The 57149-nt window shown below is 45.6% G+C and carries 55 protein-coding genes, 1 tRNA gene and 1 riboswitch (1 of these 57 running past the window's edge); of the genes, 30 read left to right on the top strand and 26 right to left on the bottom strand.

All coding sequences use genetic code 11. From position 1 onward, the window contains the following. The 4 genes from WH95_RS04365 to WH95_RS04350 all read right to left on the bottom strand — a co-directional run. Nucleotides 1–59, bottom strand: the 5' end (the start) of a protein-coding gene (locus tag WH95_RS04365; RefSeq protein ID WP_046503543.1) for a calcium/sodium antiporter. 913 nt of this gene lie to the left of the window's left edge; the window shows 59 of its 972 coding nt (coding positions 1–59); it begins with the start codon at nt 57–59; its stop codon lies beyond the left edge, outside the window. 430 nt (nt 60–489) lie between these two features. Further along, complete coding sequence (locus WH95_RS20430) at nt 490–2022, bottom strand: PAS domain-containing sensor histidine kinase (protein ID WP_052741798.1); 1533 nt, start codon at nt 2020–2022, stop codon at nt 490–492. 100 nt (nt 2023–2122) lie between these two features. Further along, nucleotides 2123–4252, bottom strand: coding sequence for an excinuclease ABC subunit UvrB (gene uvrB / locus WH95_RS04355; protein WP_046503540.1), 2130 nt, complete (start codon nt 4250–4252; stop codon nt 2123–2125). 48 nt (nt 4253–4300) lie between these two features. Beyond that, nucleotides 4301–5554, bottom strand: a complete 1254-nt coding sequence (locus WH95_RS04350) for a diaminopropionate ammonia-lyase (RefSeq protein ID WP_046503537.1) — start codon at nt 5552–5554, stop codon at nt 4301–4303. A 248-nt stretch (nt 5555–5802) separates the two neighbouring features. On the opposite strand from WH95_RS04350, the gene WH95_RS04345 reads away from it, so the two are divergent. The 4 genes from WH95_RS04345 (at nt 5803) to msrP (ending at nt 10083) form a co-directional block, all read left to right on the top strand. Then, entirely contained in the window at nt 5803–6342 is a 540-nt protein-coding gene (locus WH95_RS04345) for a peroxiredoxin (protein ID WP_046503535.1), read from the top strand. Nucleotides 6343–6468: 126 nt separating this feature from the next. Continuing rightward, nucleotides 6469–7002 carry a carboxymuconolactone decarboxylase family protein gene (locus tag WH95_RS04340; RefSeq protein WP_046503532.1) on the top strand — a complete coding sequence of 178 codons (534 nt, stop codon included), beginning with the start codon at nt 6469–6471 and terminating at the stop codon, nt 7000–7002. A 624-nt stretch (nt 7003–7626) separates the two neighbouring features. Further along, the gene (locus WH95_RS04330; RefSeq protein ID WP_046503527.1) at nt 7627–8829 is read left to right on the top strand and encodes a pyridoxal phosphate-dependent aminotransferase; all 1203 of its coding nucleotides are present in this window, start codon (nt 7627–7629) and stop codon (nt 8827–8829) included. 246 nt (nt 8830–9075) lie between these two features. Further along, a complete protein-coding gene (gene msrP / locus WH95_RS04325; protein ID WP_046503523.1) occupies nt 9076–10083 on the top strand; it encodes a protein-methionine-sulfoxide reductase catalytic subunit MsrP in 1008 nt (335 codons plus the stop codon). A gap of 86 nt (nt 10084–10169) precedes the next feature. Here the strand turns inward: msrP and WH95_RS04320 are convergent, their stop codons facing one another. Beyond that, nucleotides 10170–10970, bottom strand: coding sequence for an AraC family transcriptional regulator (locus tag WH95_RS04320; protein WP_204247713.1), 801 nt, complete (start codon nt 10968–10970; stop codon nt 10170–10172). Between the two features lie 121 nt (nt 10971–11091). Between WH95_RS04320 and WH95_RS04315 the strand changes: the two genes are divergently transcribed. Continuing rightward, nucleotides 11092–12312: an MFS transporter gene (locus WH95_RS04315; RefSeq protein ID WP_046503521.1), complete on the top strand. Its 1221-nt coding sequence runs from the start codon at nt 11092–11094 to the stop codon at nt 12310–12312. Nucleotides 12313–12419: 107 nt separating this feature from the next. Here WH95_RS04315 and WH95_RS04310 read toward each other — a convergent pair whose 3' ends face one another. Further along, entirely contained in the window at nt 12420–13085 is a 666-nt protein-coding gene (locus tag WH95_RS04310; RefSeq protein WP_052741797.1) for a tetratricopeptide repeat protein, read from the bottom strand. Nucleotides 13086–13229: 144 nt separating this feature from the next. Between WH95_RS04310 and WH95_RS21850 the strand changes: the two genes are divergently transcribed. Continuing rightward, nucleotides 13230–13379: a DUF4113 domain-containing protein gene (locus WH95_RS21850; RefSeq protein WP_407060146.1), complete on the top strand. Its 150-nt coding sequence runs from the start codon at nt 13230–13232 to the stop codon at nt 13377–13379. Between the two features lie 344 nt (nt 13380–13723). Here the strand turns inward: WH95_RS21850 and WH95_RS04300 are convergent, their stop codons facing one another. The 3 genes from WH95_RS04300 to WH95_RS04290 form a co-directional block, all read right to left on the bottom strand. Further along, nucleotides 13724–14614 (bottom strand): LysR family transcriptional regulator, encoded by an 891-nt coding sequence (locus WH95_RS04300; protein ID WP_046504493.1) that lies wholly within the window; start codon nt 14612–14614, stop codon nt 13724–13726. Between the two features lie 273 nt (nt 14615–14887). Then, nucleotides 14888–15832: a thioredoxin-disulfide reductase gene (trxB, locus tag WH95_RS04295; RefSeq protein ID WP_052741796.1), complete on the bottom strand. Its 945-nt coding sequence runs from the start codon at nt 15830–15832 to the stop codon at nt 14888–14890. A 239-nt stretch (nt 15833–16071) separates the two neighbouring features. Next, the gene (locus tag WH95_RS04290) at nt 16072–17097 is read right to left on the bottom strand and encodes a mitochondrial fission ELM1 family protein (protein ID WP_046503513.1); all 1026 of its coding nucleotides are present in this window, start codon (nt 17095–17097) and stop codon (nt 16072–16074) included. Between the two features lie 211 nt (nt 17098–17308). Here WH95_RS04290 and WH95_RS04285 point away from each other — a divergent pair, with 211 nt between their 5' ends. Further along, entirely contained in the window at nt 17309–17809 is a 501-nt protein-coding gene (locus WH95_RS04285; RefSeq protein ID WP_046503510.1) for an Lrp/AsnC family transcriptional regulator, read from the top strand. Nucleotides 17810–17953: 144 nt separating this feature from the next. On the opposite strand, the gene WH95_RS04280 is transcribed toward WH95_RS04285, so the two are convergent. After that, a complete protein-coding gene (locus WH95_RS04280) occupies nt 17954–19174 on the bottom strand; it encodes a GGDEF domain-containing protein (protein ID WP_046503508.1) in 1221 nt (406 codons plus the stop codon). 101 nt (nt 19175–19275) lie between these two features. Beyond that, a complete protein-coding gene (locus WH95_RS04275; protein ID WP_046503506.1) occupies nt 19276–20448 on the bottom strand; it encodes a midas domain-containing protein in 1173 nt (390 codons plus the stop codon). A gap of 120 nt (nt 20449–20568) precedes the next feature. Between WH95_RS04275 and WH95_RS04270 the strand changes: the two genes are divergently transcribed. Both WH95_RS04270 and metZ read left to right on the top strand, forming a co-directional pair. Beyond that, complete coding sequence (locus tag WH95_RS04270; RefSeq protein ID WP_046503503.1) at nt 20569–20991, top strand: rhodanese-like domain-containing protein; 423 nt, start codon at nt 20569–20571, stop codon at nt 20989–20991. A gap of 70 nt (nt 20992–21061) precedes the next feature. After that, on the top strand, nt 21062–22264 hold the full coding sequence (gene metZ / locus WH95_RS04265) for an O-succinylhomoserine sulfhydrylase (protein ID WP_046503500.1): 1203 nt from the start codon (nt 21062–21064) through the stop codon (nt 22262–22264). A gap of 79 nt (nt 22265–22343) precedes the next feature. On the opposite strand, the gene WH95_RS04260 is transcribed toward metZ, so the two are convergent. Next, nucleotides 22344–22763 (bottom strand): Lrp/AsnC family transcriptional regulator, encoded by a 420-nt coding sequence (locus tag WH95_RS04260; RefSeq protein ID WP_162199377.1) that lies wholly within the window; start codon nt 22761–22763, stop codon nt 22344–22346. Nucleotides 22764–22901: 138 nt separating this feature from the next. Here WH95_RS04260 and WH95_RS04255 point away from each other — a divergent pair, with 138 nt between their 5' ends. The 3 genes from WH95_RS04255 to WH95_RS20425 all read left to right on the top strand — a co-directional run bounded on the left by WH95_RS04255 (nt 22902) and on the right by WH95_RS20425 (nt 26628). Beyond that, on the top strand, nt 22902–23213 hold the full coding sequence (locus WH95_RS04255) for a cupin (RefSeq protein ID WP_046503494.1): 312 nt from the start codon (nt 22902–22904) through the stop codon (nt 23211–23213). Between the two features lie 225 nt (nt 23214–23438). Next, nucleotides 23439–24452, top strand: a complete 1014-nt coding sequence (locus WH95_RS04250) for a substrate-binding domain-containing protein (protein WP_157845889.1) — start codon at nt 23439–23441, stop codon at nt 24450–24452. Next, nucleotides 24430–26628, top strand: a complete 2199-nt coding sequence (locus tag WH95_RS20425) for an ATP-binding protein (RefSeq protein WP_052741794.1) — start codon at nt 24430–24432, stop codon at nt 26626–26628. The genes WH95_RS04250 and WH95_RS20425 overlap by 23 nt, the downstream gene beginning before the upstream one ends. A 13-nt stretch (nt 26629–26641) precedes the next feature. Here WH95_RS20425 and WH95_RS04240 read toward each other — a convergent pair whose 3' ends face one another. Then, nucleotides 26642–27100 (bottom strand): GNAT family N-acetyltransferase, encoded by a 459-nt coding sequence (locus WH95_RS04240; protein WP_046503491.1) that lies wholly within the window; start codon nt 27098–27100, stop codon nt 26642–26644. Between the two features lie 262 nt (nt 27101–27362). On the opposite strand from WH95_RS04240, the gene WH95_RS04235 reads away from it, so the two are divergent. After that, a complete protein-coding gene (locus WH95_RS04235) occupies nt 27363–27758 on the top strand; it encodes a hypothetical protein (RefSeq protein WP_157845887.1) in 396 nt (131 codons plus the stop codon). A gap of 23 nt (nt 27759–27781) precedes the next feature. Here the strand turns inward: WH95_RS04235 and pbfA are convergent, their stop codons facing one another. Then, entirely contained in the window at nt 27782–29170 is a 1389-nt protein-coding gene (gene pbfA / locus WH95_RS04230; protein WP_046503485.1) for a (R)-1-hydroxy-2-aminoethylphosphonate ammonia-lyase, read from the bottom strand. Nucleotides 29171–29284: 114 nt separating this feature from the next. Between pbfA and WH95_RS04225 the strand changes: the two genes are divergently transcribed. Continuing rightward, entirely contained in the window at nt 29285–30157 is an 873-nt protein-coding gene (locus WH95_RS04225; protein ID WP_046503483.1) for a LysR substrate-binding domain-containing protein, read from the top strand. Between the two features lie 11 nt (nt 30158–30168). Here the strand turns inward: WH95_RS04225 and WH95_RS04220 are convergent, their stop codons facing one another. The 3 genes from WH95_RS04220 to WH95_RS20420 are packed head-to-tail and all read right to left on the bottom strand — an operon-like array spanning nt 30169 to nt 32499. Then, a complete protein-coding gene (locus WH95_RS04220; protein ID WP_046503480.1) occupies nt 30169–30771 on the bottom strand; it encodes a YfbR-like 5'-deoxynucleotidase in 603 nt (200 codons plus the stop codon). A gap of 60 nt (nt 30772–30831) precedes the next feature. After that, entirely contained in the window at nt 30832–31695 is an 864-nt protein-coding gene (locus tag WH95_RS04215) for a type 1 glutamine amidotransferase (protein ID WP_046503478.1), read from the bottom strand. A 45-nt stretch (nt 31696–31740) separates the two neighbouring features. Next, nucleotides 31741–32499 carry an HAD family hydrolase gene (locus WH95_RS20420; protein ID WP_052741793.1) on the bottom strand — a complete coding sequence of 253 codons (759 nt, stop codon included), beginning with the start codon at nt 32497–32499 and terminating at the stop codon, nt 31741–31743. Nucleotides 32500–32922: 423 nt separating this feature from the next. On the opposite strand from WH95_RS20420, the gene dusA reads away from it, so the two are divergent. From dusA to WH95_RS04195, 3 genes are all read left to right on the top strand, one after another. Further along, nucleotides 32923–33921: a tRNA dihydrouridine(20/20a) synthase DusA gene (gene dusA / locus WH95_RS04205; protein ID WP_046504485.1), complete on the top strand. Its 999-nt coding sequence runs from the start codon at nt 32923–32925 to the stop codon at nt 33919–33921. 63 nt (nt 33922–33984) lie between these two features. Then, nucleotides 33985–34437 (top strand): OmpA family protein, encoded by a 453-nt coding sequence (locus tag WH95_RS04200; protein ID WP_046503475.1) that lies wholly within the window; start codon nt 33985–33987, stop codon nt 34435–34437. A gap of 66 nt (nt 34438–34503) precedes the next feature. Next, nucleotides 34504–35415 (top strand): polysaccharide deacetylase family protein, encoded by a 912-nt coding sequence (locus WH95_RS04195; RefSeq protein ID WP_046503474.1) that lies wholly within the window; start codon nt 34504–34506, stop codon nt 35413–35415. Nucleotides 35416–35417: 2 nt separating this feature from the next. On the opposite strand, the gene WH95_RS04190 is transcribed toward WH95_RS04195, so the two are convergent. Next, a complete protein-coding gene (locus tag WH95_RS04190) occupies nt 35418–36710 on the bottom strand; it encodes a 3-deoxy-D-manno-octulosonic acid transferase (RefSeq protein ID WP_046503471.1) in 1293 nt (430 codons plus the stop codon). Nucleotides 36711–36720: 10 nt separating this feature from the next. Next, complete coding sequence (locus WH95_RS04185; protein ID WP_046503468.1) at nt 36721–37848, bottom strand: glycosyltransferase family 4 protein; 1128 nt, start codon at nt 37846–37848, stop codon at nt 36721–36723. 564 nt (nt 37849–38412) lie between these two features. On the opposite strand from WH95_RS04185, the gene WH95_RS04175 reads away from it, so the two are divergent. The 3 genes from WH95_RS04175 (at nt 38413) to WH95_RS04165 (ending at nt 41602) form a co-directional block, all read left to right on the top strand. Further along, entirely contained in the window at nt 38413–39129 is a 717-nt protein-coding gene (locus WH95_RS04175; RefSeq protein ID WP_046503463.1) for a hypothetical protein, read from the top strand. 93 nt (nt 39130–39222) lie between these two features. Continuing rightward, nucleotides 39223–40005 (top strand): response regulator transcription factor, encoded by a 783-nt coding sequence (locus WH95_RS04170; RefSeq protein ID WP_245622936.1) that lies wholly within the window; start codon nt 39223–39225, stop codon nt 40003–40005. 19 nt (nt 40006–40024) lie between these two features. Further along, entirely contained in the window at nt 40025–41602 is a 1578-nt protein-coding gene (locus tag WH95_RS04165) for a sensor histidine kinase (RefSeq protein WP_157845886.1), read from the top strand. Between the two features lie 118 nt (nt 41603–41720). Here WH95_RS04165 and WH95_RS04160 read toward each other — a convergent pair whose 3' ends face one another. The 5 genes from WH95_RS04160 to WH95_RS04145 form a co-directional block, all read right to left on the bottom strand. Then, nucleotides 41721–43043 carry an MATE family efflux transporter gene (locus WH95_RS04160; protein ID WP_218044439.1) on the bottom strand — a complete coding sequence of 441 codons (1323 nt, stop codon included), beginning with the start codon at nt 43041–43043 and terminating at the stop codon, nt 41721–41723. 182 nt (nt 43044–43225) lie between these two features. Next, complete coding sequence (locus tag WH95_RS04155) at nt 43226–43570, bottom strand: hypothetical protein (RefSeq protein WP_046503458.1); 345 nt, start codon at nt 43568–43570, stop codon at nt 43226–43228. A gap of 34 nt (nt 43571–43604) precedes the next feature. After that, nucleotides 43605–43821, bottom strand: a riboswitch (cobalamin riboswitch). Nucleotides 43822–43895: 74 nt separating this feature from the next. After that, nucleotides 43896–44852, bottom strand: a complete 957-nt coding sequence (locus tag WH95_RS20415; RefSeq protein WP_052741792.1) for a transglycosylase SLT domain-containing protein — start codon at nt 44850–44852, stop codon at nt 43896–43898. A gap of 80 nt (nt 44853–44932) precedes the next feature. Next, complete coding sequence (locus WH95_RS21245) at nt 44933–45106, bottom strand: hypothetical protein (RefSeq protein ID WP_157845885.1); 174 nt, start codon at nt 45104–45106, stop codon at nt 44933–44935. A 387-nt stretch (nt 45107–45493) separates the two neighbouring features. Next, nucleotides 45494–46441 carry an N-formylglutamate amidohydrolase gene (locus WH95_RS04145; protein WP_052741791.1) on the bottom strand — a complete coding sequence of 316 codons (948 nt, stop codon included), beginning with the start codon at nt 46439–46441 and terminating at the stop codon, nt 45494–45496. A 186-nt stretch (nt 46442–46627) separates the two neighbouring features. Here WH95_RS04145 and WH95_RS04140 point away from each other — a divergent pair, with 186 nt between their 5' ends. Together WH95_RS04140 and WH95_RS04135 are read left to right on the top strand one after the other, a co-directional pair. Beyond that, a complete protein-coding gene (locus tag WH95_RS04140) occupies nt 46628–46984 on the top strand; it encodes a response regulator (protein WP_046504472.1) in 357 nt (118 codons plus the stop codon). 98 nt (nt 46985–47082) lie between these two features. Then, a tRNA-Val gene (locus tag WH95_RS04135) sits at nt 47083–47157 on the top strand. A 54-nt stretch (nt 47158–47211) separates the two neighbouring features. On the opposite strand, the gene WH95_RS04130 is transcribed toward WH95_RS04135, so the two are convergent. Continuing rightward, the gene (locus WH95_RS04130; protein ID WP_046503455.1) at nt 47212–47925 is read right to left on the bottom strand and encodes a sulfite exporter TauE/SafE family protein; all 714 of its coding nucleotides are present in this window, start codon (nt 47923–47925) and stop codon (nt 47212–47214) included. A gap of 371 nt (nt 47926–48296) precedes the next feature. On the opposite strand from WH95_RS04130, the gene WH95_RS04125 reads away from it, so the two are divergent. From WH95_RS04125 to glcF, 8 genes are all read left to right on the top strand, one after another. After that, nucleotides 48297–49679: a pilus assembly protein TadG-related protein gene (locus WH95_RS04125; RefSeq protein WP_046503452.1), complete on the top strand. Its 1383-nt coding sequence runs from the start codon at nt 48297–48299 to the stop codon at nt 49677–49679. Next, the gene (locus tag WH95_RS04120) at nt 49676–50281 is read left to right on the top strand and encodes a TadE/TadG family type IV pilus assembly protein (RefSeq protein WP_046503449.1); all 606 of its coding nucleotides are present in this window, start codon (nt 49676–49678) and stop codon (nt 50279–50281) included. The genes WH95_RS04125 and WH95_RS04120 overlap by 4 nt, the downstream gene beginning before the upstream one ends. After that, on the top strand, nt 50281–50892 hold the full coding sequence (locus tag WH95_RS04115) for a TadE/TadG family type IV pilus assembly protein (protein ID WP_046503447.1): 612 nt from the start codon (nt 50281–50283) through the stop codon (nt 50890–50892). The genes WH95_RS04120 and WH95_RS04115 overlap by 1 nt, the downstream gene beginning before the upstream one ends. A gap of 208 nt (nt 50893–51100) precedes the next feature. Then, a complete protein-coding gene (locus WH95_RS04110; RefSeq protein WP_052741790.1) occupies nt 51101–52039 on the top strand; it encodes a class I SAM-dependent methyltransferase in 939 nt (312 codons plus the stop codon). A gap of 173 nt (nt 52040–52212) precedes the next feature. Next, on the top strand, nt 52213–52338 hold the full coding sequence (gene ykgO, locus WH95_RS04105) for a type B 50S ribosomal protein L36 (protein WP_046503444.1): 126 nt from the start codon (nt 52213–52215) through the stop codon (nt 52336–52338). A 210-nt stretch (nt 52339–52548) separates the two neighbouring features. Then, entirely contained in the window at nt 52549–54036 is a 1488-nt protein-coding gene (locus WH95_RS04100; RefSeq protein ID WP_046503441.1) for an FAD-linked oxidase C-terminal domain-containing protein, read from the top strand. 68 nt (nt 54037–54104) lie between these two features. Continuing rightward, nucleotides 54105–55310, top strand: a complete 1206-nt coding sequence (gene glcE, locus WH95_RS04095) for a glycolate oxidase subunit GlcE (protein WP_046503438.1) — start codon at nt 54105–54107, stop codon at nt 55308–55310. Nucleotides 55311–55319: 9 nt separating this feature from the next. Next, nucleotides 55320–56624, top strand: a complete 1305-nt coding sequence (gene glcF, locus WH95_RS04090) for a glycolate oxidase subunit GlcF (protein WP_046503436.1) — start codon at nt 55320–55322, stop codon at nt 56622–56624. A gap of 22 nt (nt 56625–56646) precedes the next feature. Here glcF and WH95_RS04085 read toward each other — a convergent pair whose 3' ends face one another. Then, nucleotides 56647–57105 (bottom strand): helix-turn-helix transcriptional regulator, encoded by a 459-nt coding sequence (locus WH95_RS04085; RefSeq protein ID WP_082113975.1) that lies wholly within the window; start codon nt 57103–57105, stop codon nt 56647–56649. Nucleotides 57106–57149: the final 44 nt, after the last annotated feature.

The following is a 57149-nucleotide window of genomic DNA, read 5'->3' as shown; positions in this document are numbered from 1 at the left end:
CCGCCCACTGCTAATAGGACGAGGCCCCCGCCTGCTGCAAGAAATGCTGTTGCTGTCATATGTATTTCACTCTTTATAATGTTCTCGCCGGATCTCTCACGACCTTTGTTGCGAGAGAATACAGGCCATTAAATGCCCCTCATCGGGGTGTATTTCAATAGCCTATCTGAAGGTTTGTCAAATTTTGGCCTTATTTTGGGGTTTTTGACGCGTAATAAGCTTTTAAGGTGTTGAAATGATAATGTCCCTCTGGGATATGATTACGTATTTCTAGTTTGTGGCTTTTCGTTTGCATTTTATGAAACCTGATTTATTTCCAGGAAAATTGTTTCATCTGGTGCGGATAGTGGTCCGCATCAGACCTTAACAATCACATCCATTTTTTGTATGTGAGGGTTAACGCAGGAAAATCAATTGTTTTCTTGTTGAATGCAAACCAACCTTGCTAGGCCTCACTCAAAAATCAGAGAATCTTGAACTAAACTGCCGCTATGCTTTTTTTATACGGTTATTTGGAATAAGGACTTTAACGTTTGTTCCCTGATTTATTTCGCTTTCGATTGTGAGGGTTCCGCCGTGGGCGTCTATCAATCTTGATGCTATATACAAACCAAGTCCAACTCCTTTTCCAGCAGCCCAGGACGAAGACGCAGCCTGAGTAAATGCTTTGCAGATATCAGGGATACGTGTTTTTTCTATTCCAATGCCTGTGTCTTGGATTTGGAAAAGCAGATTGTTGTCGGTGTCATAATCAATGTTTAGAGATACAGTCCCGCCGTCTGGCGTATATTTAAAGGCATTTCCAAGCAGGTTGATCAGTATCTGCCTAAAACGTCGGGAATCACCTTTGATCAGAATACCTTTCACCTTATTCTCTACAATAAGGGTCTGATCCTTTTTCATGGCCTCTAGTTCGAACGTGGCGTGACAATAATCAACAATATCGTCATGTTGGAAAAAATCTTCGAACAACTTCAATTCGCCACTATCGATGGTAGATGCATCAAGTAACTCGTTTATCAACTCTAAAAGGTGCTGTGCACTAGAGTGTATATCTTTAATGGCGGCTGTTTGTTTTGCGTTTATAGAGCCATAAATCTGGTGCCCCAACAAATCAGAAAAGCCAATAATGGCATTTAAGGGGGTGCGAAGTTCATGGCTCATAGTCGCCAGAAAATTACCCTTGGATTTATTCGCGTTTTCAGCTTCTTGTCGGGCAATGGTCAGTTTTTGTGTTCGTTCCGCGACACGGTGTTCCAAATCAAGATTAAGGCGTCTCAGTTCTTCCTGGGCTTTAACGCGTTCCGTTATGTTCTCTTCTGTTGTGACAATCACCTGTCGACCGGAAACCGGGTCTAATCCTATTTCGGCTGTTAATGTGTGCCAGCGTTCTCCAAAGGCTGTGTATACCTTTATGTCTCTTGTAAAGCGTTTAGGGGTGTCGTGCCGATCGAGAATACGTTTCCTAATCTCGGGATCATTGTAACGATCTTCTATCGTTGTTGTTTTTTCTTGGATGTTATAGGCATTCGCTGCTGCCGGATTTTGTGCAAGTAAGCTTCCGTCACCATCAAATGTTGTAATCATTAGGGGGGTGTGTCTAATTGCTTCTAAAATGCGCTTGGTTCTATGATCCAGTTCGTCCTTTGCTTGTGGTGTAGCTTCTATGAGGAGCGCTTTTTTTCTGTCCTCAATCAAAATTGGTGTGAAGGTAAGAGCAGCCATTTGCGGACGGCCATTGGGATAGAGTGTCCAGTTTTCTTCTAGTCGATCACCTTTGGCAGATGTTTCGAACATTTCACCAAGGCGTCTTCGTACAGAACTTGAATCCGTCGAGAAATCTCTTTTTACAAGATCATCAAGAGTATCGGCGTTCCAGAATTTGAGCGCCGATTCATTTCCCCACCAGATCTTATGATCATCTATATTAAAGACCCATATGGCTGTACTTAACCTGTTAAAGGCTGATAGATCCTGCCAAAACTGGAACTCTGGCAAGTTTACAGTCAAAGACGAAGTCATATATTCTACCCAGAAGTTAGACACACGATATCATTGTGTGATGATGTTTGGAAGATTAACTGGTAAATCACACAATGTTTCATTTTTTATTGTCTTAGCTTCAATTTTTCTTCCCCTTGCGATATTTTTTGCTTTTGGACTTTGCATCAGCCATCGCCATTCGATCGGATAGATTGTTATCTGATGCGTTTGAAAGCCCAAGCTCGTCATCCTGTAGTTTTTTTATCTCGTCTCTGATCCTGGCGGCTTCTTCAAATTCCAGATCGGCGGCAGCTTCGTGCATACGCTTTGTCAGATCATCTATATAAGATTTCAGGTTATGTCCGACACGATGGCTATCACTTGTGCCGTCTAGATCAACAGTAACGTGATCGCTTTCGTATACTGATCCAAGTATATCACCAATTTGTTTCCGAACAGATTCAGGGGTGATCCCGTGCTCTTCGTTATAGGCCTGTTGTTTTTCCCGACGGCGGTTGGTTTCATCAAGAGCCTTGGTCAGCGAAGGAGTCATCTTGTCTGCATATAGAATGACCTTTCCGTCAACGTTACGCGCAGCACGACCAATGGTTTGTACCAAAGCCGTCGTCGAACGTAAGAAACCTTCCTTATCCGCATCAAGAATACAGACCAGTCCGCATTCGGGAATATCAAGTCCTTCACGTAACAGGTTAATGCCAACAAGAACATCGAACACGCCTTTACGCAGATCGCGGATAATTTCCATTCTTTCCAACGTATCGATATCGGAATGGATGTAGCGGACCTTCAAGTGGGCTTCGTGCAGGTATTCTGTCAGATCCTCTGCCATGCGTTTTGTCAGCGTGGTGACAAGAACACGCATGTTGCGACTGACCACATCCTTACATTCTTTGATCAGATCATCGACTTGGGTTTCTGTTGGTCTGATTTCACACACAGGATCAAGCAAGCCAGTCGGGCGAATAACCTGTTCGGCAAAAACACCACCCGTTTCATTTAGTTCCCAGGGGCCTGGCGTTGCCGACACAAAAATACTTTGCGGGCGCATCGCTTCCCATTCTTGAAATTTGAGCGGACGGTTATCTATGCAAGAAGGAAGGCGGAAACCATATTCTGCCAAGTTTGATTTACGGGCAAAGTCACCATTGTACATGCCGTTAAGTTGCCCGATCGTGACATGGCTTTCATCGACGAAGAGCAGCGCGTTATCCGGCAGGTATTCAAAAAGCGTGGGTGGTGGCTCACCCGGAGCACGCCCCGTCAGATATCTGGAATAGTTTTCAATACCTGCGCAAGCGCCTGTTGCCTCGATCATCTCCAGGTCGAAAATCGTCCGCTGTTCAAGGCGTTGTGCTTCAAGAAGTTTGTTTTCCTGATTAAATTTTTCCAGTTGAACCTTCAGGTCCGCTTTGATGCCTTTTGCTGCCTGTAATAATGTGGGGCGAGGCGTTACATAGTGACTGTTGGCGTATACTCGAACACCCTCTAGATCGGCGGTTTTCTCGCCAGTTAGGGGGTCGAACTCCTGAACTGTTTCGATTTCGTCACCAAAAAAAGATATCCGCCAGGCGCGATCTTCGTAGTGTGCGGGGAAAATCTCTAATGTATCACCCCGTACTCTGAAGGTGCCACGGCCAAAAGCGATGTCATTACGGGTATATTGAAGCTCGACCAAAGATTTCAGAATGTCGCGCATATCGACTTCTTGCTCGACCTTGAGGCTCAGGGTCATTTGCGCATAGGTTTCCGGTGAGCCAATACCGTAGATACATGAAACAGAAGCAACAATGATAACATCATCTCGCTCAAAAAGCGCACGGGTGGCTGCATGGCGCATGCGATCAATCTGTTCATTGATCGAGCTGTCTTTTTCTATGTAAGTGTCTGTCCGGGCGACATAGGCTTCTGGCTGATAGTAGTCATAATAAGAGACAAAGTATTCGACTGCGTTGTCGGGAAAAAAACCTTTCATCTCGGTATAGAGCTGGGCGGCGAGGGTTTTATTATGGGCAAGAACGAGGGCTGGTCGCTGCAGCCGTTGAATGGTTTGAGCCATGGTAAAGGTTTTACCTGACCCGGTTACGCCCAGTAAAACCTGACTGCGCTCGCCCTGATTTAAGCCATCGCAAAGTTCTTGAATTGCCTGGGGTTGGTCCCCGGATGGCGTGAATTCTGAATCAAGGCGAAAAGGTTTTGAATCGTCTTTGAAAAAACTGTCAGAAGCGCGTTCAATCAATGGAGAAGTCATACGTGTTTATTGCCTTGAAAGGTTGAGTGAAACCAAAATTATATAGGATCAGTTCGTCTCGTTTTCCATAACCATTTTTTGGAACAAAGACTGATCCATGATGCCTTCGCTATTAATTAGAAGAATACGTGAATCCGGCGATAAGCCAAGAATTTCACGTGTGTCTTCGTGTGTTGCTGTCATTATCAAGGCTGCAAGCCCGGCGACACTGGATTCACCCGCCTCCAAGACCGGGTCGTTAAAGGGGGAGGCAGCAATTAATTTCATTGTTGGACCTGTTATGGCATCAGGTATTGTCATGAAAAAGTCAGCACTACGGGATAGAATTTGCCAAGCAATAGGGGATGTTTCCCCGCAATCAAGCCCGGCCATAATGGTGTGAACATTACCTGTTTCTTTATCGCCCCTTGCTTTGGTGAGTGTTCCTTCTGCAGCAGTGGCGTACAAGCAGGCTGCATTTTCGGGTTCGACAATAACAATTTTGGGACGTCGTTCCCCAAGATGGGCCCAGAAATATCCAGCTATCGCGGCAGCTAATCCACCAACGCCAGCTTGGATAAATATGTGGGATGGGGGAATTGCCTGACGAAAAGGGCGTGTAAAGTATTCCTTTAGGGCTTCTTCAGCAATAATGCTATAGCCTTGCATTATCTGTGCAGGTACTTCGTGATAATCTTCCCATGATGTATCTGATATAATTTGATAATGGTTTTTTTCTGCCTCTTTTACGCAATGTCGGACGGTTTCATCATAATCCAGAGACGTCTGGATAACCTTTGCGCCATGTTCTTTGATGGCTTCTATTCGAGATGGACTGCAACTGGCCGGGACATAGATAGTAGCCTTACACCCAAAGATCTGGGCGCCCCAAGCTACGGAACGTCCGTGATTTCCGTCCGTCGCGGTGGTGACGGTTAATGTTGATGTAATGTTCTTGTATAAACCTTTGCGTAAATCATCTGTATCAACTGTTATGTCGTCTTTTTGTTCTATGAAGGTTTTCAGGAATTTTAAAACGGCATAGGCACCGCCTAGGGCTTTGAATGAACCAAGATTAAATCTTTTACTTTCGTCCTTGAAACTGACGTCAACGAGATTAAGTTGTTTGGCAAGGCCGGGGAGTGAGGTCAGTGGGCTGACCTTATATTCTGGCCAACTTGTTATTTCATTAAGTGCTTTTTGACAGCTTTCTTTGGAAAGAATGTAATCAAGGTTCTCTCCATAGGCCAAAGATCTGGACGCATCAGGGTTGGGGAGAAGGCTGAATTGAGATCTTTTCCAAGTTGAGAGATAACGGACCATTTGGCTTAATCTAAAGTGTTTTAAGGTATTGGGTTGTGCCTAGTTAAGCTTTTTTCCAAAGAGAGGGAAAGAGCGTAAAGACAGAAAGCTAGTTGTTAATTAGAATTATTCTAAAAAAATCTTGACTTCGTGAATTTCTACAGATTAAGTATGCCATGAAAATACCCTCTGCGCAGGGCTTTGCGCAATCAGATTTTGCATTAATACCGGCGCTCACAAAGTGGGCATAATTATGAGGACGTGTAAGCATGCTTACGATTGGTGATAAGTTTCCAGAATACGCTTTGACTGCTGTTGTTTCCAATAACCCGACTGATGGTTTTGTTGAAATCACTGACAAAAGCTACGAAGGAAAATGGAAAGTAGTTTTCTTCTGGCCAAAAGATTTCACATTCATCTGCCCAACCGAGATTGCTGCTTTTGGCGCAATGAATGAAGAGTTCGAAGACCGCGACGCCCAGATTCTTGGTGTTTCTACCGATAGTGATTTTGTTCACATGGCATGGCGTAAAGACCATGAAGACCTGAACGATCTTCCTTTCCCAATGGTTTCTGACATCAAACGCGAGCTTTGTGAAGGTCTTGGAATTCTGGATGCCGAAGCAGGTGTTGCGCTTCGTGCAACATTCATTGTCGATCCAGACGGAATTATCCAGCATGTTGGTGTAAATGGTTTGAACGTTGGTCGTAACCCACAGGAAACGCTTCGTATCCTTGATGCGTTACAGACTGACGAGCTGTGCCCATGTAACTGGAACAAAGGCGACGACGTTCTTAAAGTTGCTTAAGAACCAGAAGCTTTGATAAAGGGCGGGTCCGGGTAACCGAGCCCGCCTTTTTTATTCATCTTTTAAATATCCAGGTTATTTAAATATCAAGGTTATTACGTCACGCGATAAAGGGAGATATAGATCGTGTCTATTAGTGATTTGAAGTCGGCTGTTCCTGAGTATGCCAAGGATCTTAAACTGAACATTACCAATGTTTTGACATCGACATCTCTGAATGATCAACAGATCTGGGGAACTGCACTTGCATCAGCCCTTTCAAGCCGCAATGCCTTTGTTATCAAGGCAATTAATGCAGAGGCAAAAGAAAAGTTATCTGCTGAGGCCTATTCTGCGGCAAAATCGGCGGCGTCTATTATGGGGATGAACAATATCTATTACCGTTTTACACATCTAAGCGGGAATGAAGACTATTTGAAGCTCCCGGCCAGATTGCGCATGAATATCATTGGCCGCCCTGGCGTTGATAAAGTGGATTTCGAGCTTTGGTCTTTGGCTGTTTCGGCCATAAACGGTTGTGGTATGTGTATTGAATCACATGAAAAGCAAGTTGCTGCTGGTGGCATTTCCAAAGAGGGTATTCAGGACGCTATTCGTATCGCGTCTGTCATGCATGCCCTTGCTGCGACATTTGATGGTGAAGCTGCTTTGGTGGAATAGATAAATTATTTTATCACCATTGGTTTCGGCGTTTAAGGAAGAGGCTTTCGAGCCTCTTTTTCTATGTCTTTTTTCTTTTGTTCAGTCATCCGTTCAGCCAGAAAGGTTTCGGGCGATAAGATAGCAGCAAGTGAGACAGAAACTGTGGACAGCGAGATTAACAAGGCCAATAGAGCGGTTAAACTTACAAGACCTTTTTTTGTTGAGTATTGTTTATGTGAATTGCGGACATATCCTGTGCGATGCATCCCGCATACTCCTCGTGCTTGATTGGCGCGACCTACCTAGTCAAGAACTTATGTTTTTGGGTTGGTTGCCTGTTTACTAAAACTCTGCTGGTTATCTTTTCTAAAGATCAAGTGTGACAGCTATTTAGAGGAAATGAGGCAATTTGGTGTTTTTGTGTTTGGGTGGGTAAGGTTTTAACATCGATATCTGCACGCCTCTTTTCGCCGATCTCATTGATTCGTTGATCGTATAAAATGGCTTTATTCTCAGATTCACTGTTGCGGTGTCTGTGTCGGTTATATTACGGTGCCGCTGTGCAACACCCCGTCTTGAAACTCGTAAGCCCGATCTGACCAATCTTGTCTTGATCCGGCGAAACAACAGGAGCATAAGGTCATGCCGCAACTCGCGGATCGCCTCTCGCGAATCAAACCCTCTCCAACTATTGCTGTAACTACGAAAGCCCGTGAGCTGAAAGCTGCTGGGCGTGACGTCATTGGCCTTGGCGCTGGTGAACCGGATTTCGATACGCCGGATAACATCAAAGCTGCCGCTATTACCGCCATTAATGGTGGGGACACACGCTATACCGCTGTTGACGGGACGCCGGAACTCAAAGCGGCAATCTGTGAGAAGTTCAAACGGGACAATGGTCTCGACTATAAGCCAGAGCAGATTACAGTAGGTACTGGTGGTAAGCAGATTCTTTACAATGCCTTTATGGCGACGCTGAACCCCGGCGATGAAGTCATTATTCCGGCACCTTTCTGGGTGTCCTATCCCGATATGGTTCTTTTGGCTGATGGCGAACCAGTTGCCGTGCCTTGCATGCAAAGCAATGGCTTTAAGTTACAGGCCGAAGATCTGGAAGAAGCCATTACGGATAAAACCAAATGGGTATTGTTGAACAGTCCTTCAAACCCAACGGGTGCGGCCTATTCCTATGACGAGATGAAGGCACTGACCGACGTGCTTAAGCGTCATGAACATGTGATGATCCTGACGGATGATATGTACGAAAAGCTTGTTTACGATGATTTTGAGTTCGTAACGCCTGCACAGGTTGAGCCATCCTTGTATGATCGTACCTTGACCATGAACGGCGTTTCCAAAGCCTATTGTATGACAGGCTGGCGTATCGGTTTTGCCGGTGGTCCAACCGCCCTAATCAAAGCGATGGCCAAAATTCAGTCTCAGAGCACGTCGAACCCATGTTCTGTCAGTCAGGCCGCAGCTGTTGAAGCTTTGCGCGGGGATCAGAGTTTTATTCCAAAGCACAACGAAGTCTTTAAAGCGCGTCGCGACATGGTTGTTGATTTGCTTAACGATTGTCCGGGCATTAACTGTTCCAAGCCTGAAGGTGCTTTTTATGTCTATCCGTCTTGTGAAGGTACAATTGGCAAGACAACACCGGATGGAAAGCAGATCTCATCTGACGGTGATTTTGTGACTTACCTTCTCGAAGGTTTTGATGTTGCAGCTGTACAGGGTGAGGCTTTTGGGTTGTCACCTTATTTCCGTATTTCCTATGCGACATCTACGGAAGCATTGAAAGAAGCTTGTGAGCGTATTAAGCGTGCTTGTGAAGCACTAAGCTAACAAAGAGCTTAATACCAGATCATTTCCCACAACGTCGTTGGGCGAAAGGATCTGGTTCAAAACACGAAGGGGTGCATCATTTGATGTACCCTTTTTTATTTGCTTTTCTCGTCCTGAAATAAGTTTGCGGATTAGAGGTTTATGAAGTTTTTGGTATCTTTTACACAGCTTGTTAACGCAGCAGTGATTTGTTTGTGAGAAAAACAAAGCGTATCTCTGTAAGTGGAACAAGACAGAGGATTTATAATGTTATTGAAATTTCGCAAACCCTGGGAGCTGAAAGAAAGTCAGTTGACCGAGGAAAGTGTGTATTTGAATCGGCGTAATTTTATGAAACAGGCTGCTTTAGGATCAGCCGTTTTATCCACAGGTCTTGTGACAGGATGTGATGAACCCTCGGCAGAAGTAACAGCACCAGCCAAAAAGGCAGCGACTGAAACCAATATTGATCCAAGTGCCAAATATTATCCAGCCAAGCGAAACGATACCTACAAGCTGGATCGGGATCTGAGTTTTGAGGAGCTTGCGACGACCTATAACAATTTTTATGAATTTGGTTCTTCGAAAAACATTCATGAAAAAGCCCAGGCTTTACCCTTGCGCCCCTGGTCGGTTGCCATTGATGGGATGGTCGAGAAAGAGATGCAACTGGATATCGATGATCTTTTCGCAAAGATTGAGTTTGAAGAACGTCTCTATCGACATCGCTGTGTTGAAGCCTGGTCTATGGCTGTTCCCTGGACAGGGTTTCCACTAAAAAAACTAGTTGAACTGGCGCGCCCGTTATCCAGCGCGAAATATATTCGCATGGAAACCTTCAATTTACCCGACATAGCCAGTGGGCAAAAAGCGCATTGGTATCCATGGCCTTATATTGAGGGCCTGACGATTGAAGAGGCGTCTCATGATCTTGCCTTCATTGCCACAGGTATTTATGGTAAGCCGATGCCGAAACAGAACGGCGCGCCGCTGCGGTTGGTGACACCGTGGAAATATGGCTTCAAATCTACGAAATCAATTGTGAAATTTACCTTCACAGATAAAAGGCCTGTTTCCTTCTGGGAAGAAATTCAGGGATCTGAATATGGCTTCTGGGCCAATGTGAACCCGGATGTGCCCCATGCACGTTGGAGCCAGGCCACTGAACAGCCACTTGGCAAGAGTGAGCGTGTGCCAACGTTATTGTTTAATGGCTATGCCGAGGAAGTTGCTGATCTTTATAAAGATATTAAGGATGAACGTCTTTACACCTAAGAGATGAAGTCTCTTTGTGAAACTGCGTCATCCTAAATTTGTTGACGATTTATGCCATGGCCAGCTGCGTTTTGTAGCTGGCTTTTCTATTGCGTCGCAAAATAGGCGGCAGGCGGTTTTCCCAGGGTGCGTTTGAACATGGCGATAAAGGCGCTGGGGCTGTCATATCCCAGGTCAATTGCGACAGATGTCACTGCTTCGCCAAGGGCCAGACGTTCCATGGATGCCATCAGGCGGCATTGACTACGCCATTGGCGAAAGGTCATGCCCAGCTCTTTGGAAAATAGTCTTGCAAGTGTACGGCTGCTGGCGCCTGCATCATTGGCGAGGTCTTCCAGTCCGCGAGGGTCAGAGGGGGTGTGAATCAATAGCTCTGTAACGCGTCGTAATCTGGCATCCTGAGGAAGAGGGAGGTGAAGGGGAACGGTTCTGGCGGCACGGATTTGATCCATCAGAACCTGCATTAACCGCCCATCCGCGCCCTGTTCATCATATTCAACGGGCAGCGTGGCAGCGTGGATCAGCATTTCCCGCAACAGCTTTGAGACCGAAATCACGCAACAGCTGTCAGGCATCCCCTGAGAGAACTCTCTGTCCAGATGCAAAGCTCGCCATTTGGAGCCATGGGGAGAATAGACCTCGTGCTCGGTTTCATGGGGTATCCACACGGCCCGCTGTGGCGGCACGACCCAGCTGCCCTGATCTGTGTAGATGGCAAGAACGCCTTCAGAGGCATAGGCCAGTTGGCACCACTCATGGCTGTGGGGCAAAACACGCCTGCCGGGTCGCATGTTGGCAGCACGCACCATGACCGGCCGCACCAGTTCTTCAGGAACGTCATTTGGTTTCGATACCAAGGGCTGGTCAAGAGGCGGTTCAATTCTCATACAATATTAAAATTCTGTCCGTTTGGCGATATCATATGTCATGATAACGCAAGACAGCCTTGCTCGCCATCTCTATTGTATTGAGAACTATTAATCATAAAGTCTTTATGGAAAATAACATATGAAACCGCTCGGTCATTATTTGAAACCGGAAGTCTGGCGCACGCCCGAAGGTTGTCTGATCATTCTTTCAGCGGCCATGCCTTTGGCCTTTGCAACCTGGATGAGCCTGCTGAATAACTTTGTTGTGGAAAAGGCTGACTTTGGTCTTGCTGAAATCGGCATCTTACAGTCTGTGCGTGAAATTCCCGGCCTCTTGGTGGTGAGTGCTCTTTTGTTCCTTCTTTTTATCAAGGAACGCACTTTTGGCCTGATGGCCTTAATTCTGTTGGGCGTGGGCGTTGCGGTTACGGGCTTTTATCCCAGTGCCTTTGGCCTCTATGTGACCACCGTCATCATGTCTGTCGGCTTTCACTATTACGAAACCGTCCAGATGTCACTAACCCTGCAGTGGGTTGATAAAGAACGCGCGCCCTTGTCTCTGGGGCGACAGCTTTCTGCCCGTTCCATTGCATCAATCATTGCCTACGGCATGATCTGGGTGATCTTCACCTTCTTTGGCCTTGATTATAAATGGGTTTATCTGGCGGGTGGTACCATGACCATCTTGCTCGTCCTGTTTGTTGTATTGGCTTTTCCGTCCTATCAGCCAAAGGAAGTGCAGCACAAGAAGATGATCTTGCGCAAACGCTATTGGCTCTTTTACGCGCTGACCTTTATGGGCGGAGCGCGTCGTCAGATCTTTGTTGCTTTTGCCAGCTTTATGATGGTCGTGAAGTTCGATTTTTCTGTGGCCGAAATCACCATGCTCTATTTGGTGAATCAGGCCATTAATTTCTGGCTTGCGCCTAAAATCGGTAAATTTATCTCGCGCTGGGGCGAACGCCGAGCACTGATCTTTGAATACATCGGGCTTATTCTGGTATTTTCTGGCTATGCCCTGGTTGCAGAAGCCTGGATCGGTGCTGTCCTCTATATACTGGATCACCTGTTCTTTTCCTTTGCCATCGCACAGAAAAGCTATCTGCAGAAAATTGCTGATCCCAAAGACATTGCCTCTACCTCTGGCGTCAGCTTTTCCATCAACCATATCCCGGCTGTCTTTATTCCGGTCCTCTTCGGCCATGCCTTCCCTGACGAAGCCATGTGGATGGTCTTCGCCGCTGGTGCCGGCATGGCAGTGATCTCTCTGATCCTTGCCTTTAACGTCCCGAGGGACCCAAGACCTGGGAATGAGGTTGTCTTCGGCGGGAGCAAGCCTTTGCCGCAGGCTGCTGAGTAGAGGTTGAATCTATCATGAGGGTGCTAGAAAATACCCCGGTTTCTAGAGTGGTGAGCTTAAGAGAACCGGGGTGTTTTCATATGTAGGAGTTGAAGATTTTAGTAATACTATTTGAGTGAATTACAAGCAGAGGTTTCCCCTAATCCGCAAGCTTTTAGCATATATGTTACAGCTTTTGTGCGATTTTTTTCTACGCCAATACCTTCATTGTATAACGTAGCAGTGTTTATACACCCTGTTGGCTCGCCACCATCACAAGCTTGCTCGAATAGAGTAACAGCTTTTCTAAAGTCCCGATCCACGCCTTTACCTTCTAAATACATCCCTGCGAGATTATTACACTCTGTCGCGTCTCCTTCATCACACAACGCCTTCGATGTCGAAATCACTTTTGTATGATTCGGATCTACTTCTCCTGATAATAAATAGTAGTTACTACATTCTGAAGCATCCCCAAGCTCGCAAGCCTTTTTTACTAGAGCAATACCCTTTTCATGATCCTGATTAGCACCGTAACCACTATAGATCATCCCACCAAGGCTGCCACAGCCAGAGGCATGTTCCAAATGGCAGGCTTTTCTGTAAAAGGAAACTGCCATTCTATAGTCTTTATCAACGCCCTGGCCTCTCGCATAAATATCTCCAATACGTTCGCAGGTGTCCGCATCGCCCTGATCACACATACCTTGAAGTTTATCTAAGGTTATAACTTCATCTGCTGAACTGACAGATACATAAAAAAATGAAAAGACTAGTGCTAAAATGATTTTCATATTGTTTGTCGCTTATTCGATTTGTAGGTTTTTCTAAATAATTATTCACTCGTAAGTCGATTGAATAATTTTATTTTCAAACCCATCTATCATGAGTTTTGTATCTTGAGTAAAGATCAATCTGGGCAGTAATATTAATTCTTACTGTTTATCTCTAGATGCATCAGGCAAAAAATAATGCCGAATTGTTGTCCGTTCTGCCCATGTGGCGTGGATGTGGATTGGAAAATGAGGCAGCGAATGGTGCCACCAAAATACACGACAAGATGGACTGATTTATCGAATGTGTTTTGATTCAAGCTTTCGCAAAATAAGTCCCTGACAAGTCCCTGAGAGATTTCAGCTGGAGCGTAGGTGAAAAAAAACCCCCAAGAACAATGTCTTGGGGGCAAGTTGAACAGGGAGGCTTCACGTCTGGGAGACGTGGGGTCCGAAGACCCCCAGGCCGGAGCCTGGAAACAGACCAGCCGGAGCAAGCTCAACAGCCAGTCAAAGTAGATATTGCAACGCAACATCTGATGACAATGAATGTAGCATTTTTTTGGGAGATGTCGATTTACATTATTACAGTGCCGATATGCATTGTGTGCATAGCTATTAAGGTTTTGTAATAAAAGCGTAATTCAGAGTATTTTACTCTAGAATTTTGATTCTGCGACTTTGCGTAAAAGGAAATCCCGGAAAATGGCAATACGCTTGGAAGATCGCATTTCTTCGGCATAGGCGAAGTAAGCGTCGAACTGTGGCCCCTCTACCTCTGGCAAGACCTGCACAAGGTCACTGGATTCCTGTGTCATAAAGTCCGGCAACGCACCCAAGCCCGCGCCAGAGCGTACGGCCTTCATAATGGCATAGATATTGTTAATGGCCAAAGAGGCGCGGCGTAAACCCGTTTTCTCGGTTCCGACGTGCAGTAGCCAGTTAATATCGGGAAGGGGAGGTTTTGTATCATCCCCATAGACGACAAGCCTGTGATCTGAAATTTCTTTTACCGTGCGGGGCATGCCGAACTTTTTAATATAGCCGACTGACGCATAGATATGCATCTGAGCGGTTAGCAGATGGCGCTGAATCAGATCTGCCTGTCTTGGTGGATGAAGACGTACGGCAACATCGGCCTGACGCATGGATAGATCCAGTTCATTATCGTCAAGAATAAGCTGAACCTCAACGTCTGGATAGAGGTCAATAAATTCGTGCAAGCGAGGCGAAAGCCAGGTTGAGCCAAAGGCGACGGTTGTTGTGATTTTGAGCGGGCCTTTGGGGCGGTCTTTACTCTCGGTTAGCTGTGCCTCTGTCATGGCAAGCTTGCCAAAGACGTCGTGCGCTGTTCTGTAAAGAAGTTCGCCCTGTTCAGTCAGGATCAAGCCACGGGCATGACGATGGAAAAGGGAAACCTTGAGACTGTCTTCCAAAGCAGAGATTTGACGGCTGACAGCAGATTGGCTGAGGTTGAGCTGTTCCCCTGCATGGGTGAAGCTTCCAGCTTCGGCAACGGCGTGAAAAATACGCAGTTTATCCCAGTCCATGATGGAGGCTTTCAGGCCACTCCGGCGTTTTGTGCCTTCTGACAAACCACTTCTCCCTTAGTCTGCGCGTTGAAGTCGCGACAGCGATTCGTAAATTATCGATATCTTACTGTAATTACAGCTTCTTAACAAATTGTGCCTATGCGTATATTTTTTTTGAAGACCCAAATCAAATTAAACGTGTAAATCTAATCCCTGCTTATGTGTTATTTTGGACAAATAAAAAGCGAAGCTCTTGTAAACTCCGCTTTTTATCTTGGCTATGTGACTATATTAGTCATTCATTTCCGTTAGATAGCGTTCTGCTTCCAATGCCGCCATACAGCCCATACCGGCCGCAGTCACGGCCTGTCTGTAAATTTTATCAACACAGTCACCGGCCGCAAAAACGCCGGGAACATTGGTTGTTGCCGTACCGGGTGTTGCCAGAATGTAATTCTCATCATCTAGATCCAGTTTGCCCTTGAAGATTGCTGTCGCAGGATCATGGCCGATGGCGACAAACATACCGCTAACATCAAGTTCAGAGAATGAATCATCCTGCGTATCTTTCAGCTTAAGACCGGTTACGCCGTCGGTCGGCGTGCCGAGAACATCATCAACAACTTTATTCCACTGAATATCGATTTTCTCGTTCTTCAACAGGCGGTCTTCGAGAATTTTTTCACAGCGCAAGGCGTCTCTTCTGTGGACCAGTGTTACCTTGGAGCAGATGTTTGCGAGATAAAGCGCTTCTTCGACTGCGGTGTTGCCGCCGCCGATGACGGCAACTTCCTTGCCGCGATAGAAGAAACCATCACAGGTCGCACAAGCGGAAACACCACGTCCGTTATATGTTTCTTCGCCCGGCAAGCCCAGCCAACGTGCCTGTGCCCCTGTCGCAATGATCACGGTATCTGCAACATAGCTGTTACCGCTGTCACCTGTGCAGACAAAGGGACGTTCGTCAAAATTGACTTCGTTGATAATATCAAAGTGCATTTTTGTGCCAACGTGCTCTGCCTGCTTTTGCATCTGTTCCATCAGCCATGGACCCTGGATAACATCCGCAAACCCGGGATAGTTTTCGACCTCTGTGGTGATGGTCAGTTGGCCACCGGGCTGAAGGCCCTGAACCAGAATTGGTTCAAGATTCGCACGTGCTGCATAGATGGCGGCGGTGTAGCCAGCGGGGCCAGAGCCAATAATCAGTACTTTGGTACGGTGGGTTTCGGACATGCTCTTTGTATCTTTCTCGTTTATATCTTTATCGGATCAACAGTGTTCCGAGACACCATAACAACACCAGAGTTGATCAGTAGCTGATCTGGATGGTGAGAAACGAGGTGGAAATCCCTGTCACTATTTTGGGGAAATCTCGGTGAAAATCACGATAGAATCGTCTTAATGCTTGTGTGAAAAATAGAGTGCCTTCGCGCTCTCTACAAGGGGCAGATCGTATATCTTTTCAGCTTTATCTACTGGCTTTTATTTTTCTGTGATAACCGCCCGGAATCATCCAGTTTTTTCAAGATGATTTTTGCAATTCGGTGCGATTCACAAAGCGGGGGGTAAGACCATGAATCCAGCCTACCGGTAAAAGGGCGAATAATGCCATCATCCCTGAGCTTCCTGTGAAAGCGATCAAACTTTTTGCTGCCGCCTTTCAGGTCAACAGTAAAGACGGGGCGGCCTGTGCTTGCAGCCTCTGTAACCATGTTAACGGAATCGCTTGTCACGACGATGGCGTCGGCAGATCCCAGAAAACCAAAGTAGGGGTTAGGGGCGTGCCCATCCCAAACAAAAGCGGGGAGATCTTTCAGGTAGCCAGATAATAGCACTTCGTTTTCTTGTCCGGTTCGCCGGGAAGTTGTCACCAGAAAACCACATCCCGTTTGTTGGTGAAGTTTTTGAAGTTGATTTCCTAATTGGTGAATTATATCGGCTGTGAGGTCGTAGGCTTTGCTTTTTCCTCCGACCAAAACAGCTACCAAAGGTCTGGGTAAGTTTGTGATACGGGGGGCTAGTTCTCCCTTGCCCTGTTTTAGCAGATCAGGCGTGATCTTGTTGAGAGCACCACAGGTGGTCAGAACATTGGGGCCTCTTAATGTGTCGTGTTCTGGTGTAATCACCAAATCATAGAGGCTTGGGGGCACCTTTGGGTCCTGAATTTGAATGGCAAAGGTTTTTCTCTTGCTCAGTTTACGAACCAGCGCGGTGAAAAGAGCAGCCTGACGCCCACAGCCGATAATAATGTCTGGCCAGTTGTTTTCCGGCCAGCTGTTCTCTTCTGCCTTTTGGGGCGAAAACGCTGAGGCGTCGTATATACCGCTGTGCAGAGGAAGCAGGGCAGGGGGAAGCCACTTCCAGGGAGCTTTCATCTGTACATGATGAATGACAGGAGATAGCCCCATAGCCGCCGCAAGGCCCAGGCAATTGGCTTCGATACCGGCGCGTCCATCGCTAACAGCCCAGCAAACAAGGTTTTTCTTTATCTCTGTCATTGTTCAGGGAATATCGCGCGACAAAGGGATCTAGGCAAGGAAAAGACCATCATTGTGACAGTAACCTAATAGAATTTGTTTGTTGGATCTTGAAAAGTCAGCGGCCACGAGTAATATTGTTACTCAAAATCACTAGATTCGCTCTAATTGTTTATCATGTGATGGCATGAAGGCTTAGGGTGTTACCGGAAACACGATACAGGACGTTTGCATGCGCCGCGTAAAGTTAGATCGCATAGATCTTCGTATACTTCAGGATCTTCAAGAAGATGGACGTGTTACGAACGTCGAACTCGCCCGCCGGGCAGGTATTTCAGCACCACCTTGTCTTCGGCGGGTTCGGGCTTTGGAAGAAGCCGGATTTATCAAGGGCTATCACGCAGAGCTTGAGGCAGAGTCCCTGGGCTATGAAGTGACATTCTATGCTTTGGTTGGCCTGACAGGGCAATCCGAACAGGTTTTGACCGAATTTGAAAACTATATGAATGAGTGGCCGGAAGTGCGCGAGTGCAGCATGACTCGTGGCTCGAACGACTTTGTTTTGAAGCTGGTTGCCCGTAATACCAGCCATGAAAATGAGCTGACAGAAAAGCTGACTGCTGCGCCCCATGTGGCGACCGTGCAAACCATTCAGGTGATCAGAAATTCGAAAAACACCCCAGGTGTTCCAATTGATGATAATGATGCGCTTCTTTTGGGCGGCCAAGAATAAATCTCTCAGGAATAATTTTACTGGATTAAGCACCAGTGTGCGTTGACCAGTATGCGTTGAATAGTGAAGAAGCTCAGAATTTCGTGTGAAATCTGAGCCTCTTTTTTATCCGATAGATCGCTGCTATTTGTCGATATTGGCCACTTACATCTCGATTACGCAGTTTCTGCCTTTGTCTTTTGCCTTGTAGAGGGCGCGATCAGCTTTTTTCATCACATCCATTGGATCTTCGTGTTTTTCTGTTCGTTCTGACACACCAATGGAAATGGTGACTTTGACTTTTTTATTTCCCGCATTCTTTTGTGTGGTCTTCTTCGCTTTTGTTGGCTTCTTTGTGGGGCGATCTGATCCCCTGATCACAAAGACAGTTCCTTGAATCCGTTCGCGCACTTCTTCCAGATAGTCGAAAGTTTCATCAACGGTTTTTCCGGGGAAAAGCAAGGTGAACTCTTCACCGCCATAGCGGTAAGCACGGCAACCGCCACCAGTTTGGTTTAGACGGGATGACACCATTCTAAGCACCTGATCCCCAACGTCATGCCCATAGGTATCATTGAATTTCTTGAAGAAGTCGATATCGACCATGGCCAGTGTATAGCGGCGGCCCAATTTTTTCATATCAGCAAGAAGAGCCCGTCGGGCAGGAATGCGGGTCAATTCATCCAGAAAAGCCATTCGGTGGGATTCCTGGAAAAGGCTAAGGATAAGTAGAAGAGATGAAAGTGTAATAAATATAGGAGTTGCGGGTAAGTCTCCGTATCGCAATGCCGCGCCAAAAAGAGCAATAAGCCCCCCAAGATATCCGGCGTCCATCGGCCTGTGTTTGATGATTAGACGAACGGTCAAAACCAGTGCCGATAGGCTGAATGCGCCAAAGGACAGGGCTGGTAAAGGCATCCAGATTCCCCAGGTAGGGCGCCATTGAACCCCATAGTTCAAATCAATCCATAGATTGGAAAATATACCTAGATCATTGGCGGGATAGCCCAAGGTGGCAATCATACTGCTTGCTACGAATAACAAGAGGCCCTTGGTGAAACCGGAAGGTGTCAGAAGGCCTCTTTCTTCACTGATAGCCAACCCCATCCAAGCCAATGGGATACAAATAAATGCAGCAGAAGATTGAGTTTCAGACATGTCATTACTGAAATAGGCAAAGGCAACGGCAATAGCGAAACAAAAAACAGGATTGGATTTTCTAAACCAGAGGCAAAGTCCTGCGCCTAATACCGAAAGAGTTGTCGGCGCAATGTTGAGTAACAGACCTATCGGTGCCGGATAGCTTTGGGGGTAAGCGACCAGATAAATAGCCCCAGTGACAAGTAGAATTGGTGGCAGATATAGTTTCAGATAGTCCGAAATCACGGGCAGAGATGCTTTTCGAAAAGTAAAGATGTAGGAACAGGCATTAACGCAAGGTGACTGTTAAGGGAAATAAAAATGGTCTTTCGTGGGGCAGTCCTTTCTCATTCCCCCTGTGAAAGCGCTTGTTTTGAAATGCGTTCCATTATGTCTTCAATTTCCGGGCTGCCCGGTTTTTCTTCTTCATCCGCATTTTCATCAAGGAAGCTGTCGATATCTGTATCTTCGCTCAAGGGAATTTCTTCGGCACTGATTTCTGCTTCAACTTCTGTTGGCGTTCCTATGCTAGGCGTAGTTTGGGCCTCAATCTCAGGTTCCATAGTTGGCTCTTCATTTGATCCTTCTCGTGTACTAGGATCAGGCGAGGAATTCTGAGACAAAATTTGATCTTCCAGAGGATCTTCCAATCCTTCCAGAGGGCTATCGATATCTTCACCAGAGGCTTCATTTTCTATAACCGCTTCGGGTTCAGCGTCTGCAATTTCGACTTCTTCCGCGGGTAGGGCCTCTTCCAGATTGTCTGCAATTTCCGCGATAATATCGTCTTCCGAAGCATCAGCAGCTTCTGTTTCTATGGCATCTTCTTCTATGTCATCCCTGGTTTCAGCTTCCGAAATGTCTTCAGCTGGCGTTTCGTCTGTGATTTCTGGAGATATTTCTTCTGGCACGGATTCTTGTGATTCGGATTCCAGAGAATCGGGCGCAACTGCAGATTCGGAGACATCTTCCATAGTAATGTCGGCTGCCTCATCGTCTGTACCTTTGTTCGCATCATCCATGGATAACGTATCTTCATCCATAGGCATGTCGCTATCTGCAGATTCCAGATCGCTTACAAGGTCTTCTATCTCGTCGATACTCTCTTCATTTGCCTTTTCCGATGATACTGAATCATCTGACGCAGATGTATCTTCTTCAAGATCAGAGATTTCGTTTCCCTCTTGAATATTATCGTCCGGAGCAGGAAGAGATAGATCATCGTCAGATGATTTGTTTTCTATTTCAACAGCTTCGCTTGTCATCGCCGAGATGCGTGCGTCCATGTCCTGCAGGGTATTTGTTGTGTCTCCCTTTTCAATAGATTGCAAAAGAGAGAACAGCATCGTGCGAAGTTGCTCGTTTTCGTATTCGAGTTTTCCGATGGTCTGATCCTTTTGCTCGGTAATATTGAGCAGGGCAATCAAGCGTTGGCTATAGCCTTTTTGTTGATCAGCGATAAGACCAAAATGTTCTTCAGCTGCTTCTACCCGGGTGCGAAGTTCTTCTAAATCAGACATGCCTGAATCCTATTTCAAAAGTATTTGAATAAAGTATTTGATGAAAAAGGTTTTAAAATCCCTAATTCTCAATATTAATAAGCGCCATTAGCCAATTGTTCGGCACAAATGGAGATTGGAATGGAACAAAATTACGCTGGTGATGTCTCGGTAGAGCAAGCCTGGGAGGTCTTGGAACAAGATCCCGATGCTGTTTTGCTTGATGTGCGTACGATCCCAGAGTTCCAGTTTGTTGGTGTGCCTGATTTGTCTGCCTTGGGGAAAGATACGCAGCTCTTACCCTGGCAGGTTTACCCACAGATGCAGGTTAATCCTGACTTTGTGGCAACTGTAAAGCAATTGGGAATCAGGGAAGAACAATCCCTGTATATCCTGTGTCGATCCGGTGTACGTTCTGTTTCCGCAGCAATTGCCTTGACGGCACAGGGATATAAAAACTGTTTCAATATTCTGCATGGTTTCGAAGGGCCTGCGGATGAACGCGGCCATCGGGGAAAAGTTGCAGGCTGGAAAGCTGCTGGTATCCCCTGGAAGCAAAATTAACCTAGAAACAATACGTAAATCCTTTGGACTTGTTCCCGAAGGACTTGAATAGAGTAAATGGAATAGAGAGATGACGGACAGCAATTCAAATGCTTCAGCACGCAAGCTTCGCCCCCAGACTGAACTGGTGCGCGGCGGGCTCATGCGCAGTGGCTTTGATGAGACAAGTGAAGCGCTGTATCTGAATTCCGGTTATGTTTATAGTTCCGCCGAAGAAGCAGAAGAAGCCTTTAATGGCGATCGTGAACGTTATGTCTATTCCCGCTATGCAAACCCGACCCTATCCATGTTTGAAGAGCGGATGCGCTTGTTGGAAGGTGCAGAAGTTTGCCGTGGTACGGCAAGCGGTATGGCTGCGGTTAATGCCGCGCTTCTTTCGCAGGTAAAGGCCGGAGATCGGGTTGTCGGTGCCAAAGCTCTCTTTGGTTCTTGCCTGTTTATTCTGAACGAACTGTTGCCACGCTATGGTGTTGAGACTGAGGTTGTTGACGGAACGGACTTAAGCGCTTGGGAAGCCGCTCTTGCCAAGGGTGCGAAAGCTGTTTTGTTGGAAACACCTTCAAACCCGGCCCTGGATATTATTGATCTCAAAGCCGTGTGTGATATGGCGCATGCCGCGGGGGCTTTGGTTATCGTTGATAATGTGTTTGCCACGCCGATGTTGCAAAAGCCGCTGGAATTTGGCGCGGACATTGTTGTCTATTCAACAACCAAACATATCGACGGGCAGGGACGTTGTATGGGCGGTGCTATTCTCTGTTCCCAAGAATTTGATGCTGATCACCTTAAGGATTTTCTGCGTCACACTGGCCCGTCCATGAGCCCTTTTAATGCCTGGACGATGGTTAAGGGTCTTGAAACACTTGCTCTTCGCGTTGACCGGATGAGCGATAATGCCTTGGCGTTGGCTAGCCATATCGAAGGCCTGCCGGGCCTTAAAAAGGTGATTTATCCCGGGTTAAAGTCACATCCACAATACGATCTTGCCATGGCTCAGATGTCAGGAAAGGGAAGTACGCTGATTGGTCTGGAACTCGAAGGCGGCAAGGAAGCAGCCTTTAAAGTTCTTAATGGTCTTCGTGTTGCCGATATTTCGAATAATCTTGGCGATTCTAAGACCTTGATCACCCATCCTTCGTCAACAACGCATCAACGCCTTAGCGAAGAAGAGCGTCTGGCCGTTGGTATTACACAGGGCTTCTTGCGCATTTCCGTTGGTCTGGAAGATGCCGATGATTTGAAAGAAGACCTGGAACAGGCAATTCGGGCCTAATAATTTTATCTTCCCAGATTAATTACAGCGGATTAATTAAGAAGGTCACCAGTTTTGGTGGCCTTTTTTAGACCTCATCTTATTTTTGAAAATGAGTTTTTAAGATAGTTGAAGTTGACACTTCGCTGACTTCTGGATAGTTCGACACAAGTTCTCTGATTGTGTTGGCTTCATGGATATTTTCCAAGGCAAGCTCAATAATCATGTCAATTGAACCTGCTAAAGAATGGCAGGCTTTCACTGATGAGAGCCGCTCTAAACGGGGCGCAATGATCTCGCATGATGGTTGATGGGTTTTTATCAACAGAAAGAGTTTGATTTCAGTCTTCTTGTGCACAGGCTTTAGGGTGTACCCGGTTATCTCGCCATCTCTCTCTAGACGTTTAATGCGTTCTACCAATGCGGTTCTCGATAAATCAACGCCTGCCGCCAGCTCTTTTATAGATGCGCGTGCATTCTGCCGTAGCAATTGCAATAGTTTCTGATCTTTATCGTCCACAGATATACCCATGTTGGTCAGTTATAGTTAATATAACAGGCTGTACGCTACATCATGCCTATTTCGATTTCAGAGGCCAGCTTTAAAATACCGACTATGGATTTGCTGTTTTAACAGTGTTGTATTTTAGGAGGCGAAATGAAATTTTTCAAAAGCAGTGATTTTACCGGCGATAGAGCTTGGGCGGCATTGGATCTGTCCGTTGTTGAGGGGGCATCAGTGCGGGTACATTGGACTGATGAGCCTTATAAATGGCACGTCAATGATGGCAACGAAGTTTTTGTTGTTTTAGAGGGGCAAGTACGGATGTTTTTTAAGCAAGGTGGTGAAACAGAGCAGCATATGATGGGGGCGGGATCGATCTGTGTGGCAGAAGAAGGGGATGAACATGTTGCCCATCCACAAGGGGCGGCCAGAGTTCTGGTAATAGAAAAGGTAGGAAGTATTTGATAAATATTGTTAAATGTTATGCACTAGATGTACGCAGCCAAGGGTTAACCTATATGTAATTTTTTACTGTAATAGTTGAACACCAAACTCCGTTATCCGTTTGCTAAGGGCTATATAATGGTTGGTTGTTTTTCTCGCGTGGGTTTTCTCTGTTTTCTCGGTTTTGTAATATTAATAAAATTGCCGTCTTCAGGTTATGCGCAAAGCACTCAAGAATATTGGCTGTTGAACAAATACCTGGAGATGCACCCGGATCAGGTTGCCATTTCTGAGCAGTTCTTTGAGCAAGTACGTGGCCCCGCCAGCACGTTAAGTAAAAAACAAACCACTCCGATTCAAATCTTGATCGTATATCCTGGCCTGCAATTTTCAGATTACTGGCGGCGGTCAATAGCTTCGTTCGAAGGCAGAATGAAGGAACTAAATATTTCGTATGAGCTGTCGTCTCACTTTACAAAAGCAGGAACAGAGGTCGCTCTTCAGGGAAAGTTACTTGGGCAAAGTGTGAATAACCCACCGGATTTTTTAGTATTTACCTTGGATGCCACAAGGCATAAGGGGATGATTGATCGCATAATTTCTGCTGGTAAAACCCGTGTTCTGCTTCAAAATATTACATCCCCTATCAAGGCATTCGAGAAAAAGCAACCTTTACTTTACGTTGGTTTCGACCACGGTGTTGGTGCGCAAATTTTAGCTAATCGCTATAAGCGTGAGTATCCGGACGGTGCCAATTATGCTATTCTTTATGGCACCCAGGGATATGTAAGCAGCCTTCGTGGGGGTGTCTTCCATAGAGTGATGTCCCAACATAAGAGCTCGAGATTGCTGGGATCTTATTATGTTGATTTCAACCGTGAAAAAGCTTACCGGGCGACAATGGAGCTTTTGGCGGAGAATGCTGATCTTGATTTTATCTATGCATGCTCAACCGATATCGCCATAGGTGTCATCGATGCGTTAAAGGAGACAGGGCGGCTAGGGAAGGTGAAAGTCAATGGTTGGGGCGGGGGAAGTAGCGAGCTTGCTGCGATCAGTCGCGGGGAAATGGACTTCACCGTTATGCGTATGAACGACGATAACGGTGTGGCCATGGCTGAAGCTATAAAGTTGGTTTTGGCAGGAAAAGAAAAGCGGGTGCCAACTGTTTTTTCAGGTGACTTTAAGGTTGTTGACCAATCAACAACTTCTGAACAGCTTTTGATATGGAAAAAAGATGCCTTCCGGTACTCGAACTGATACGTCAAAAGAAAGATATGTTTTCAGGCTGTCGACGGTCATTGCCGCGGCCTTTTTATGCTTGATGCTTATCGTATCAGGTGTTGTCAGCTTCGCTGGTTATTGGGGCGCGCGTGATGCTGTGCGGACAGATATCAATAGCCTGGGTGAAAAAAGTAAAACAATTGGTCGGCTTCTTTTTAATGCACATTTACAGGTATCAAAAAGCGTCCTAGATCTTACTGTTATAAACGAAAAGGTGACAAAGGGTTTGCAGTCAGGCGATCATGAGTTGGTCGCAGATGCATTAAACGAAGCATATTATTCACAGCAAGACGGTGACCTTGATGTTTTGTTTGCTCAAATTGGGCAAGGAACTGAAACTATTGATGTAAGTGCCTCTCTCTTTGAGACAGATGGCTTGTTGCAACAAGCACTCGACAATAATCAAACGCGTTTTATGAATGAGATGTTTGTGACGGTTGAAAAAGGCCAGACGCTCTATTCAATCCTGCATAAAAAAGAAATTTTGCATCTTAATTCTGGCAAGGTACTGGGGTATTTATATGCCGGGGTTATTCTTAATGATGCAACATCAGTCTTGAATCAAATTAATAACAACGTTGGCAGTTCTTCACTTGCTCTTGTCGCGGGGGACGCTGTCGTTTCCCAGCTTCATAATACATCAATAGGTATCAATACAGGGGCGAGTACCTTGATTGAAGCTGAAGATGTTCTGGCACTGTCTCTTCCTTTGGATATTGAAAGCGCGGACAATCAGTTTCTTGAGTTAAAAATATTTTATCCTCAGGAAACGGTAAAAAATCTGGGTCAGAACTATCTCGATATTGTTTTGATGATGGCTGTGATCACGTTTGTATTGTCGCTTTTGTCTGTTTGGGTTGTGCGTCGATTTAGCCGAACAGCCATTCATAACCTCAAGGAATATGCTGCATATGTTTCCCTTGGGAAAAATCAAAAACAGTATGCCCCTTCTCGTATTAAAGAGTTTAATGAAATTGGTGGGGTCTTGCATCAGGTTGTCCTTGACCTAGAAGAGACGGAGGCACGGGCAGAATCTATTTTGGATAATGCGAGTGCTGTTATTTATTACAAGGATGTCCAGGGGCGGTATCTTTTTGTCAATAAAAGTTATGAGGATCTTTTCCAGGTCAAAAAAGAGCAACTTATTGGGCAAAAAGATATGGAGCACTTACCTGCCGATTTTTCGAAAGAGATGGCGGGGAACGATCTGGAAGTTCTTAAACAGAATAAAGCAATGACTTTCGAAGAGCAGGTCCATCATGATGACGGTGTCCATACCTATTTGAGTGTAAAATTTCCCTTAAAGTCTGGGGCGGGTGAAACTGTTGGTATTTGCGGGTTTGCAACCGATATCACAGATAGAATTAAGGTAGAAAAAGCACTGCGATCAGCCAAAGAACAGGCTGAGTATGCGAACCGCAGTAAAGTCGAATTCCTAGCGAATATGAGCCATGAGCTAAGGACACCCTTGAACGCTGTTATTGGGTTTTCTGATCTTTTGAAAATGCAGTTAAAGGAAACGTTGGACGATAAGCAACTTCAATATATCGACGATATCAACCAATCTGGTGTTTACCTCTTGAGCTTAATTAATGATATTTTGGATGTTTCTCGTCTAGAGCTTCACAAAGTTAACATTGATGAAGACTATTTTGATCTCAATAAGACGCTGGAAGATGCGTGCCGTATGTTAAAAGCGAGAGCGGAAGAGGCGAGGGTTGATCTAAAAATAGAACCGTTTGAGGCTTTGCCAGAAATGATCGGAGATCAACGACGCGTGAAGCAGATTATATTGAATTTGGTGAGTAATGCGATAAAGTTCACGCCGGAACCTGGTCTGGTGCGGGCAAGCACTTTGGTCAATGATAAGAGTGAGATCGTTTTGCAGGTTTCTGATACGGGGGTAGGTATTGCTGAGGATGATCTGGCCCGTGTCCTTGATCCCTTTGCGCAAGTTGAAAACAGTATGACGAGAACACGGGAAGGTTCCGGCCTGGGGTTGTCTTTGGTAAGGTCACTTACGGACCTACATAATGGCGATTTGCGGATCGATAGTAAGCTGGGAAAAGGTACAGAAATTACCATTACATTCCCAGCCTCACGCACGACAGGCGGTACTGATTCTAATGGGGATCGATCAACGATCCACTAAACCTGACACAAGGTTATAGATTTAGCTTCATACCTTCGTGGCTGGCTTTGAAGCCAAGTTTTTCATAAAACTTAAGGGCATCAGGGCGCGCTTTGTCTGTCGTGAGCTGTACCAATTCACACCCACGTTTGCGGCATTCTGAGATCGCCCATTCAAACATTTGACTGCCAAGGCCGGAACCACGGTGCGTGGAGCTTATGCGAACACTCTCAATCTGTCCCCGCCACATCCCGAGACGAGAAAGGCCGGGGATGAAAGTTAGTTGAAGACAGCCGACGATTTCCTTTCCCTGCTCCACAACGGCGAGGTATTGGTTCGGGTCTTTATCAATGGCTTCGAAGGCTTGAATATATTTTGAGTTTACAGGCACTGAGTTGTCTTCCCGTTTTGCCCCAAGTTCATCGTCAGCCAGCATGGCAATAATGGATAAGAGGTCTTTTTCTTCAGCGTGTCGGTAGAGAATATTAGTCATTGTTTGTTGGGCTTTCTTTTAATAAAGGTATTTAATCCTTCTTTCTAAAATCACTTATGATCAATCTTTAAGATTATTATTTGCTCAAAGCAGTTATTCAGTCTTTGATATACCAAGAAATCCCCTAACTTTTTTCATTTTCTAGGATAAGAGTATTCTTGTTTGTAAGTATATAAAAGAAAATGATCGTGGGGGAGGCGTGTTGAAACAATACTTATTCTATATGTTAGCTGCTTGTTTGGGGCTCGGGTTATCAGGTTGCTTGAATAAAGAAACACCACTCGAGCGATATTTAAGGTTCTCACCAATACATCTGACTTCTGATACTTCCCAAGTTGTGTATTATGAAACCTATGGTATGGCCGATTTTGCGGAAATTGCTATTTTTAAGATTCCGGAAAATGTGAGCGAAGATATACTGAAGGCCTGTGTTGCCTCTGGTTATAGGCTTGGGAAACTTAACGAAGCTGAACTGTTGAATCAACAAAACGGCAGAGCTGTACAATATACTGCCATTTCTCTCACTTTAATACACTCAAAAATCCCTTACAAAGACCTAAAAATTAGGAAACATGAAGTATGCAGCTATCAAAAGGATAACTCAGTCTTTGTTGAGATAATGGACAACTATGTCTTTTTTGTACATTACGTGTACTAGTATATTATTGAGTTAAATTAGCTCTACCGATAGCCAAACTCCTTTTCTACTTCATCGAGACAGTGATCAATAATGTTCATGGCGTTTTCCATTTCCTGCTGAGTTGTGACCAGAGAAGGTGTGAAGGTGAGAACATTACCCATGGTGGTTTTGAAGCTAAGGCCTTTGTTCAGAGCTGCATATAAAACCATATCGGCTGCATCATTAGCGGGCTCTCTGGTGTCTCTATTGGTAACAAGTTCTGCGCCGAATAAACAGCCACGCCCCCGCACATCACCGATTAGGGGATGACGACTTTGCATTTCCTGAAGGCGTTCAAGTGCATAATCGCCAACTTTAGCGGCGTTTTCAACCAAACCTTCGTCTTCGATGATTTGTAATGTGGTTAGTGCAGCACGCGTTGTTACAGGATTTTTTTCGTGGGTATAGTGTCCATAGGCATAACGATCAGCAATATCCAGTTCCGGGCGGCAAATGGTGGCGGCAATAGGGAGGATACCCCCGCCGAGGCTTTTACCTACAACCAGAATATCAGGAATGACTTCGTCGTATTCGCAAGAGAACATCTTTCCGGTTTTTCCCAACCCTGTTGGAATTTCATCGAAAATCAGCAAGGCACCAAAGTCGTTACAGGCTTTGCGGACCTTCTGCCAGAAACCGGGAGGGGCGATGTAGGGAACCGCACGTGTTGGTTCGGCAATAACAGCAGCAACATCGCCTTCTTTCTCGAGGACATATCGAATGGTATTGGCGCAGAGTTCTGCTGAACCTTCCGTCACGCCCCAGGCGTTTCTGTAATCACCGAAGGGGGGGATATGTTCTGTGCCGGGTAAGAGGGGGCCGATGGGACCTGAACGGAACATTTCCTCGCCGCCGATAGAACGCGCGCCAAAACCCGCGCCGTGAAATGAGTCCCAGAAAGAAATGGTTTTAAAACGTCCTGTTTTGGCACGGGCATAGGCAAGGGCAATTTCAATGGCATCTGATCCGCCCGTTGCAAAAAGAACCTTGTTTAAGTCACCGGGGGCCAGATCTGCTAGCTTTTCGGCCAGTTCGACGGCTGGATCACAGGTAAAGCGCCGTGGCGCAAAGGGGAGATCGTCCAGTTGTTTCTTTATCGCCTGTTTTAAGCGTGGGTGGCCATAGCCAATGTGATGCACATTGTTGCCGTGAAAATCCATAAATCGGTGTCCACGATTATCTTCGACCCAAATCCCCTCGGCTTTTTTGATGACAGAGAGGCAGGGGGTGGAAACGGATTGGTGGAGAAAAACCTTTTCATCCCTGCGCAGCAGTTCCTTGGCATCTTCATCAATATTTTTCTCATGCCATACTTTACGTCGAGGGGAATGATTGACATCCCCCTCTGCACCTTGGGGTGTTGTACTCTGTGATGATAGATGACTGGTCATAAGACAAGGGCCTTTGCAGGTTTTGTTGATTTGTTCTGAACTATGAAATATCTATAGATATAAATCTAATTGGATATTTTTATTTCAGATATAATTAAAAATTATGGATGAGAGATGAACCTATCTCAACTGAGAGCATTCAATGTTGTGGCGCGTGAAGGAAGCCTGACGAGAGCTGCTGAACACCTGTCCATCAGTCAGCCGGCAGTAACAGCACATATCAGAGCATTGGAAGAGAGATATGAACTCAGTCTTTTCCGCCGCAACAGCCGTGGCGTTACCTTGACCGAAGTTGGCGAGGATCTTTTAAAGATTTCAGCGCAGATATTTGCACTTGAAGATGAAGCCGCTGAGCTTTTGAGCGCGACGAAAGAACTGCGGAGTGGTACATGCCGGATAGCTGCAGGAAGCCCCTATTTCATTGTGCCAATCATCGCGGCCTTTCAGAAGAAGTACCCCGAGGTACACATTGGCTTGAACATCGGTAATTCACAAAAGGTGACAGCGGACCTGCTTGCAGAGAAAGTTGATGTTGCTTTGCAAACCGAATGGGAAGAAAACCCGTTGGTCGAAGCAATTCCTTTCTATCGGCATCATGTGGTTGTCTTCTGTTGCCATACACACCCCTGGGCGCAGTCCGGTAAAAAACAGATCAGGCTTTCCGAGTTAAGTTCGCAAAAAATGATTTGGCGTGAGCCTCAATCAATAACGCGACAGGTTTTTGAAAAGGCCTGTCAGAAAAAATCGTTAGACATTAAACCCATTATGGAAATTGCAAGCCGGGAAAGCCTGTTCGAAGCTGTTGCTTCTGGCTTGGGTATCGGAATTGTATCTTCCCATGAACTACCGCGAGATCAACGGGTGCATACCTTAAGGGTTTCTGATGCTGCTCTGGAGACAACCGAATATCTTTTGACACTCAAGCGGCGAAGAGAGCTGAGAATCGTAAAAGCTTTTCATGCGGTTGCTGAAATTTTTCGAAGGTAGGATTTCAAGTTTCAAGCAAGCTCTCCAAAGCGCTTGAGGAAGTTCTTGTTCGCTTCCTGAGGAGAAATCCCTGTGATGCGGATGTTGGGCATGGCGCGGGGTTTGCCGAATATCTTGCTGGCTTCCTTGTCACTGAAACCGGCCAGTTGGGTCGCTTCGAGGTAGGCTGCCATGCGATCTGCCCGTTTGATCAGTTTGTTGGTTTTATCTGGTAAGTTGGCGGGCAATCCAAAGCGGACATGAATAGCTTGCATCAGCCTGTTTTCCAGATCTTTGTACCCACTGCCAATTGCGTATTTAAACGGGGTTATCAAATCACCGATAACGTATTCCGGGGCATCGTGAAGCAATGCAGCCAAGCGAATTTCAGGTTTTGTATCTGGTTTAATGAGACCAACAATTTCTTCTACGAGAAGAGAATGTTCAGCGATAGTATAGCCCCACTCGCCAAGGGTTTGCCCGTTCCACCGGACTTCGCGCGAGAGGCCGAGCGCGATATCTTCGATTTCAATATCCAGGGGGGAAGGGTCGAGAAGATCCAGTCTTCGTCCGCTCAGCATACGCTGCCATGCGCGTGGAGCAGGTGTGGATTTCTCTTTCTTAGGCGTAGTCATAAATCAGGTCTGTTTCTCGTTACGAGCCACAGACCTGATTTTGTCAATCGTCTGCAGCGATTAGCGTCTGCGGGCCATTGTTGGAATGACGAGGCGTTCAATCCAGTTTTTAACCTCGGCCTGGCGAATGTCGGCGTTCATGATGTCATGATCAATGCCAAGCAGCCACCAGAGATCTTTTCTGCTTGGATCTTGATGAAGTGCTTCAAGCATGTCCACAAATTTTTGAGCATCGTCAAGGTTTGTAAAGAAGCCTTTGTCCACAAGCTTTTGCTTGCGGCAGTAACAAAGCCTTGCCATTTCATGAAGATCGTATTCCGGATGGTATTGCACAGACCAGAAGACGCCGCCCTTATGTGTCACAGATACGGCCTGAACAGATGTCCAGTCGTTGGAGGCCAATATCTGGCCATTGGGGGGGAGGTGTGTGATTTCATCATCATGGCTGATAAAGGCATCAAAAACGGATTTTTTGCCTTCGAACAGAGGGTGTGCGCGCCCTTCAGGAGTCAGAGAGATCTTGCGGGCAAAGCCCATTTCCCTGTCTTTGGGGTTAACGGCGCAGGCGCCACCTGCGGCAACGACAGAGATTTGTGCCGCCCAGCAGCTGCCAAAACTTGGCACCTGTGCTTCATAAGCGGCTTTGGCAAATTCGATCTGCGGAACCACTTTGGGGTCGTCAGAGTGAACGGTCAGGCTTGATCCTGTCCAGGCAATGCCATCATATTGCTCCAAGCCAGCGCCACTAGGAAGGCTGGCCCCCGGATCTGCCGGGTAAACGATATCACATTTGGCGCCTGGACTTTGTGTTTCCAGCATTTTGACGTAAAGGTCACCTGCTGTAGAGGCGCCGCCTTCTTTCAGGCCGTCACGTCCTTCTTTGGCGTAGCCATCAACAACGAGGAAACGTGGGTTTTGAGACATATCGTCTTTCTCCGGTTTGGACTCTGAGTGTTATTTATTGGGGTGTTATTTACTGGAATCTGCGAGAGCATCAATTGCTGAGGGGAGATCAGCATAGCTGTTGACAATAGCATCAGCCGTTGTGTGATCTTTGTCAGCATCGCGTGTAGCCGTGAAGAGTATGGCTTTCATACCCAATGCATGGGGACCTTTGATATCGTTGTGATCCCTATCCCCGATATGCAACATCTCTTCAACCTCTACGCCCAGTTGTTCTGCGGCTGTATCAAACATGCTGCGATGAGGTTTTGAATGGCCAACTTCGTCGGAAAAGGCAAAGCCGCTGAAATATTGTTTAAGGTCGTAATTTTCGAGAATTTGGCGAAGGCCAGTTCCCGGCGTAACGATAGCGTCTGAGACAATGCAGAGTTTGTAGCGGCTTGAAAGATCAGCCAAGGCTTCTTTGACACCATCAATTGCATTTGGGGGGATGTTGACCTCCATATCGCCAGTTTCTTTGACGACGCGATCAAAAAGGTCTTTTGGAAGGCTGCGATCCAGACCATTAAGGATAGCGCGAATGCGCTGTTCAACGGTCCAGTTTATAAAGAGTTCTTTCCAGACTATATTGAAAGAAGCATCGGCAACGTCATAGGCCAGATTAACTGTTTCGATGTCAATGGGAGCAACTTCATTTAAAGCCTTCCAGACAATATGGCGGCGTTCTTCTTTTTTGCTTCTTAAGCCTTGTGCCGCCCGCTTTGGTTCATCTGAATCGTCATCGACAATTGTATCCCATAGGTCAAAGGTAATGGCCTTGATCATTGTGGGCTTCCTCTTTCAATAGTTGCGTGGTCAGAACGCATGGTTAGTAAGGTGTTTGTGTCATTTTTGACTTATGGACGGGATCATAAAATGGATTGTCTTTTTGAACAAGTTAAAAGTGGGATAAAAGTGGTTATTGTTGTTATTGTGTGGATTATTTGTAGTTGTTTTAACATAAATGTAGGATTGGACTGTATGGAAAATGGTTTTTGTGGTGCTTAGTGGCCTTGTTCTTTGTGAGGTAATCTTGCCTTCGTATTAGTATATTGTTTCTTGAGTGGGATGACTGATGGTAAGGGGGCTAAGGTCTAGAGCCAACTATGCTTTGATGTTTGTGTTATAGCTGTTAAAAGCCCTATCTAATCTTTTTGGGTATTGGTGTGGAAGTGCTGCAATGCTGAAATGGTCATTGGCTGTGAGTGGATGGATAAAAAAACGTTGAACAGAAAAATATGTGTTGCACCGATGCTGGATTGGACCGATCGGCACGAGCGCTCTTTTTTGCGTATGATTTCACAACATACCGTTCTCTATACCGAAATGGTGACAACAGGCGCGTTGCTTCATGGCAAAGACCCTGAACGGTTTTTAATGTTTGATAAAAAAGAACATCCAATTGCGCTACAGCTTGGTGGAAGTGACCCTGAGGCCATCCGAGTGTGCGCAGCCAAGGCCGCTGATTTTGGCTATGACGAAGTTAACCTAAACGTAGGTTGTCCGAGTGACCGTGTTCAGAAGGGACGGTTTGGGGCGTGTTTAATGGCAGAACCTGACTTGGTGGCGGAATGCGTTTCTGCAATGGCGCAATCAGGGTTACCAGCAACAGTTAAAACACGTATCGGTATTGATGATCAGGATTCTTATGAATTTTTGCATGACCTTGTGACCAAAGTGAAAAATGCGGGCTGTGAAACATTGATTGTTCACGCACGTAAGGCGTGGTTAGAGGGGTTAAGTCCCAAGCAAAATAGAGAAATACCTCCGCTGAAATATGATGTCGTGTACCGGGTTAAACAGGATTTTCCCGATCTGGAAATCATTCTCAATGGTGGTGTGCAAACGCTGGATCAGGTTAGTGAGCATCTGACAAAAGTTGATGGTGTTATGATTGGGCGAGAAGCCTATCAAAATCCTTATGTTCTGGCCGAGGTTGATCAAAGGTTTTACGGTGAAGCCACGGTCAAAAAACGAAGCGAAATTGTAGATGAGCTTTGTAATTATGCAGCGGCTAAAGTGGCCGAAGGTGTGCCCGTGAAATCAATAACGCGACATGTCCTTGGCCTTTTCAACGGATTGCCGGGTGCCAGAGCTTGGCGGAGAAGTCTCAGCCAAAATGCTTTTAAGCCTGGATCGGATGCAGGTGTTATTCGTCGGGCTTACGATGAATTCTTGATCGCTGGCCAGTCACGTGATGTTGCATAATGTGGTTTTCTGATCTGTGGTGATGTAGAATAGAACAGGCACTTAACAAAAAGGGGAATGTTTATGTCTGCATCAATTGCTAAGTATTTTTCATTGGGATTACTTGTTTGGGGGATAAGTGCGTCACCTGCAATCTCTAGCCCTGTTAATTGCGAGGGTCCTACAGATCAAAGCCCTTTGGTAAAGAAGGTGATTTATTTCGAGGTCGGTCAATCAAGCCTCTCCAAGAAAGCGAAAAAAAAGATAGATGATCTTTTTGCTGTCGTTGATGGGCATCCTTCGTTAAAAATTTGCGCTATTGGTCAGGCTGACAAACAGGGTGATCCAGAGGCGAATAAAAAACTCTCTCTTAAACGGGCGCAAAGTGCGAAGAACTACCTCATAAAAAAAGGTATCGATAAAAAGAGGGTAGAGACTGTTTTCCGAGGGGAAGCCTATGGCAGTTTTTCTTTGTGGGGAACTGGTGATAAAGCTGATGAAGATCGGCGTGTAGAGGTTATTGCCTATAGCGAGTAATCGGTTTTTCTTGTTTGTGTGACTGTGCTCTGAACTTTTTACTGAATAACTTTATTGGAAGAATAATTGTCGTTTTCATATCAGGGTGGGCACATTTTATTATACCATGGTGTCTTCAGTAAAATTCCATCGGGTTTGGAAAGCAGATTACATAATGTCTTTCCAGATGAATTCAAACGGCAAATCAAATGGCTTTCCCGTGAGTTTGAAATTGTCTCGATGGACGAGTTTACCACAGCGAAAGATAATCGTGGTTTGGCGACAATTACTTTTGATGATGCCTATGCAGATCTTTTTTCATATGCGATTCCGTGGCTGGTTGGAGAGGGCATACCGAGCACGGTCTTTATCAACAGTAATCTAGTCTGTGGTGACATCTTTTGGCGTGACAAGGTTCGCTTTGTGTTGACCGAGCAACTTGAAGAGGACTTTCTAACCTTTTTTGCACAAGAACAATGGACAAAAAAGATAAGACCAGAACGGTTTTACAAAGACAGTAAGCAACCCGGATTAAATAGTCATCTTGTTGATCAGGCACTGAATGTTTTTTTTGCTGAAAGACATTTGGATCAAGAGCTACTGACCTTAACAAAAGTAATAGCGAAACCATCTGATTTGATTAATGATCCTCTGATCCATTATGGCAACCATAGTGCATCGCATTATGTCTTGTCTTCTTTAAAGCCTGATCAGCAATGCGAAGAAATAATATCTTGCCAAAATTGGCTTAACAAAGGGAAGTATCGTTGTACGTCTTCGTTTGCACTTCCTTTTGGCGGTACGCAAGATGCTGATGAAAATACTCATGCCTTGATAAATGAGGCTGGATGTTCTGCCATCTTGATGAGTAGGCAGGCGGTCAATCGTAACCAACAAAAAGATCCGATTACAGAATTGCCGATTTTTGAGCGGTACATGGCCCCTTCGACTGTGGACGAGTTGATTGTTCTATCTCGCCAGCTTGATCAAACGCTATAAGGTCAGGTTGGATCAGCTGGAAGTTTTTGTAATATTTCGTTTGCTACGTCATTAATTTCCTGGCCGCGATCTTGAACATATACTGCCGCCTTATGTGCCAATTCTTGCTGGATCGACTTATCGTTTAAAAGGGTTTCCAGTTGCTGGGTAATGTCTTCGGACTGTGAGAGCTTGATAATCGCGTTGTGATCAACCATCTCGTTGCAAATTTCTTCAAAGTTTTGCATGTCCGGACCACAGATGATGGCACAGTTTTGCCGGGCAGGTTCCAAAAGGTTTTGCCCACCTTTGCGCAATAGTGATCCGCCAATGATAACGACAGGAGAGAGCGCATAAAACAACCCTAGTTCCCCGAGCGTATCAGCCAGATAGATTGACGTATCTTTTTTTATATCGGCACCTTGGCTTCTGAGGCTGACCTTTAGATCTTTTCCCTGAAATTCGTTTAGGATTTCAGGCCCCCGTTCTGGGTGTCTGGGGGCGATTATACATAAAAGTTCGGGGATTTTTAACCGAAGCTTTTCGTGAGTTTCTGCAAGAAAAGCCTCTTCTCCGCGGTGTGTCGAACTTGCGAACCAGACCGGCCGGGTCCCAATAGATGCTGTAAGCTTGTTGAAATCATCCTGATTGTAAGTCAACGGCGTGGCTGCAAATTTCAGGTTGCTTTGTTTCTTGACGTGTGATGCTCCCAATTCGGCAAAACGACTTGCATCTGTTGATGATTGGGCAAGTATCAGGTCAAACTGTTTGAGGAGATCCCGAATGAAAAAGGCGACTCTTGTCCATGATTTTGCAGATTTCTGTGACATCCTGCCGTTTAGTAGGATCAAGGGTATGCCGCGGGATTTTGTACGGAAGATCAAAGAGGGCCAAAGTTCTGATTCAATAATCAGGGCTATGTCAGGACGCCAATTTTTTAAGAAGCGTTCAATCGCAAAGGGCAGGTCAAGGGGAACAAACTGATGTATTGCGTATCCGGGGAGGCGTTCCTCCATAAGCCTTGCCGATGTTGCTGTCCCAGTTGTCACAAGAAATTTTAAATCTGGCTGTAGCCTGTGAAATGTCTCTAGTAGTGGCAATATAGACAACGACTCACCAACTGATGCCCCGTGTATCCACATCAGCTTGCCTTTGGGCCTTTCCAAAGGTGTTTGTCCCAGTTTTTCTATGTAGCGAACAGGGTGTTCTTTACCGCGAGCTATGCGTTTTGTCAGATGATATTTGACAAGTGGAGTCATGAGCGTGGCGACAGAGGCGTACAAACCCATAGCTATTTTTGAGCGGAGTGTTGTCATGCATTCTGCCCTAACTCAGGTTCAATGTCTTAAGTTGGGTTTCGATTATTTTTTGCTCGTCATAGAGAGCAAGTGCGCGCTCTCTACTGGCAGAACCCATTGTTTCACGTAGCTTTGGGCTGTTAACAAGCTTACAAAGCGCATCAGATAGCTTTGCAGGCTCATTTACAGGTACCAGTATACCTGTTTTCCCGTCGTCAACTTCTTCCCGGGAACCGCGAATGTTTGTTGCAACTACGGGAAGGCCCGTCATCATTGCCTCAATGATTGATCTTGGCATACCTTCGCGGTGAGAGGGAAGAGTGAAAATATCAGCAGCACGCATGATTTGGTTTACATCATCACGATAGCCCAAAAAACGAATTCGCTTTTTTAACTTTTCATCTGATTTTGCTTGTGCCACAGCGTCGTCAATATCGCTAGCATGATCACTTTCAAGGCGATCCCCGACAATCCAAAGTGTTGCGTTGACCTTTTTCATCGCTTCGATTAGTTCAACGTAACCTTTTTCCCTTACCAGGCGTCCAACCATCAAAATTACTGTCTCGTCATCTTTGGCCCCCAGTTCCGTTCTCAGGGCTTTTCGATAAGACTTGGGTGATGCGGGATAAAACTTGTTGATATCAATACCATTGCCGATCGCGACAATTGTCCCATTTTTACACAGCTTGTGTTTTTTCGCCGTTTCGGCATCTTCCTGGGCTTGTGTAAACAGCGTGTCGGTAAAACGCCCTGCCAGCCATTCTAATCCAATGAAGATGTTTTTCTTCATTGCAGGCATGTTTTCATGGAAATAAAAACCGTGCGCAGTATAGGCGATATGCGGAACACCAGCCGCGCGTGCTGCAAACCTGGCAATGAGTGATGCTACTGGGGTGTGTGTATGAACCAGATCAAAGTTTTCGTTCTTGAAAAATCGCGTCAGATTACCGAATGATTTTGTATGCGAAAGTACATTGAGCGATCGCTCGATTTCGATGGTTTCTACCCGAAAACCTTCTGCGCGAATTTTTTCAACTAACGGGCCATCACTGCAAACGCCGACAACTTCGTGTCCGGCATCTCTCATCCCCTTCATAAGGGGGAGAAGCATGTGGTAAAGCGAGAAATCGACGGCGCAAATTTGGCAGATTTTCATTCGGTTCCTGCTGGTTAATTCTGAAATAGTTGATCTCGGGATTATTGGTCCGAGTTTAGGGCATCATATAGTTGTCGTGCTCGTACGGAAATGGATTAGTAAATTATTTCCCAAATTTAGTCTCTGACATACCTACTTATTTTAAAGGGTGCAATGGTTGAAGGCGCTAATTCTATCAGCTTTTGTTCTCGTGGCTTTTGGAAATAATTGTCCCGGGAGGTGAGGAAATCTTTAAATTGCCACTTTTACTGGTTTATAAAGGTGGAGTTAATCTGGCTTTCTTTCGAGATTCTATGGAGGTTTTTGCCATCTGGCTTTATTCTCGCAGCTTGCTATATTTTCTTGTATCCTACGAAAATTGGCCTGAGTTTCGTAGGGAAATAAACGTTGTTAACTTTTCTTAATCAACGTTTTATTTGGGCTCTTTTGTTGTTTAGGCCTTGTTCGTAATGGCATCGTTTAAGCTTTGACCACAAAATGAACACAAGCCTTGGGCGATTTGTGTCGATAAGGGATAGTCAGCGTTCGCGCTACGAGACAATTATGTTGGGATGTCATCTAGGAATGAACAGGATCGGAGGGTCGCTTCGTTATTCTCTTTTATTTGTAACGGTGCTTTTTGTATCTGGATGCAGTAATTTTCCAGGTAAAGATGGGTTCTTTGCGAGTAAAAAAGCTGCGAGCGATACACAGATACCTACCGAGCCGCAAATTGCTGCACGAGGTAATGCAAAGCATGAGCCTCAGGTAGTTTCAGAGCTGGAGGTGCCAAAGCCAAACTGGAAGCCGGAAAACATACCGGACAAACCAGTGGATTCCGAGGAGCTGGCGGTACTGCAAACGGGTGAAGATCTTACAGACAAATCATTCTCGATTACACCGGTGATTACACCGAAAATCAGTGACCTGCTTGGCATGTCGTTTATCCAGGTTCGTGACAAATTAGGGCAGCCTGTTTGGATCAGGGATGTTTATCCTGCTCGTGTTTGGGGGTATGATATCGAGAGCTGTAGCCTTCAGATTTTTTTCTACCCGAAGCTGGACCAGGCTGGCGACTATAGAGTGCTGGCCTATGAAAGTGGTCTTAATGGCGATGGCGTTTCAAAGGTGACATCCCTCAAAGCGGATGACGAGAAACGAGCTGGCAGTAAAACCCCTTTGAAACCAACTGCAATCAGCAAAGAAGATCATGCCGTTGTACAGGCTTGTTTCCAGAAAATAATAGAAGAAACGGACTCTCTTAAAGGGAATGGATCTGAAAACCTGGTGCCAGATTCATGAGAAAAATCGATATTTACTGAAAAGTTTATTTTAATGAATTTGCGATGTGTATGACACACTCGAAAGTAATGGAAGTGAAGACAGGAGATAAAAATGATGGCAGCGACGACAATGGTTGAAACAGCAAGTCCGCGCGTTATTTTGGTTGATGATGACGATCTTTTCCGGGAATCACTGGGGTTAAACCTATCGGAAGAAGGGTTTAACGTAATTGATTTTGACAATGGCGCTGATGTTTTGAGCTATTTGTTGAATGAACCGTCACTTGATCCCATTCTTTTGGATTGGCGTATGCCGGGGTTAGATGGTTTGGCAGTTCTAAGACGGCTGCGGGAAGCCCGGATGAATAATCCTGTTATTTTTCTAACCATGTTAAGTGATGAAATCTATGAAGAGGCTGCTCTTCGTTGGGGGGCAGTTGATTTTATTGATAAATCAAGACGTCTGCCTATTATCTTACAGCGTTTGCGCTTAATCGCCGAGGGTACCAAGGGTGGTTCATCTTCGCAGGAAGAAGAAAAAGATTCAGGAAACCCACTCTCTTCTCGTATTGGGGATCTTGAAATTCGTGAAGATATTATGCGCGCCTATTGGAAAGGTGAGCAACTGGACTTGACCTTAACCGAGTTTGCGATTGTTTGTTTCCTGGCAACAGGGATTGGCAATGATGTCAGTTATCGACAGATCTATGATTTGGTACATGGTAAAGATTTCGTGGCTGGCTACGGAACGGATGGATACAAAGCAAACGTTCGTTCATTTATTAAGCGCATACGCAAAAAATTCCGTGAAATTGATGATAGCTTTGAGCACATAGAAAATTATCCCGGATTTGGTTATCGCTGGCGGAACGATGGCCCGTCAGGCACGGCTTAACTGGTTTAAAGGCTAGATCGTGAAGCACCAAAGCGTGATGATAAACGAAAGTGAACAACAAGTCCGTCGTTCAGGCTTGAGCCGGGCGACGCACTCTTTGTTTGCAAAGTTTGTTATCATGCTTTTAGTGTTTTTAGCTGTTCCCGCCCTCTTGTATCAAGAGTTTCGGCAGGCTGATTTAGACCGTCAGAATATTGTTTTGACAGCTGTGCGTGAACAGGGACGGCTTATGGCTGAAAGCCTGCGGCCCATGCTCGAAAGTGCAGATCCGTCGATTTTGCTGGATCTACCGGAAGAGATTGAGCGCATCGCGACCAAGGGTAATGGAATTAAAGTTCTATTTCGGCCTGCTGGGGAAGAGGGGGTGCAAGGAGTTTTCTTTGTTGCTTCCGAACCACGGCTTTCGGCAGACGAGCTGCGTAAAGAACGTGAAACACTGGTTGCTCAGGGCGTTTTTGATAACTTGACGGCCAGCTGTTTGATTGAACGGCCAATGGCAATTCGGCATTTACGACCCAGTGGTATCGAAGAACTGCTGACCTCTATGACTGCCATTAGAACCGATGCAGGATGTTGGGCGGTTATTGCAACACAATCAGCAGAGGTTTTCCTCGGCTCTTCCATAGGGCAACCCTATTGGAAAACGCTTGAGGTTCAGATTGCAGCGGCTATTTATCTTGGCATGGCGCTTATTCTAACCATTCTGGTCTTCACAGTGTGGCGAGATTTGATGCGGTTTCGCGATCTTGCGCGCGGGATCCGTGAAGGCAGTGTGGATAAAAGCAGCTTTATGATGAGCAATAAGGTCCCCGAGCTGGAACCTGTTGCTCATGAATTTGATCGGATGACGCATACTTTGCGTGAATCATCAGATTCAATTCGTCGGGCTGCAGAAGACAATGCCCATGCTTTCAAGACGCCATTGGCGATTATCAGGCAAGCTCTTGAACCGTTAAACAAGACGGTTGAGAATGAAAATAAAAGGGGCCGCCGTGCCCTGCAGGTCGTAGAGGAAGCTCTTGATCGTCTGGAAAATCTTGTTTCCACTGCGCGGCACCTGGAACATACGTCTGCAGAGCTTCTGAACCCACCCCGGGAAAATATTGATCTGTCCGCGCTTCTTTTGCGTATGTTAGAGGCCTATAACGTTAGCTTTTCTCAGCAGGGTGTTATTCTACAAAGTTCTATTGATCATGAGATATCGGTGCTTGCCGGCGAAGATATGCTGGAAACAATTCTAGAAAATATTATTGATAACGCTCTAGAGGTTTCCCCGCGCGGAACAACAGTGACAGTTGATTTGATCAATGGAAAGAAGACGGCTGAATTAGCTGTGCGGGATCGTGGCCCTGGTGTACCAGAGAGTGAACTAGAACGTATTTTCGAAAGGTACGTATCCTATCGCCCGAAAAAAGGTCATCAGGACTGTGCTGGTGATATGGATCAGGTTGTTACGGCTAGCTCTTCTAATCATATGGGGATCGGTCTTTGGATTGTCCGCAGAAACGTGGAGGCAATCGGTGGATATGTCAGGGCTGAAAATCGCCAGGATGGCGGCCTGTCTATAATTGTATCTCTTCCGCAAAAGGGCGAATAGGAAAGAGCACACTTAGGGCTGCTTTTTAATAGATATTATTGCAGTATGTTAATAGGTTCCCGCTGATTTACGCATATTCGTATGCTTTCTCAGTGGGGGCTTTTTTTGCGTTTTATCCTTATGGATTTTGCCCTATGGATTTTAAAAGACCTGGGTAATATCTGAGCAGCGTTAAGCCACGAGTTGCCATATATATAGCCATGGCGAGCCACAGCCCGTGATTCCCCCACAAGGGAACAAAAAGCCATGCACTTAACAGGAAAATGAACAGTGATTGTATCATGGCATTTCGCAAGTCAGCAGTTCTTGTCGTGCCGATAAATATACCGTCAAACTGAAATCCTGCCACGCTAAGAAGAGGCATTATAATTGGCCAGTAAATAAATTCAGACGCGGTTGATTGGACGCTTGGAATATCCGTAAACAATCCAACTATTAACTGCCCAAACAGGTAAAAGACTGCTACGAAAATAATGGATGTCAGGAATGCCATGACACTACTGGCTTTAACTGCGTTTTTGAATTCGATGTTGTCGTTTCGACCCTTTGCATGCCCGGTTGTTATTTCTGCGGCATGAGCAAAACCATCTAATCCATATGCCGAAAAATAGAGAAAATGCATCAATACAGCATTGGCGGCCAGGATCTCATCCCCCATGCCTGCTCCAAGCCGTGTGAAATAAGCAAAAGAAAAGATAAGACACAGGGTTCGAATGAAAATATCCCGGTTCACGGTGAACAAGGCAAGGATATGGGACCGAAGCCAGACATTCTGCCAATCAATCTTGTTCGAAAAGAAGTTGGATTTTTTGAGAATGATCCACAGGCCGACGGCAAAGCCAACAACCTCTGCAATCACTGTTGCAAGAGAAACCCCCTCTACCCCCCATTCAAACTGGATGACAAAAATCAGATCCAGCAGAATGTTCACAGAATTAATTATTACCTGTAGGATAAAGGTTAGCTTTGGTTCCCCCTTACCAATAAGCCAACCGATTATGACATAGTTGGACAGGGCAATCGGCGCACTCCATATACGTATAGTACTGTATTGTAATGCCAATTGTTGAACTTCTGCACTGCCATCAATCAAATGGATGCATAGCTGTAATAAAGGCCCTTGCAAAAGGATGAGCAAAAATCCGAAGAACAATGCGAGCAGCATCGGACGCAAAAAACTAGCTTGCTGCTCGGGCAGGTTTTTGGCTCCAAAGGCCTGGGAGGTAAAGCCAACCGTCCCCATCTTCAAGAAACCAAATCCCCAAAATAGGAAGCTAAATATAGTTCCACCGACAGCAACGCCCCCGATGTAGGCTGGATCTGGCAAGTGCCCAACAACTGCGGTGTCAACTGCCCCCAACAACGGAACAGTAAGGTTTGATAGGATTAGCGGGAACGCTAAAGCCAGAATGTGTGTGTAATGAGAAGGCAGCTTGATCAACAGTTCAGTACTTTTAGGAAAGGGGCATGGGATATCAAACTGACTTATATCCCATGATTTCCTGTTATCGCAGCTTTATTTTTTACACTGGTTATTTACATCCGATAAAAAACCTGGACGCTGATGTTTAAAGCTAGGGCACGTTTTGAAAATGGCGCCTCTTTGCGAGCCACAGCAAAGTGTTAGGAATGCAATTTGCGTCTGCATCGCGATCCCCGACGCGGAGAGTTTGCCAAGCGAGATCTGGGAAATTCGGCTGTTTGTTTCAAAAACATTATGGTTTTAACTGTGCTTTGGTTCGTTTGATCGACAAGGCCTTCATACTGCGACAATAGTTGTGTAGCTGCCAAAGCGGGGTCTAGTTCGTTGGGAAGACTCAATACCCAGGCCAGAATAATGTCTTCTGGCGGTGTCGCTGTTTCCTCATCCATCATAAGCATTTGATGGATAATGGATTTAGGATCATTTGTTGAATTAGAAGGAGTTGTCGCAGAAGCGAACGATAGTGTGGAAGCGTGACTCGTCATAGCATTTCTCCTCCGGTGCACCCCGCCCGGGATAATGGTTGATAAATGCGATGGCAGGTCTCCTGGCTCGTGGATCATAAATATCTATCTTTCCTTCCCGGCCTGTTATAAGGCCAGTGGGTCACAAGATGATATCTCATCACTTACAGTTGCGGGGGCAGCTTTGGATTTAGTCATATGGAAAGATACCATATGCCTTCACCAAATTCCCTTTTCATCCCACAGGGGGAACCTCGCGATTTCAAAGTAAAGCTACTTTACAAGAACATGACATGTCAATTGATTGAATCAGATGTTTTCAAAGTCGTAAAATTTGGCACGGTTTCTAGGAATTTGCTTCAAATTTTTCAAAAAGAATCCTTGTGGCAATCGAACGTCCTGTAATTTTTGTTTTCGTAATTTTGCCCGTTGCTATTTGGGCTTCGGTGAAAACGGGGGGGGTAACGGGCGAAGCCGATCTTTTCTCGGATGTCCCGGCTATAGCTGCTTTTTGTACTGTCCGGGCAGGGGGAAGCGTTGACGAGCTGGTTTTTTTACGAGGGCTTGATTGCGGAAAATCAGCATCAATTGTTGATGCTGTGCCTTCTGGTTTTAGATGTGTTACTTCAACGCCCCCAGGGTTTCTGGCGTGACTTTTAGCCTGATCCTTATTTTTCTTTTGCTCTCTGGCGATCTTTTGCTTGGCTCTTTTCTCAAGCGCGGCAAGACGTAGCTCTTTGTTGATCCGATGTTTTTCGTCACGCCAAGCGGTAAGTACCTTGCGGCGATAGGGGGTGCTGAACTTTTGGTTATAAGAATGATATCTGCCGACTGCTGATGTCCATGACGGGGACTTCCCACGTAGTTCAACTAAAAATTTGGCCGCATAGGCAACGTTTGTGCGTGGGTCAAAAGCAGCTTCCAAGGATTTGAATGCTTTGGCGTGGTGATACAAATTAACCTGCATGCAACCAACATCAATATTTTTGACACCTTTCGCTTTCAGTTTCTTGACCTCAGCAATCGCAGCCTGTTTTGTCGGAAGATATCGGCCTTTTCCTTCGGCCATTACTGTCCAGGGCCATGCTACTCTACTGCCTTTTTCTTTATCCCATTTGCCTGATTCAACAAGCGAGATGGCACGTAGTAAATGCAGCGGGATTTTTTTCTCAATCTCGGTTTCTGTGATGATGTCTGCACAAACATCGTTATTGTTTTTTGCACTCAGGGATTGAGCAAAAGCGCTGGTTGATAAAAAAATACCAACGGCCAATACAAGCGAATGCGATAAATTACATGGCATAATCTTTTGCTCCTTTCCTTTTTTGCGTCTTTTTTGTTCAGAGAGTGACTGGTATCCACAGTCTTCCCATGGTTCGTTTGTTAATCCGTTTGAATCGGAAGCATTCTGGGTAAAATTTCCCAACGTTCGTTTGGGAATTTACGGGTTACACGTTTGATAAATTTACTGACGTTTTCTTCTTTGATAGCCAAAATTTTGACTGGCTCATGGTTTTTACGAATTAGAAAATCCTGACGTCTTTCATGATCGAACATTTTCTCCTCCAGTTTCCATTTCTCTTGAAATTATAATAAGCAAGTTTGAGGCCAGTTCCGTCCCATCTGATAGAGGTTTTGTTCTTGGGGTTGTTTTTTAATAAGAAAAGCAGGCTTTTTGAGCGTGAAAATAGTTCAAAGTGAAATGTTTATTTGTTTTATAACAATAATTTAATTGCGGTGTTGTGAACTCTGCTCGGGGTGTTTTGTGTGAGCCTCTCTTGGGTGTCTCTTAAATAGAGTACAAACGAGCAGATATAGAGATCGGCAAAATTTACCTGAGCAACTTTTCCGCAGCTGATATAATTTTTTAAAAGGTCAGATGCACGGGAATGGTCAGATGTACGGGGCGCCAGGCTTTTTTTCAACGGTACAGATCAGGTTATACTAATAATCAAGTTCGTTTTGTTTGATCGCCCCAACAGCAATGATAAGGTCGTCCATTAACGAGGCAATATCATCAAAATCTGGTCTGCGCTCAATCTTGTCTTCATCCATATAGAGGGTTCGGGATATCTCTATTTGAAGGCAGTTAATACCAAGGGCGGGTTCACCGTAATGTTGGGTGATAAACCCCCCGGGATAAGGATTGTTATTGAGAACGCGATAGGCATTCTGTTCTAAAATATCCTCAACTGTTTTCGTGATTACTCTCGACCCGGCTTTACCAAAGCGATCCCCAAGTACAAAATGGACTGGTGATGGCCTGGACCCGATTGTATTCGCATGGGTTGTAAGCTTGGGCATAGAGTGGCAATCAATGAGAATGCAATACCCGAACTTGCGCTTTGTTGTATCAACGAGTTGACGTAGTACTTTATGGTAGGGCCAATAAAAACGTTCAATTCGGTCTTTGGCCTCGGCAAAGGTTAGCTTGTCTTTATAGATTTGTGTTTCGCTGGTAACGTTGCGGGCTATCGTTCCCAAACCAACGGCAACCCGCGGAGAGTTTGTATTTACATAGCTGGGTAATTCGTCTTCGAACATATGTGGATCAAGTTCAAAGGGTTCTCTATTTGCATCTACAAAGGCACGAGGGAAAAGTGCACAGAGTAGGGGCGCGCCTAGTTTTGGCGCATTTTGGAAAAGTTCATCAACGAAAGAATCTTCAGAGCGTCTTAGATTATGGCTATCCAGTCTGGAGCCTTTAATAAATGATTCGGGATACTGATTCCCGCTGTGTGGTGATGATAAAACCACGGGTAAGGAATGTTGCTTTGGAAGATGCAAGCGATAGGATTCTGTTTCTCTAATCGAGCTATGCTCGCTATGCAGATCCAGGTTTTCTTGCTTTGTAGAGATTTTATCAGCCATTTCGTTAGGGTCGTAAGTCATGATGTCGTCGTCAATGGCTCATTGAATAACATGTATGTTGAATTATTCGTGTGACGGATCGTGCTCATAACGCTCTTTTGATTGTGGGCTGTGAATTGTTGTATAAACTTAAGTCTATTCTTGATGCTATGAGGATGAAGTGTCGAGAGTTTTTTTGAACTTTATTTGATTGATTTACCATTTCTGATGGCTGACATTCTTCTTGCAGAAGATGATGATAACCTTCGTTTTTACCTGTGCCGTGCGTTGGAGCGGGCTGGTCATCATGTGATATCTGCTGCGAATGGCCTGGAAGCGGAAGAAACGTTATCTTTTCATCGGTTTGATTTGGTTTTGACCGATGTGGTGATGCCGGAAAAGGGCGGACTCGAATTGGCCAAGATCGCCCGATTTCATCAACCAGATATTAAAGTGATGTTTATCACGGGTTTTTCAGGGATTTTGATGGAGGAAAAAGACCCATCATTCAAAAGTGAAAAAGTCTTATCCAAGCCGTTTCACCTGAGGGATCTGATTGATGAGGTAAATAAAGTTATTTTGTGAGCGAAAACTTTTCAAAAAGGCTTGTCAAAGTTATGGCAGTTTGATACTTCCCTGTCTCACCGAACAAGGCGACGAAACATGGCGTTTTTTTGGGTATAGGGCGTATAGCTCAGCGGGAGAGCACTTCGTTGACATCGAAGGGGTCACTGGTTCAATCCCAGTTACGCCCACCATGAAAACCCCAAGGGAAACCTTGGGGTTTTGTGCTTTCAGACGGATGGCAATTATTATTTAAATAGCAAGATTATTGCTGAGAAAATCAGAACAACTGATAGATAGCCTTTGTATCTTTGGTCATTAATTTTCTGTACCACCCTTCTTCCTGCCAAAGCTGAAACGATTGCGATTAGGACCAGGATAACCCCAGTCGAATGGTGTTCTGGCCGAAGTATGTTATTGTTCGAGTAGCTGATTAGTTTTATCAGGTTTACACCCAGAGCTGTTGCGGCCATTCCGCCGATAAAAGACTGTTTTTCAAAACCCATTCGATCCAGGGCAATTGCTTTGATAGGGTTTCCACTGCTGAATAATCCTGAAAAATATCCATAAAACGCGGAGATGATAAGCGCGACCGATGTTTTTTGAGGCAGAGGTAAAAACAGGCCAAGGTAATTAATCATTACGCTTAGAATGATAAAGCTGGCGAGAAGGGGACGAAGTGGTTCCGGGTCAATAGTGGCTAGTGTCTCGGCCCCAAGCCATGCAAAAGGAATGCTTCCAAAGGCAATAACCACTGAAAGACGCCAGTGTATATGGCGGTGATACAGAATTGTTTTTACGAAGGTTGATGCCATGAAAAGAAGCGTTGTCAGGGCAATGCAATCTTTAATGGGAAGTATCAGAGATCCAAGAGTGAGAACAATAAATCCGCTGCCAAATCCAAAAATGGCAGAGATCAGTGATCCGGCAAGGGCAATGACAAGAAAGATATAAAATTCCATCAGAAAATTCGTCGTTCATTTCTCATCTTTGTTGGTGTTATCTCTACTAGCGGAATGCTCGACGAAATGCATCTTGTATTTTTTTGCAGATGAATTCCCTGCGAAACGAGATTTTTAAAATCTATATCAGGAAGCAAGGCAATAACAGGGCGGTAGAGGCTTGTTATTGTTATGTTTATTTTTACAAGAAAATAAATATCAAATTTTACCTAAATTATTGTTTTTTTATAATGGGTTAGCGTTAATCATTTTTTAATTTTGGATTGGTAAAAGTGCAAAGTGAGCTAATTGAAATTTAGTGAATTGGGTGATGGCATCAAAAGAGATGCAGGACATTTCGAAGGGCTCCAATTTATTAGGGTGAGCTAGTGATGAAACCTTTTTCGGCATTGATAACAACATTTATGAGCCTCGTCATACGCATCAAACAGGTGGCGGGGGCATGTTATCAGTGTGAAAAGGGATCCATATTTATTAACTTTGGTGTGGTTGTTGTCCCTCTTATAGCGATGGTTGGCTTGGGGGTTGATATTGGTCGTGGCTATGTGGTTAAGGCGCGTTTGAGCCAAGCACTGGATGCATCTGCTTTGGCTGCGGCGCCTTATGCGGACAACGTTGTTAAGCTACAAGCCGAATTCACCAAGTATTTTGATGCGAATTTTCCAAGCGAGTTTATGAACGCTGATATTACGCTGGCGACACCGATTATCAGTGACAATGGTACCAAAGTGACTGTCTCAGCGACGGCACTGTTAGACACCACCTTGATGAGTGTTTTGGGTGAAGAGACCATGTCTGTGGGGGCAAGCGCCGAAGTGACACGGCTAATTACACCTTTGGATGTGGTGATTTCGATTGATACCACTGGGTCAATGGGCAGTTCTGATGGGTCAGGTACTCGGTTAAGCTCTGCCAAAGATGCTGCTGAAATTCTAGTTAACAAGCTATTTGGTAACGAAACTGAAAGTGAAAATCTTCAAGTTGGCCTCGTCCCTTGGTCTGCTGCTGTCAATGTTGCTGAACGCGGTGTAACTTATGATTCTGCATTGAATACCTTTGTGGACGGTCATTGGTATACAAATAATTCCCCCGTGCCATTTATCACCGAACCGGATAGTGATTGGCGGGGCTGTGCTTATGCCCGCTACACTGATAACAGTAATGATGATGATGCTGATCATCTTTTGTATGATGCCGATGTCGGGGGCGTGACCTGGGAAGGTTGGGAGCCAATGCCCAGAAGGGTTGTGAACCCGAGTAATGGGTCATTGTATACGGTTCGTTGTCCTGCATGGGGTATTTCAAAATTATCGGGTACTAAAAGTCACGCAACAGACGCGATTGATGAACTTGAAAGTCCGACAGGAACAACAACGATTGCCCAGGGGTTGGTTTGGGCGTGGCGTGCGCTGATGCCGGGTGAGCCTTACAATCAGGCAAGTACAAAAAGCAATCTTAGACGCGCAATTGTCATTATGACCGATGGCCTGAATACGAGTTCATATCGCGACGCGTACAGAGGCGATCTTAGTGTTAACCAGATGAATAGTCGTTTGTCTGCAGTTGCTGATCAGGTCAAGGCAACGGGTGTGGATATCTATGTTGTTGAATATCACGTTGAAACAAGTTTGATGAAAAGTGTCGCGAGTGCAACCACGGCGCCATATTATTTCAAAGCAGATAGTGCGGCTGAGTTGGAAAAAGCTTTTGAAAAAATTGGCACCGAGCTGTCTGAGCTAAGAATATCAAAATGACCTTTATTCGATACCTTTATCAGAAAAGTCTGATCAAAAAATTCAAAAAATGTAACAGGGGTGCTGTTGCATTGGAGTATGCTCTTGGGCTGCCTATTTTTTTGACACTCGTTTTGGGCGTTTTTGATTTAGGGGGGGTATATTTTGCAACAATTCTTCTTGAGGGCGGATTAAGGGAAGCCGCACGTTATGGTGTTACTGGTGATCTTGATCCGGGTGTAACCAAAGAAGAAAAAATTCTGGAAACCATTAATCTTCATGGTGCTGGTTTTGTGCAGGTACAGGCAGATGAGCTTTCAACATTGGTTTATGAGGATTTTGACGCCATTGGTGATCCGGAACCCTACGTTGATGCCAATGGGAATAATATATATGACGGCGGCGAAGCCTTTACTGATTTGAATTGTAATGGGGCTTGGGATTCCGATGCCGGGTTCGATGGGGCCGGGAATGGATCTGAAGTGGTTCTCTATACCGTTGAGCACGAGACACAATTGATTACGGGATATATTGCGCATCTGATTGGTGAAAACGGTAAGGTTAAGTTGCGCGCAAGTGTGGCGGTAAGAAACGAGCCTTATGGAGGAGGTGCATCGTGCTGATGTGCATTTTTTCCAATATTCCCATGAGATACTATAGGCTTTTCCGACGTTTTAAGGGGTGTGACAGAGGCGTTGCGCTTGTTGAATTGGCACTGATTTTGCCAATATTGCTGATCATCTTGACGGGCGCGATTGAAATGAGCCGTTATATCTGGATACAGCATAAGATATTGCGTTTAACAGCTGAGATCAGCGATTTGGTTACGCAATCCCGGAATATGTCTGCCACAGAGATGGATGTGATTTTTACGGCTGCTGACTATATAATTCATCCATTTGATTTAGGGGCAAACGGGATCATTATTGTTTCTTCTGTCAGTGGTACAGGGGTAAATCCACCAGAAGTAAACTGGAGACAATGTGGCGCGGGCAATCTGTCTGTTTCTGGCTCTGTAGGACTTGCGGGGACAACAGCAACGATCCCGAACGGTCTGGTTGTTGATCCGTTGGATAATATTATCATTGCTGAAGTGTTTTATGATTACGAGCCATTAATTTTCGATAACATTATTCAAAGTACTCAAATAACACGGGCAGCTATTCATAGCCCACGTATATCAGCCTTGATATCAATTCAACGTGACCCAGGGCAAACAGATGGTTGCCCATAATCCAGAAATATTGTTATTAATGTTTGTATAAATATTTACTGTAATAATGAATTTCATGCAAAAATAAGATGCGTGAGTTAATTGCGCCATGAAAAAACATCCTTGGGGGCGGCCACTAAGCTAGTGGTTATATAAGAGATGAGGTTGTTCGCGTTTGTGGTTCAAGTATAAGTACGGTAGCCTTCTGGGCATGAGGAGCACTGCTTAGATGGCAAAATCAGCCAATACACAAGTCATGAAGGGCCAGATATCGTTCTTTGATCGATTGAAGGCTTGGTGGTTCGGGTATGAGTTACGCATTGTGCCGAAAGCACCGCCAATGCCCGCGATCAAAGAACACGATGTTCGTGCAGATAATCACGAGTGGGAAAACCTTCGTATTCAGTTGATTCAGGACGTTTGGGGGGAAGGGAATGCTTCTCCCGGAGATGAAGAATATATCGAAGAGTTGATTAAGCCTTTCGGCTTGGACCCTTCTAAAAATGTACTGGATATTGGCGCGGGTCTTGGTGGTGTCGGCCGAACGATGTCCGATAAGTTTGGTGTTTGGGTGACCTGTATGGAGCGCGAACATGAAATGGTCGAGGCAGGAATGGAAATCTCGACGATGGCCGGGATGGCAAAAAAGGCACCTGTTCTGGCTTTTGATCCTGAAAAATTTGAATTCAAGCCCAAATCTTTTGATTGTATTTTCTCAAAAGAATCTCTTTATACAATTCAGAACAAAGAACAGTTTTTCAAAGATACTTGCCGTGCCTTGAAGGATGGTGGGCAATTCCTCTTTACCGATTTTATTGTGGACGATGAACCTGATGAAGAAATATTGAAATCATGGAAAGAGGGCGAAGGTGATAGTCTTCAAATCTGGACTAAGCTGGAATATGAAAAAGGCTTTACAGCTGGTAATGTTCAAAGTCGCATTTTTGAAGATATGACAGATCGCTATCTGGAAATGGTTAAAAGTGGCTGGGCCGATTATTTGAGCCAGATGAAAGAAAAGGGCGCTGACAAGAAGATGGAAGAGGTCTTGGTTAGCGAGATGGAGTTATGGGCGCGTCGTACACATGCTCTTGAATCCGGAACGATCAGACTCTATCGCTTCCTGGCAATCAGACAATCTCAGACACAAATGCTGTCTGATTGGTAAAGAATCCAAAAAAAGAGTCTCTTTTCCCTTTTGTTTATCCGAAAAGTTGCGTATAGAAGCGCTCAGTTTTCACACTGTTTGATCAGGCAGTTGACATTCAAGAGGTCCTTACATATTGTCCGGGCTTCTCGACAGCCCGATCAGCGGGCACATTTTTTGCCAAAGGTAGGACCATGAAAGTTGTAAACTCTCTGAAGACTGCCAAGCTGCGCGATAAGAACTGCCGTGTTGTTCGTCGTCGCGGCCGGGTTTATGTCATCAACAAGAAAAACCCTCGCTTTAAAGCGCGTCAGGGCTAATCTTGTTCAGTCTGACTGTTCGGTCAGAATGAAGTTAAGAAAAAAACCGCCTCTCGTTAGAGAGAGCGGTTTTTTCTTTTTTTACCTGATACACTTCAAATATGACTATCTGTCTCAAATACTGTGACAGAAACTCTTTATCTCCGGGCTTGTTCTTATCGCGAAGTTAGGCGAGGCTAGGGCCAGAATAATAAATCCGGGAGAAACCAGATGAAGATGCCTGATCCTGATCAGTCGATCGTGGCTAAAAGAGATGAGATTGCTGAAACCCTGAGGGAGATTGTTCCCGGGGAAGGCGTGATCTTAAGTGATCGGGAATTACAGGTATATGAATCAGATGGCCTAACGGCCTATCGACAACCTCCCTTGATGGCTGTGTTACCTCAAACCGTTGAACAGGTCAGCCAGGTTATGGCCTATTGTCATGCCAATGGCATTAAAGTTGTGCCTCGTGGATCGGGAACATCCTTATCGGGTGGGGCGTTGCCGCTGGCTGATGCAATTTTACTGTGTATGGGCAAGTTCAACAAGGTTGTCGAAGTTGATTATGACAACCGTTGCGCAGTGGTCCAACCCGGGGTCACGAACTTGGGGATCACAAAAGCGGTCGAGGGAAAAGGGTTTTACTATGCACCAGATCCTTCCAGCCAGATAGCGTGTTCTATTGGAGGGAATGTTGCCGAAAATGCAGGTGGTGTGCATTGTCTGAAATACGGTCTGACCACAAATAACCTCTTGGGTATTGAAATGGTCCTGATTGATGGGACGGTTTTAAGGTTTGGCGGAAAACACCTGGATAGTCCGGGGTATGATCTTCTGGGACTCATGACCGGTTCCGAAGGACTTCTTGGGGTCGTGACCGAAGTAACTGTGCGTATCTTGCCGAAACCGGAAACAGCACGAGCACTCTTGCTGGGGTTTTCCAGTTCCGAGAGTGCCGGTGATTGTGTTGCTGCAATCATATCCGATGGCATTGTGCCCGGTGGCATGGAGATGATGGATAAACCAGCTATCGAGGCTGCGGAAGCTTTTGTAAATGCGGGCTATCCTCTGGATGTCGAGGCACTTCTGATCGTAGAGCTGGATGGTCCTCAGGCCGAAGTTGATTATCTGATTGATGAAGTATCAGCAATCGCAACGAAATGCGGGGCGATTACCAGCCGCATTAGCCAGAATGAAGAAGAACGGCAACTGTTCTGGGCTGGCCGTAAAGCGGCATTTCCGGCAGTAGGTCGTTTAACACCAGACTATTATTGTATGGATGGGACAATCCCGCGGAACAAGCTTCCCCTTGTCCTCAAGCGCATGCGAGAAATGAGCGAGCATTATGGCTTGAGAGTTGCCAATGTCTTTCATGCTGGCGATGGTAACCTGCACCCTTTGATCATGTATGATGCGAATAATCCGGGGGAGTTGGAAAAGGCTGAAGATTTTGGGTCGGATATCTTGAGACTCTGTGTCGAGGTTGGTGGTGTTTTAACCGGAGAGCATGGCGTTGGTGTGGAAAAGCGGGATCTGATGCCGGAAATGTTTAACGAGATTGACCTCAAGCAACAGTTAAGGGTGAAATGTGCGTTTGATAGCAAGGCATTGTTAAACCCGGGCAAGGTTTTTCCAGAACTACATCGCTGTGCTGAACTGGGCCGTATGCACATTCATAAAGGAAAGTTGCCCTTTCCCGACATTCCCCGCTTCTAGAGCTTTTCTGGAGCTATGTACCTAGAAATAAAGATTAAAAAAAATAATAAAAAAGTTACGAGAGTTTCATGAGCCATATCAAGCCTGAGAACGCAGACCAATTGGAAGAAGCCATTAAATGGGCTTTGTCACAAGAAGAGCCTATGGAGATTATCGGCTCTGGAAGTAAGCAGAAGCTTGGTCGATCTGTGAAAGCAGATCATCAACTGGATGTATCTGCGTTAACTGGTATTACCATGTACGAACCCGAAGAGCTGGTCTTGTCAGCGCGGGCAGGTACATCGCTTATTGAAATTCAGGATGAACTTATCAAGCATAAACAGTATATGGCGTTTGAGCCTATGGACTATGGAGCTCTTCTAAAGGGGACGGCCAATGCAGGAACAATTGGCGGTATGGTTGCCTGTAACCTGTCAGGTCCCCGTCGGCTAAAAGCTGGCGCTGCCAGAGATCATTTTTTGGGGTTTTCGGGTGTTTCCGGGCGGGGCGAGACCTTCAAGTCCGGTGGCCGAGTGGTCAAGAATGTAACGGGCTATGATCTCATGAAGCTTATGGCTGGGTCTTATGGGACCCTGGCGGTTATGAGTGATATTACCATCAAGGTATTGCCTGCCCCACCAGAGGAAAACAGCTATGCCCTCTACGGACTTTCAGATGAACAGGCAAACAAGGCAATGTCGGTCGCTTTGAATTCTTCGTGTGAAGTTTCTTCGGCGGCGCATATACCACAGGGAATTGTGACCAGAATTTCGCTTGGTACCAATGATCGAGCGATAACACTGTTCAGGTTAGAGGGACATGGCCCGTCAATCACTTACAGGGCAAACAAACTGGCATCACTTTTGAACGATTTTGGTAAGGGAAGTTTGATTGCTGATCCTGAAAGTCGAACTTTATGGCAAAAGCTTCGTGATGCAGATATTCTGTCGGTATCAGAGGAAAGATCTATTTGGCGAATATCGCTGCCGCCAGCGCAAGGAAGTACTTTTGTCGAGGGCTTAAAACTCGAAGATCAGTCCGAGTATTTCTATGACTGGGCTGGGGGACTTGTCTGGTTGTCACTAACCGGAGATCACAATGCCGCAGTGCTTCGAGATGCTTTAAAGAGCATGGGCGGACACGCAACTTTAGTCAGACCAGCCAAAGACATCGAAGATACTGAAAGCCCTCAACATCCTCTTGATCCGGGTGAACATGCCTTGATGAAGCGCATAAAGGATAACTTTGACCCCAAAGCGATCCTGAATCCTGGCCGTTTATACGCAGATCTGTAGGAGAGACAAATGCAAACCAATTTTTCTCTCGCACAGTTGGCGGACCCAAATATAGAAGAAGCAGAGAGCATTTTGCGAAAATGTGTGCACTGCGGGTTTTGCACGGCGACTTGTCCGACTTATGTCTTGTTGGGGGATGAGTTAGATAGCCCCCGAGGGCGGATTTATTTGATCAAGGGTATGCTGGAAGAAGGCGTTGCGGCAACGGCAGAGGTAACAAAGCATCTCGACCGTTGTTTGTCCTGTCTATCGTGTATGACGACCTGTCCGTCAGGTGTGAACTATATGCATCTGGTGGATCACGCCCGTAATCATGTTGAACATACCTATAAGCGCCCTTTGTTTGAGAGGTTATTACGCAATCTTCTGAGTTACCTTATCCCTCGGCCCTTCTGGTTTCGGGGCGCTTTGAACATCGCTTCTTTGACAAAGCCGCTTGTGAAGCCCTTTGTGTCAGGTCGGGTAAAGGCGCTGGTTGATCTTGCGCCAAAGGATCTCCCCGCTGCAAGTGTTGTGGATCAACCTCAAACATTCAAAGCTGTTGGGAAGAAGAAAGGGCGCGTGGCATTGCTGTCAGGCTGTGCACAGACTGTTCTTGCGCCTTCGATAAATGAAGCAACGGTCAGGCTTCTGACGCGTCACGGTATCGAAGTTGTTATCGCCAAAGGTGTGAGGTGCTGTGGATCACTTGTCCACCATATGGGCAAAGAGACAATGGCGGAACAGCAGATGAAAGCCGCTATTCAAGGCTGGATGACTGAAATCGACGGTGAGGGGCTGGATGCCATTATTACCAATGCGTCCGGGTGTGGAACAACCATAAAAGACTATGGTTTTATGCTGCGTAATGATCCTGATTGGGCCGAGCGTGCGGCAAAGATTTCTGACCTTGCAAAAGATATCACAGAATATCTGGCAGAGCTTGAACCTTTGACGTTGGCGGATAAAGAAGAACAAGATCAGCCGGCAAAGATAGTTGCCTATCATGCCCCCTGTTCTATTCAGCACGGCCAAAAAATTACCAGGCAACCAAAAGAGCTTTTAACCGGCGCTGGCTTTGTCGTTCGCGATGTACCCGAAGGGCACCTGTGTTGTGGCTCGGCGGGGACCTATAACATCATGCAGCCTGAATTGGCCGAGAAGCTCCGGGACCGCAAAGTCAAAAATATTGAAACACTGACGCCGGATATTATTGCCACTGGAAACATCGGGTGCCAGTGCCAGATATCATCGGGAACAGATATTCCTGTTGTTCATAACGTGGAACTGATCGACTGGGCCACAGGTGGACCCAAGCCAGAAGTTTTGGAGTAATCAGCGCATAAGTCTTCTGAAGTTAACGAGATAAATCGCGCATTGGAGAGACATGATTTTCGAAGGGAACATGTCGCGGTCTGAAGCTTGTATTTTCCACGTATGTCGGCTTGCTGATACGATCCATTCGAAAGTGACGAAAATCTTCACGCTCGGGATCCCAGGCGACCAGATACCAAAGTGGTGGTAGGATCAGCATCGCTTGGGGTTCAACAATTCGGGTGGTCATAATCCCTTTTGCATCGCGATACTGGAAAGTCAGGTGCCGTCGTTTGAGAAAAGCTGTCTCGAATGCTGGCAAGAGTTCCGGATCGATAGCTTTCATATCTGATATATCGACCTGTGGTGAGAGCTTTCCGATGTACAGGCAGTCCAAAAACTTGCGCAAGTCACGTACTTTGTCTGATGGCAGGGCCTTCTCTATTTTGGCGAGGCCAGTATCAGCCAGAGCTGAAAAAGGTAAATTCCCTGCTGCACGCATTGATGCAACGCTGATTAGAGCGATTTGCGTTCAGTAGGAATCAT

The organism is Kiloniella litopenaei (genome assembly GCF_000982415.1).
GTDB classification, from domain to species: domain Bacteria; phylum Pseudomonadota; class Alphaproteobacteria; order Kiloniellales; family Kiloniellaceae; genus Kiloniella; species Kiloniella litopenaei.
The sequence above is the reverse complement of the archived record's forward strand: the minus strand, read 5'-3'. Positions and strand labels throughout refer to the sequence as shown.

What these genes read in the sequence shown, in the direction of transcription:
- WH95_RS04270 (WP_046503503.1), top strand. Translation starts at nt 20,569, where the DNA reads ATGGAACAAAATTACGCTGGTGATGTCTCGGTAGAGCAAGCCTGGGAG.
- WH95_RS04320 (WP_204247713.1), bottom strand. Translation starts at nt 10,970, where the DNA reads ATGAGAATTGAACCGCCTCTTGACCAGCCCTTGGTATCGAAACCAAAT.
- msrP (WP_046503523.1), top strand. Translation starts at nt 9,076, where the DNA reads ATGTTATTGAAATTTCGCAAACCCTGGGAGCTGAAAGAAAGTCAGTTG.
- WH95_RS04310 (WP_052741797.1), bottom strand. Translation starts at nt 13,085, where the DNA reads ATGAAAATCATTTTAGCACTAGTCTTTTCATTTTTTTATGTATCTGTC.
- WH95_RS04175 (WP_046503463.1), top strand. Translation starts at nt 38,413, where the DNA reads ATGAACAGGATCGGAGGGTCGCTTCGTTATTCTCTTTTATTTGTAACG.
- WH95_RS04140 (WP_046504472.1), top strand. Translation starts at nt 46,628, where the DNA reads ATGGCTGACATTCTTCTTGCAGAAGATGATGATAACCTTCGTTTTTAC.
- metZ (WP_046503500.1), top strand. Translation starts at nt 21,062, where the DNA reads ATGACGGACAGCAATTCAAATGCTTCAGCACGCAAGCTTCGCCCCCAG.
- WH95_RS04285 (WP_046503510.1), top strand. Translation starts at nt 17,309, where the DNA reads ATGCGCCGCGTAAAGTTAGATCGCATAGATCTTCGTATACTTCAGGAT.
- WH95_RS04190 (WP_046503471.1), bottom strand. Translation starts at nt 36,710, where the DNA reads ATGACAACACTCCGCTCAAAAATAGCTATGGGTTTGTACGCCTCTGTC.
- WH95_RS04330 (WP_046503527.1), top strand. Translation starts at nt 7,627, where the DNA reads ATGCCGCAACTCGCGGATCGCCTCTCGCGAATCAAACCCTCTCCAACT.
- WH95_RS04345 (WP_046503535.1), top strand. Translation starts at nt 5,803, where the DNA reads ATGCTTACGATTGGTGATAAGTTTCCAGAATACGCTTTGACTGCTGTT.
- WH95_RS04350 (WP_046503537.1), bottom strand. Translation starts at nt 5,554, where the DNA reads ATGGTCCGTTATCTCTCAACTTGGAAAAGATCTCAATTCAGCCTTCTC.
- WH95_RS20415 (WP_052741792.1), bottom strand. Translation starts at nt 44,852, where the DNA reads ATGCCATGTAATTTATCGCATTCGCTTGTATTGGCCGTTGGTATTTTT.
- WH95_RS04115 (WP_046503447.1), top strand. Translation starts at nt 50,281, where the DNA reads ATGTGCATTTTTTCCAATATTCCCATGAGATACTATAGGCTTTTCCGA.
- glcE (WP_046503438.1), top strand. Translation starts at nt 54,105, where the DNA reads ATGAGCCATATCAAGCCTGAGAACGCAGACCAATTGGAAGAAGCCATT.
- WH95_RS20420 (WP_052741793.1), bottom strand. Translation starts at nt 32,499, where the DNA reads ATGATCAAGGCCATTACCTTTGACCTATGGGATACAATTGTCGATGAC.
- WH95_RS04155 (WP_046503458.1), bottom strand. Translation starts at nt 43,570, where the DNA reads ATGACGAGTCACGCTTCCACACTATCGTTCGCTTCTGCGACAACTCCT.
- WH95_RS04240 (WP_046503491.1), bottom strand. Translation starts at nt 27,100, where the DNA reads ATGACTAATATTCTCTACCGACACGCTGAAGAAAAAGACCTCTTATCC.
- pbfA (WP_046503485.1), bottom strand. Translation starts at nt 29,170, where the DNA reads ATGACCAGTCATCTATCATCACAGAGTACAACACCCCAAGGTGCAGAG.
- WH95_RS04215 (WP_046503478.1), bottom strand. Translation starts at nt 31,695, where the DNA reads ATGTCTCAAAACCCACGTTTCCTCGTTGTTGATGGCTACGCCAAAGAA.
- WH95_RS04255 (WP_046503494.1), top strand. Translation starts at nt 22,902, where the DNA reads ATGAAATTTTTCAAAAGCAGTGATTTTACCGGCGATAGAGCTTGGGCG.
- WH95_RS04120 (WP_046503449.1), top strand. Translation starts at nt 49,676, where the DNA reads ATGACCTTTATTCGATACCTTTATCAGAAAAGTCTGATCAAAAAATTC.
- WH95_RS04225 (WP_046503483.1), top strand. Translation starts at nt 29,285, where the DNA reads ATGAACCTATCTCAACTGAGAGCATTCAATGTTGTGGCGCGTGAAGGA.
- WH95_RS04145 (WP_052741791.1), bottom strand. Translation starts at nt 46,441, where the DNA reads ATGACTTACGACCCTAACGAAATGGCTGATAAAATCTCTACAAAGCAA.
- glcF (WP_046503436.1), top strand. Translation starts at nt 55,320, where the DNA reads ATGCAAACCAATTTTTCTCTCGCACAGTTGGCGGACCCAAATATAGAA.
- WH95_RS04200 (WP_046503475.1), top strand. Translation starts at nt 33,985, where the DNA reads ATGTCTGCATCAATTGCTAAGTATTTTTCATTGGGATTACTTGTTTGG.
- WH95_RS04125 (WP_046503452.1), top strand. Translation starts at nt 48,297, where the DNA reads ATGAAACCTTTTTCGGCATTGATAACAACATTTATGAGCCTCGTCATA.
- ykgO (WP_046503444.1), top strand. Translation starts at nt 52,213, where the DNA reads ATGAAAGTTGTAAACTCTCTGAAGACTGCCAAGCTGCGCGATAAGAAC.
- uvrB (WP_046503540.1), bottom strand. Translation starts at nt 4,252, where the DNA reads ATGACTTCTCCATTGATTGAACGCGCTTCTGACAGTTTTTTCAAAGAC.
- WH95_RS04085 (WP_082113975.1), bottom strand. Translation starts at nt 57,105, where the DNA reads ATGCGTGCAGCAGGGAATTTACCTTTTTCAGCTCTGGCTGATACTGGC.
- WH95_RS04110 (WP_052741790.1), top strand. Translation starts at nt 51,101, where the DNA reads ATGGCAAAATCAGCCAATACACAAGTCATGAAGGGCCAGATATCGTTC.
- WH95_RS04100 (WP_046503441.1), top strand. Translation starts at nt 52,549, where the DNA reads ATGAAGATGCCTGATCCTGATCAGTCGATCGTGGCTAAAAGAGATGAG.
- WH95_RS04300 (WP_046504493.1), bottom strand. Translation starts at nt 14,614, where the DNA reads ATGGACTGGGATAAACTGCGTATTTTTCACGCCGTTGCCGAAGCTGGA.
- WH95_RS20430 (WP_052741798.1), bottom strand. Translation starts at nt 2,022, where the DNA reads ATGACTTCGTCTTTGACTGTAAACTTGCCAGAGTTCCAGTTTTGGCAG.
- WH95_RS04290 (WP_046503513.1), bottom strand. Translation starts at nt 17,097, where the DNA reads ATGACAGAGATAAAGAAAAACCTTGTTTGCTGGGCTGTTAGCGATGGA.
- trxB (WP_052741796.1), bottom strand. Translation starts at nt 15,832, where the DNA reads ATGTCCGAAACCCACCGTACCAAAGTACTGATTATTGGCTCTGGCCCC.
- WH95_RS04220 (WP_046503480.1), bottom strand. Translation starts at nt 30,771, where the DNA reads ATGACTACGCCTAAGAAAGAGAAATCCACACCTGCTCCACGCGCATGG.
- WH95_RS20425 (WP_052741794.1), top strand. Translation starts at nt 24,430, where the DNA reads ATGCCTTCCGGTACTCGAACTGATACGTCAAAAGAAAGATATGTTTTC.
- WH95_RS04315 (WP_046503521.1), top strand. Translation starts at nt 11,092, where the DNA reads ATGAAACCGCTCGGTCATTATTTGAAACCGGAAGTCTGGCGCACGCCC.
- WH95_RS04170 (WP_245622936.1), top strand. Translation starts at nt 39,223, where the DNA reads ATGATGGCAGCGACGACAATGGTTGAAACAGCAAGTCCGCGCGTTATT.
- WH95_RS04130 (WP_046503455.1), bottom strand. Translation starts at nt 47,925, where the DNA reads ATGGAATTTTATATCTTTCTTGTCATTGCCCTTGCCGGATCACTGATC.
- WH95_RS21245 (WP_157845885.1), bottom strand. Translation starts at nt 45,106, where the DNA reads ATGTTCGATCATGAAAGACGTCAGGATTTTCTAATTCGTAAAAACCAT.
- WH95_RS04185 (WP_046503468.1), bottom strand. Translation starts at nt 37,848, where the DNA reads ATGAAAATCTGCCAAATTTGCGCCGTCGATTTCTCGCTTTACCACATG.
- dusA (WP_046504485.1), top strand. Translation starts at nt 32,923, where the DNA reads ATGGATAAAAAAACGTTGAACAGAAAAATATGTGTTGCACCGATGCTG.
- WH95_RS04275 (WP_046503506.1), bottom strand. Translation starts at nt 20,448, where the DNA reads ATGTCTGATTTAGAAGAACTTCGCACCCGGGTAGAAGCAGCTGAAGAA.